The organism is Cupriavidus sp. CP313 (genome assembly GCF_054072015.1).
In genome coordinates this window covers 169961-225780 of the sequence record NZ_JBSVZB010000001.1, presented here as the reverse complement: position 1 = coordinate 225780, position 55820 = coordinate 169961, and the positions used below count along the sequence as shown (strand labels likewise).

The 55820-nt window shown below is 68.6% G+C and carries 49 protein-coding genes and 1 pseudogene (2 of these 50 running past the window's edge); 17 read left to right on the top strand and 33 right to left on the bottom strand.

The window, feature by feature from the left end; genetic code table 11:
- Positions 1 to 654: the beginning of a tetratricopeptide repeat protein gene (locus tag ACW4E8_RS01025; RefSeq protein ID WP_456802814.1), read on the bottom strand. The gene continues 675 nt to the left of window position 1, outside the view; the window shows 654 of its 1329 coding nt (coding positions 1-654); it begins with the start codon at positions 652 to 654; its stop codon lies off the left edge, out of view.
- Positions 655 to 871: 217 nt separating this feature from the next.
- On the opposite strand from ACW4E8_RS01025, the gene ACW4E8_RS01020 reads away from it, so the two are divergent.
- Positions 872 to 1306: an FKBP-type peptidyl-prolyl cis-trans isomerase gene (locus ACW4E8_RS01020; RefSeq protein ID WP_456802813.1), complete on the top strand. Its 435-nt coding sequence runs from the start codon at positions 872 to 874 to the stop codon at positions 1304 to 1306.
- Positions 1307 to 1313: 7 nt separating this feature from the next.
- Here the strand turns inward: ACW4E8_RS01020 and ACW4E8_RS01015 are convergent, their stop codons facing one another.
- Positions 1314 to 2108 (bottom strand): MlaA family lipoprotein, encoded by a 795-nt coding sequence (locus ACW4E8_RS01015; protein WP_456802812.1) that lies wholly within the window; start codon positions 2106 to 2108, stop codon positions 1314 to 1316.
- A gap of 40 nt (positions 2109 to 2148) precedes the next feature.
- Positions 2149 to 4785 (bottom strand): hopanoid transporter HpnN, encoded by a 2637-nt coding sequence (hpnN, locus tag ACW4E8_RS01010; protein ID WP_456802811.1) that lies wholly within the window; start codon positions 4783 to 4785, stop codon positions 2149 to 2151.
- A gap of 172 nt (positions 4786 to 4957) precedes the next feature.
- On the opposite strand from hpnN, the gene ACW4E8_RS01005 reads away from it, so the two are divergent.
- The gene (locus ACW4E8_RS01005) at positions 4958 to 5602 is read left to right on the top strand and encodes an MlaC/ttg2D family ABC transporter substrate-binding protein (protein WP_456802810.1); all 645 of its coding nucleotides are present in this window, start codon (positions 4958 to 4960) and stop codon (positions 5600 to 5602) included.
- Between the two features lie 25 nt (positions 5603 to 5627).
- Here the strand turns inward: ACW4E8_RS01005 and ACW4E8_RS01000 are convergent, their stop codons facing one another.
- Genes ACW4E8_RS01000 through ispH form a run of 6 tightly spaced genes read right to left on the bottom strand, consistent with a single transcriptional unit; the run spans position 5628 to position 12275 of the window.
- Positions 5628 to 6632, bottom strand: coding sequence for a lysylphosphatidylglycerol synthase domain-containing protein (locus ACW4E8_RS01000; protein ID WP_456802809.1), 1005 nt, complete (start codon positions 6630 to 6632; stop codon positions 5628 to 5630).
- A 9-nt stretch (positions 6633 to 6641) separates the two neighbouring features.
- Positions 6642 to 7445, bottom strand: a complete 804-nt coding sequence (gene hpnK / locus ACW4E8_RS00995) for a hopanoid biosynthesis-associated protein HpnK (protein ID WP_456803019.1) — start codon at positions 7443 to 7445, stop codon at positions 6642 to 6644.
- Positions 7446 to 7483: 38 nt separating this feature from the next.
- Positions 7484 to 8908 carry a hopanoid biosynthesis associated radical SAM protein HpnJ gene (hpnJ, locus tag ACW4E8_RS00990; RefSeq protein ID WP_456802808.1) on the bottom strand — a complete coding sequence of 475 codons (1425 nt, stop codon included), beginning with the start codon at positions 8906 to 8908 and terminating at the stop codon, positions 7484 to 7486.
- A complete protein-coding gene (gene hpnI, locus ACW4E8_RS00985) occupies positions 8905 to 10059 on the bottom strand; it encodes a bacteriohopanetetrol glucosamine biosynthesis glycosyltransferase HpnI (protein ID WP_456802807.1) in 1155 nt (384 codons plus the stop codon). Before hpnI ends, hpnJ begins: the two co-directional genes overlap by 4 nt.
- 11 nt (positions 10060 to 10070) lie before the next feature.
- Positions 10071 to 11240, bottom strand: coding sequence for an adenosyl-hopene transferase HpnH (gene hpnH, locus ACW4E8_RS00980; protein ID WP_456802806.1), 1170 nt, complete (start codon positions 11238 to 11240; stop codon positions 10071 to 10073).
- A 21-nt stretch (positions 11241 to 11261) separates the two neighbouring features.
- Positions 11262 to 12275, bottom strand: a complete 1014-nt coding sequence (gene ispH, locus ACW4E8_RS00975) for a 4-hydroxy-3-methylbut-2-enyl diphosphate reductase (RefSeq protein ID WP_456802805.1) — start codon at positions 12273 to 12275, stop codon at positions 11262 to 11264.
- 207 nt (positions 12276 to 12482) lie between these two features.
- Here ispH and hpnA point away from each other — a divergent pair, with 207 nt between their 5' ends.
- Entirely contained in the window at positions 12483 to 13484 is a 1002-nt protein-coding gene (gene hpnA, locus ACW4E8_RS00970) for a hopanoid-associated sugar epimerase (RefSeq protein WP_456802804.1), read from the top strand.
- A 15-nt stretch (positions 13485 to 13499) separates the two neighbouring features.
- Here hpnA and ACW4E8_RS00965 read toward each other — a convergent pair whose 3' ends face one another.
- From ACW4E8_RS00965 to ACW4E8_RS00945, 5 genes are all read right to left on the bottom strand, one after another.
- Positions 13500 to 14642, bottom strand: coding sequence for a glycosyltransferase (locus ACW4E8_RS00965; protein WP_456802803.1), 1143 nt, complete (start codon positions 14640 to 14642; stop codon positions 13500 to 13502).
- A gap of 9 nt (positions 14643 to 14651) precedes the next feature.
- Entirely contained in the window at positions 14652 to 15641 is a 990-nt protein-coding gene (locus tag ACW4E8_RS00960) for a ferritin-like domain-containing protein (RefSeq protein ID WP_456802802.1), read from the bottom strand.
- A gap of 80 nt (positions 15642 to 15721) precedes the next feature.
- A complete protein-coding gene (locus ACW4E8_RS00955; protein ID WP_456802801.1) occupies positions 15722 to 17101 on the bottom strand; it encodes an amino acid permease in 1380 nt (459 codons plus the stop codon).
- Positions 17102 to 17333: 232 nt separating this feature from the next.
- Positions 17334 to 18098 (bottom strand): helix-turn-helix domain-containing protein, encoded by a 765-nt coding sequence (locus ACW4E8_RS00950; protein WP_456802800.1) that lies wholly within the window; start codon positions 18096 to 18098, stop codon positions 17334 to 17336.
- On the bottom strand, positions 18082 to 19005 hold the full coding sequence (locus tag ACW4E8_RS00945) for a DMT family transporter (protein ID WP_456802799.1): 924 nt from the start codon (positions 19003 to 19005) through the stop codon (positions 18082 to 18084). The genes ACW4E8_RS00950 and ACW4E8_RS00945 overlap by 17 nt, the downstream gene beginning before the upstream one ends.
- 199 nt (positions 19006 to 19204) lie before the next feature.
- Between ACW4E8_RS00945 and ACW4E8_RS00940 the strand changes: the two genes are divergently transcribed.
- The 4 genes from ACW4E8_RS00940 to ACW4E8_RS00925 all read left to right on the top strand — a co-directional run bounded on the left by ACW4E8_RS00940 (position 19205) and on the right by ACW4E8_RS00925 (position 22914).
- Positions 19205 to 20797: a DUF1800 domain-containing protein gene (locus ACW4E8_RS00940; protein WP_456802798.1), complete on the top strand. Its 1593-nt coding sequence runs from the start codon at positions 19205 to 19207 to the stop codon at positions 20795 to 20797.
- Positions 20798 to 20810: 13 nt separating this feature from the next.
- Entirely contained in the window at positions 20811 to 22133 is a 1323-nt protein-coding gene (locus ACW4E8_RS00935; protein WP_456802797.1) for a DUF1501 domain-containing protein, read from the top strand.
- Positions 22134 to 22270: 137 nt separating this feature from the next.
- Positions 22271 to 22513 (top strand): antitoxin, encoded by a 243-nt coding sequence (locus tag ACW4E8_RS00930; protein ID WP_456802796.1) that lies wholly within the window; start codon positions 22271 to 22273, stop codon positions 22511 to 22513.
- Positions 22513 to 22914 (top strand): PIN domain-containing protein, encoded by a 402-nt coding sequence (locus tag ACW4E8_RS00925; RefSeq protein WP_456802795.1) that lies wholly within the window; start codon positions 22513 to 22515, stop codon positions 22912 to 22914. The genes ACW4E8_RS00930 and ACW4E8_RS00925 overlap by 1 nt, the downstream gene beginning before the upstream one ends.
- Positions 22915 to 22970: 56 nt before the next feature.
- Here ACW4E8_RS00925 and ACW4E8_RS00920 read toward each other — a convergent pair whose 3' ends face one another.
- The gene (locus ACW4E8_RS00920; RefSeq protein WP_456802794.1) at positions 22971 to 25586 is read right to left on the bottom strand and encodes a penicillin-binding protein 1A; all 2616 of its coding nucleotides are present in this window, start codon (positions 25584 to 25586) and stop codon (positions 22971 to 22973) included.
- Between the two features lie 310 nt (positions 25587 to 25896).
- On the opposite strand from ACW4E8_RS00920, the gene ACW4E8_RS00915 reads away from it, so the two are divergent.
- Positions 25897 to 26967: a porin gene (locus ACW4E8_RS00915; protein ID WP_456802793.1), complete on the top strand. Its 1071-nt coding sequence runs from the start codon at positions 25897 to 25899 to the stop codon at positions 26965 to 26967.
- A 194-nt stretch (positions 26968 to 27161) separates the two neighbouring features.
- On the opposite strand, the gene ACW4E8_RS00910 is transcribed toward ACW4E8_RS00915, so the two are convergent.
- The gene (locus ACW4E8_RS00910) at positions 27162 to 27647 is read right to left on the bottom strand and encodes a DM13 domain-containing protein (protein WP_456802792.1); all 486 of its coding nucleotides are present in this window, start codon (positions 27645 to 27647) and stop codon (positions 27162 to 27164) included.
- 153 nt (positions 27648 to 27800) lie between these two features.
- Between ACW4E8_RS00910 and ACW4E8_RS00905 the strand changes: the two genes are divergently transcribed.
- Positions 27801 to 28034: a hypothetical protein gene (locus tag ACW4E8_RS00905; RefSeq protein WP_010810991.1), complete on the top strand. Its 234-nt coding sequence runs from the start codon at positions 27801 to 27803 to the stop codon at positions 28032 to 28034.
- Positions 28022 to 28831: a CDP-diacylglycerol diphosphatase gene (locus ACW4E8_RS00900; RefSeq protein WP_456802791.1), complete on the top strand. Its 810-nt coding sequence runs from the start codon at positions 28022 to 28024 to the stop codon at positions 28829 to 28831. Before ACW4E8_RS00905 ends, ACW4E8_RS00900 begins: the two co-directional genes overlap by 13 nt.
- Before the next feature lie 22 nt (positions 28832 to 28853).
- Here ACW4E8_RS00900 and ACW4E8_RS00895 read toward each other — a convergent pair whose 3' ends face one another.
- From ACW4E8_RS00895 to ACW4E8_RS00860, 8 genes are all read right to left on the bottom strand, one after another.
- On the bottom strand, positions 28854 to 30437 hold the full coding sequence (locus ACW4E8_RS00895; protein ID WP_456802790.1) for a TAXI family TRAP transporter solute-binding subunit: 1584 nt from the start codon (positions 30435 to 30437) through the stop codon (positions 28854 to 28856).
- A 1-nt stretch (position 30438) separates the two neighbouring features.
- Complete coding sequence (gltS, locus tag ACW4E8_RS00890) at positions 30439 to 31629, bottom strand: sodium/glutamate symporter (RefSeq protein ID WP_456802789.1); 1191 nt, start codon at positions 31627 to 31629, stop codon at positions 30439 to 30441.
- 177 nt (positions 31630 to 31806) lie between these two features.
- On the bottom strand, positions 31807 to 32973 hold the full coding sequence (locus ACW4E8_RS00885; RefSeq protein ID WP_456802788.1) for an ABC transporter permease: 1167 nt from the start codon (positions 32971 to 32973) through the stop codon (positions 31807 to 31809).
- Between the two features lie 15 nt (positions 32974 to 32988).
- The gene (locus ACW4E8_RS00880) at positions 32989 to 34143 is read right to left on the bottom strand and encodes an ABC transporter permease (RefSeq protein ID WP_456802787.1); all 1155 of its coding nucleotides are present in this window, start codon (positions 34141 to 34143) and stop codon (positions 32989 to 32991) included.
- Positions 34144 to 34149: 6 nt separating this feature from the next.
- Positions 34150 to 34845: an ABC transporter ATP-binding protein gene (locus ACW4E8_RS00875; protein WP_456802786.1), complete on the bottom strand. Its 696-nt coding sequence runs from the start codon at positions 34843 to 34845 to the stop codon at positions 34150 to 34152.
- Between the two features lie 23 nt (positions 34846 to 34868).
- Positions 34869 to 36083 carry an efflux RND transporter periplasmic adaptor subunit gene (locus tag ACW4E8_RS00870; RefSeq protein WP_456802785.1) on the bottom strand — a complete coding sequence of 405 codons (1215 nt, stop codon included), beginning with the start codon at positions 36081 to 36083 and terminating at the stop codon, positions 34869 to 34871.
- A 99-nt stretch (positions 36084 to 36182) separates the two neighbouring features.
- Positions 36183 to 36539 carry an ArsR/SmtB family transcription factor gene (locus ACW4E8_RS00865; protein ID WP_456802784.1) on the bottom strand — a complete coding sequence of 119 codons (357 nt, stop codon included), beginning with the start codon at positions 36537 to 36539 and terminating at the stop codon, positions 36183 to 36185.
- The gene (locus tag ACW4E8_RS00860) at positions 36520 to 36984 is read right to left on the bottom strand and encodes an SRPBCC family protein (protein ID WP_456802783.1); all 465 of its coding nucleotides are present in this window, start codon (positions 36982 to 36984) and stop codon (positions 36520 to 36522) included. Before ACW4E8_RS00860 ends, ACW4E8_RS00865 begins: the two co-directional genes overlap by 20 nt.
- Before the next feature lie 301 nt (positions 36985 to 37285).
- On the opposite strand from ACW4E8_RS00860, the gene ACW4E8_RS00855 reads away from it, so the two are divergent.
- A complete protein-coding gene (locus tag ACW4E8_RS00855) occupies positions 37286 to 38623 on the top strand; it encodes an aspartate aminotransferase family protein (protein ID WP_456802782.1) in 1338 nt (445 codons plus the stop codon).
- A 187-nt stretch (positions 38624 to 38810) separates the two neighbouring features.
- Here ACW4E8_RS00855 and ACW4E8_RS00850 read toward each other — a convergent pair whose 3' ends face one another.
- The gene (locus ACW4E8_RS00850; RefSeq protein WP_456802781.1) at positions 38811 to 39968 is read right to left on the bottom strand and encodes a methyl-accepting chemotaxis protein; all 1158 of its coding nucleotides are present in this window, start codon (positions 39966 to 39968) and stop codon (positions 38811 to 38813) included.
- Positions 39969 to 40345: 377 nt separating this feature from the next.
- Between ACW4E8_RS00850 and ACW4E8_RS00845 the strand changes: the two genes are divergently transcribed.
- Positions 40346 to 41260, top strand: coding sequence for a LysR substrate-binding domain-containing protein (locus ACW4E8_RS00845; RefSeq protein WP_456802780.1), 915 nt, complete (start codon positions 40346 to 40348; stop codon positions 41258 to 41260).
- Between the two features lie 57 nt (positions 41261 to 41317).
- On the opposite strand, the gene ACW4E8_RS00840 is transcribed toward ACW4E8_RS00845, so the two are convergent.
- Together ACW4E8_RS00840 and ACW4E8_RS00835 are read right to left on the bottom strand one after the other, a co-directional pair.
- Positions 41318 to 42301: a tripartite tricarboxylate transporter substrate binding protein gene (locus tag ACW4E8_RS00840; protein ID WP_456802779.1), complete on the bottom strand. Its 984-nt coding sequence runs from the start codon at positions 42299 to 42301 to the stop codon at positions 41318 to 41320.
- Positions 42302 to 42408: 107 nt separating this feature from the next.
- Positions 42409 to 43386 carry a LysR substrate-binding domain-containing protein gene (locus ACW4E8_RS00835; RefSeq protein WP_456802778.1) on the bottom strand — a complete coding sequence of 326 codons (978 nt, stop codon included), beginning with the start codon at positions 43384 to 43386 and terminating at the stop codon, positions 42409 to 42411.
- 125 nt (positions 43387 to 43511) lie between these two features.
- Here ACW4E8_RS00835 and ACW4E8_RS00830 point away from each other — a divergent pair, with 125 nt between their 5' ends.
- Complete coding sequence (locus ACW4E8_RS00830; RefSeq protein ID WP_456802777.1) at positions 43512 to 44684, top strand: CaiB/BaiF CoA transferase family protein; 1173 nt, start codon at positions 43512 to 43514, stop codon at positions 44682 to 44684.
- Between the two features lie 11 nt (positions 44685 to 44695).
- Positions 44696 to 45517: an HpcH/HpaI aldolase/citrate lyase family protein gene (locus tag ACW4E8_RS00825; protein ID WP_456802776.1), complete on the top strand. Its 822-nt coding sequence runs from the start codon at positions 44696 to 44698 to the stop codon at positions 45515 to 45517.
- Between the two features lie 10 nt (positions 45518 to 45527).
- Here the strand turns inward: ACW4E8_RS00825 and ACW4E8_RS00820 are convergent.
- Positions 45528 to 45731 (bottom strand): annotated as a pseudogene (locus ACW4E8_RS00820) (MFS transporter); the annotation flags it as partial.
- 25 nt (positions 45732 to 45756) lie between these two features.
- Between ACW4E8_RS00820 and ACW4E8_RS00815 the strand changes: the two are divergent.
- Positions 45757 to 46278, top strand: a complete 522-nt coding sequence (locus ACW4E8_RS00815; RefSeq protein ID WP_456802775.1) for a LysR substrate-binding domain-containing protein — start codon at positions 45757 to 45759, stop codon at positions 46276 to 46278.
- Positions 46279 to 46351: 73 nt separating this feature from the next.
- Here the strand turns inward: ACW4E8_RS00815 and ACW4E8_RS00810 are convergent, their stop codons facing one another.
- Positions 46352 to 46972, bottom strand: a complete 621-nt coding sequence (locus tag ACW4E8_RS00810) for a flavodoxin family protein (protein WP_456802774.1) — start codon at positions 46970 to 46972, stop codon at positions 46352 to 46354.
- A gap of 329 nt (positions 46973 to 47301) precedes the next feature.
- Positions 47302 to 48351: an RNA-guided endonuclease InsQ/TnpB family protein gene (locus tag ACW4E8_RS00805; protein WP_456803018.1), complete on the bottom strand. Its 1050-nt coding sequence runs from the start codon at positions 48349 to 48351 to the stop codon at positions 47302 to 47304.
- An 89-nt stretch (positions 48352 to 48440) separates the two neighbouring features.
- Between ACW4E8_RS00805 and ACW4E8_RS00800 the strand changes: the two genes are divergently transcribed.
- Positions 48441 to 50639: a TonB-dependent receptor family protein gene (locus ACW4E8_RS00800; protein WP_456802773.1), complete on the top strand. Its 2199-nt coding sequence runs from the start codon at positions 48441 to 48443 to the stop codon at positions 50637 to 50639.
- 28 nt (positions 50640 to 50667) lie between these two features.
- Here the strand turns inward: ACW4E8_RS00800 and ACW4E8_RS00795 are convergent, their stop codons facing one another.
- Genes ACW4E8_RS00795 through ACW4E8_RS00785 form a run of 3 tightly spaced genes read right to left on the bottom strand, consistent with a single transcriptional unit; the run spans position 50668 to position 55043 of the window.
- Complete coding sequence (locus ACW4E8_RS00795) at positions 50668 to 51093, bottom strand: universal stress protein (protein ID WP_456802772.1); 426 nt, start codon at positions 51091 to 51093, stop codon at positions 50668 to 50670.
- A 24-nt stretch (positions 51094 to 51117) separates the two neighbouring features.
- Positions 51118 to 52137 carry a TerC family protein gene (locus ACW4E8_RS00790; protein ID WP_456802771.1) on the bottom strand — a complete coding sequence of 340 codons (1020 nt, stop codon included), beginning with the start codon at positions 52135 to 52137 and terminating at the stop codon, positions 51118 to 51120.
- 59 nt (positions 52138 to 52196) lie between these two features.
- Positions 52197 to 55043, bottom strand: coding sequence for an AMP-binding protein (locus ACW4E8_RS00785; protein ID WP_456802770.1), 2847 nt, complete (start codon positions 55041 to 55043; stop codon positions 52197 to 52199).
- A 283-nt stretch (positions 55044 to 55326) separates the two neighbouring features.
- On the opposite strand from ACW4E8_RS00785, the gene ACW4E8_RS00780 reads away from it, so the two are divergent.
- Positions 55327 to 55820: the 5' portion of a hypothetical protein gene (locus ACW4E8_RS00780; RefSeq protein WP_456802769.1), read on the top strand. Its footprint extends 130 nt past the window's final position; 494 of the gene's 624 nt are visible here — the first part of the coding sequence; the start codon lies at positions 55327 to 55329; the stop codon falls past the right edge of the window.

The window sequence follows — 55820 nt, the reverse complement described above, 5'->3', positions numbered from 1 at the left end:
CCAGGCGATGCCGTCGGCCAGCCGGCCCTGCATCTCCATCACGTGCGCCACCGCGTGCACGGCCCACGGGTCGCGCGGATTGAGCTCCAGCGCGCGCCGGCCGCTTTCCTCGGCGCGGCCGTAGAGCTGGGTTTCCTCCAGGCCGAAGGCATGCATGCCGAGCAGGTAGCCGTAGCCCGGCATGCCGGCATCCCAGTGCGGCAGCGCCTGCGCCACGCGGTCGCGCAGCATCGATGACTGCCCCAGCAGGAAGTCTTCGAGATGCGCGGTCTGGATCGCCAGCAGGTCGCGTGGATAGTCGATCACGATATCGCCGTAGAGCCGGACCGAGCGCTCGAACTCGCCGTCCAGCCAGGCGCGTGCCGCGGCGATATGTCGGCGCTCGCGGTCGTTGGCGCGGCCGTACAGGGCTTCGCCGGCTTCGACGCTCTGGCGCAGCATGGGCTCGGCCGTGCCATCGCCAGAGGTGACCATCAGCGCGGCGCGCAGCGCGTGGCCCATGGCGAAGTCGGGGTCGGCGGCCAGCGCCGTGTCGATGGCGGCGAGCGGATCGCCGTAATAGCCGTTCAGCAGTTGCAGGGCCGTCTCATACTGCTCGACCGAACGGGCGTTCTGGGTCGAGACCGCGAGGTCCCGTGAATCCGTCAGTGCCATGGCAATCTCCGTGCGCCCGCGGTAGCGGGGCTGTCACGAACCATCGTAGACGGCAAAACGCCCCGTGTAACGGGTGCGGCGGGGTGCGCCGCACCATGCCCACCGCAAGGCGCATGGCCGGGGTGCGTCGTGCGCTATATGCCGCTGCCGCCATATGGTTGCCATGTGTCGGTTAAACTGCCGCATCCCCAATCACGACCTCACGACCAGGCTTCCCATGAAAACACTTGCGCTTTTCCTCGGCACCCTGACCTTCGCCTGCGCCGCATCCGCAGCCGCCCCGGCTGCCTCGGCCCCGGCCGCGCCCGCGGCGGCGCCGCAGACGCTGGCGTCGGGCATGACCATCCAGCACCTGATCAAGGGCAATGGCGCCTCGCCCAAGGCCACCGACGCGGTGCAGGTCCACTACCGCGGCACGCTGGCCGACGGCACCGAGTTTGACAGCTCGTACAAGCGCGGCCAGCCGATCTCGTTCCCGCTCAACCGCGTGATCCCATGCTGGACCGAAGGGGTGCAGGCGATGCAGGTGGGCGGCAAGGCCAAGCTGACCTGCCCGCCGGGCACGGCCTACGGCGCGCGCGGCGTGCCGGGCACGATCCCGCCGAACGCCACCCTGACCTTCGAGGTGGTGCTGCTGGGGATCGGCGGCTAAGGCCGCATCAGCGCGGCGCCTGCGGCTGCGCGGGCGCAGGCGTGCCCGCCGGCGCGTCCGCGGCGGGCGCGGCGGCCGCGCCGCTGTCGTCGTCTTCGTCGTAGTCCGGCAGCGACGTGTTCTCTCCCAGCAGGTAGCGGCGCCGCTGCAGGTAGGCATCGCGCACAAAGGTGTACTTGTCCAGTGCCGCGAGCTTCAGCAGGTCGGTGGCGCCCAGCAGGTTGGTGCGCACGTCCACCACATTCATCCCGAACAGCGAATTGCGCACCGCCGGCTCGGCATAAGTGGTCGGGTCGAACCAGAAATTCACATACAGGCCCACGCCGTCGCGGAATGAGCTGGGGCCGAACAGCGGCAGCACCAGGTAGGGTCCCGACGGCACGCCCCACGTGCCCAGCGTCAGGCCGAAATCCTGTGAATGCTTCTGCAGCCCGGCGGGCGTGGCGATGTCGATCAGTCCGCCGATACCCAGCACGGAATTGATCGCGACCCGCATGAAGCTCTCCGCGGCCTCAACGCCCTTGCCTTGCAGCAGGTTGTTGGCAAAGTTGCCGATGTCCGCGATATTCGAATAGAAATTGGTGACCGCGGTGCGCACCGGCTCCGGCGTGACCGCCTTGTAGCCCTTGGCCACCGGCACGGCCACGTACTGGTCGAGCTTGTCGTTGACGGTGAAGACCGCGCGGTTCATCGGCTCGAGCGGATCGTCGGGATTGGCTTGCGGGCCGGTGGCGCAGCCGGCGAGCAGCGCGGCGGCAATGGCGGTGGTGGCAACGGATGTAGCGTGCTGGCGTAAAGGCATCGTACGAAGGGGATCGGGGTCGGCCGCGTCGGGTTTGTGATCATGACCGGGCGGCTTTGTCATGTTTGTGATGGGCGCCTTCGCGCGGGCGGCCCATCAGGATCGGCTGGAAGAACACCGCGCCGACCAGCGTGCACGCCAGCGCCAGCGCCAGCAGCTTGCCCATGCTGGCGGTGCCGGGATGCTGCGACAGCCACAGGCTGCCGAAAGCGGTGGCGGTGGTGGCCGCGCTGTACAGCACGGCGTGCGTCAGGCTGGACTGCAGCAGCTGGGTCTTGCCGTGCCGCCAGGCAATCACGTAGTAGATCTTGAACGCGACGCCGACACCCAGCAGCAGCGGCAGCGCGATCACGTTGGCAAAGTTCAGCGCAATGCCGAACAGCACGCACAACTCCAGCGTGACGATGGCCGAAACCAGCAGCGGTATCAGCGTGCGCAGCACGTCGCCGAAGCGGCGCAGCGTGATCCACAGCAGGATGGTGATCGACACCACCGCCCACACGCCTGCCTGGGTAAAGGCGGCCATGATGGTATCGGCCGATCCGCGGATCGCGATCGGCCCGCCGGTGGCGGTCGGCTCCACGCGCTGCACCGCGGTGATGAAGCGGTCCAGCGCGGCTTCGCGTTGCGCGCTGGCGGGCGGCGGCAGCTTCGGGCTGACGTTGACCAGCGCGCGCCCGTCCGGCGTGATCCAGTCGCGCACCAGTTCGGGCGGCAGCGTTTGCTGGCTGACGGGCTGCGGGCCCAGCGCCAGCTTCAGCCGTGCCAGCGCCAGCTGCAGCGGCACGGCGATGGCGCGCTCGGCTCGGTCGCGCGTGGCGGCGTCGGCGGTGGCCAGCTTCTTTAGCGCGGCGGACAGGTGCGCGGCTTCGGCCGCGCCCGGACCGGGATGCTCGTCGGCGGCGATGGCCAGCTGCCGCGCGGCATTGCGCAGCGCATTGACGCGCGCGCTGTCGGTGGCGGGCGTGGCGGCGGGCTGCGTCAGCGCCGGCATCAGCGCGGCCGAAGCTTGGCCGATGGCCTGCAGCCTGGGCGGCTGGTCGTCGGGGATAAAGGTCTGCAGCGTGACCGCGCGCGCCACCTCGGGCAGCGCCGCGAGCTTGCCGGCGAGATCGCGCGCAGCCGGCAGCGAAGGCGCCAGCACGCTGACATCGTCGGTGCCGGCCTGCGGCGCGTCCCTGAGCGCCAGCAGCGTGGCCATCGATTCGGACCTGGGGTCCTTCAGGTGCAGCGGGTCGAAGTCAAAGCGCAGGTGCGGCAGCAGCGGCGCGCCTGCCAGGATCGCGAGCAGGGTGACCAGCAGCACCGGCTTGCGATAGCGGTCGAAGAACCGGTCCGCGGGCGCCAGCCACGCGAAGCCCGGCGCCTCGGGCTCGCCGCCGGGCTTGAGCACGCAGATCAGCGCCGGCAGTAGCGTGAAGGTGGTGGCGAACGCCACCATCATGCCCACGCCCGCGATCAGCCCCAGCTCGGCCACACCGCGGTAGTCGGTGGGCAGGAAGCAGAAGAATGCCGCCGCCGTGGCCGCGGCGGCCAGGGCCAGCGGCGCGCCCACGCCGCGCGCGGACAGCCCCAGCGCTTCGACGATATGGTCGCGGTCATGGCGCTCGGCGCGGTAGCGCACGCCGAACTGGATGCCGAAGTCCACGCCCAGCCCGACGAACAGCACCGCAAACGCCACCGAGATCATGTTCAGCGCGCCAACCATGGCCAGCCCCAGCGCGGCGGTGATCAGCAGCCCGGCAAACAGGCTGGCCAGCACCGCCACGATCAGCCGCGCCGAGCGCAAGGCCAGCCACAGGATCAGGACCACCACCAGCACCGTCAGCACGCCGTTGAGCACGGCGCCGTCGCTGACCGAGGCGAATTCATCGTCGGCCAGCGCCTGCGGGCCGGTCAGGCGCACCGTGGCCTGGTAGCGCTGCGCCAGCTGCAGGTCGGCCGCTGCCTGCCGGATCGCGCGCGAGGCGGCGGCCCCGGCCTGCAGGTCGCTGTAGTCCAGCACCGGGCTGAGCGCGATGTAGCTGTAGACCTGGCCATCGGGCCCGGGCTTGAGGCTGTCGTCGAGCAGCCCTGCCCAGGACAGCGCGGCGGGCTTGCCGGCCAGCACCTGGTCCAGTGTCTGGGCACTGCTGCCCAGCAGCCTGGCCATGTCGCCCAGCTTTACCTGCCCCATCTGCAGCGGCAGCGTCAGCGTGGTGGTGAGGAGATCGGACAGGCCGCGCAGTGTCGGGTCATGTGCGAGCGCGTTGACCAGCGGACGCGCCTGCACAAGCTGCTGCGTGAGCTGGCGCACTTCATCCGTGCTGGCGAACAGCAATCCGTTGCGTGCGAAGAACGGGCCGCCGCCAGGCTGGCTGACCGCAGTGAAGCGTGCCGGCTGGCGGCGCAGCGCCTCGGCCAGCGCGTCGGCGGCGGCGTCGGCCAGCTCTGTGGCGGGCGCCTGCACCACCGCCAGGATCAACTGGTTGCGCTGGGGAAAGGCGTCGCCGATGGCCGCGTCGCGCACCGCCCAGGGGGCGTCGGATTCCAGCAGGCGGCCGATGTCGGTGTTGATCGCAAAGTTGCGGGCCACGTAGACGCCGCTGACGGCGGTCAGCAATGCCGCCAGGATGATGACGCGCCACGGCCAGGCGGTGGCAAGCCGGACAATGCGTGTCAGCAGCGAAGTCAGCATGGGCGGATCCGGAAGGAGCACGAACCGCGAGTATATCGGCTGGCAGCGTGGCGCATGCGGCATGCGCGGCCCGGGCATCCGCGATTCAGGCCGATCCGCTATAAACTGTCAGCCTCGGCGCCGGCGATGCAGCGGCGGCGCCGCTTCACGGTCCTTCCTGGTTTTCACATCCATGACGATTCACGCTTTGCTTCCCCTGGCGCCGCTTGCAGCGGTGGCCATGGTTTCCGTAGCGCACGCCCAGGCAGTCCAGCCCGGCGACCTGCGCGCCAGCCCCGAGCGGCTGGTGCAGGCCGCGGTGGAGGGCGTGATCGGCACCATCCAGTCCAATCCCGACACCCGTGCCGGCGACCTCGGCAAGATTACCGCGGTCGTGCAGAAGCAGTTCCTGCCTTACACGGATTTCCAGCGCACCACGCGGCTGGCGGCGGGCGGTGCCTGGCGCACCGCCACGCCGGAGCAGCAGCAACAGCTCCATGAGCAGTTCCAGATGCTGCTGGTGCGCAGCTATGCGGTGTCGCTGGCGCAGCTGCGCGAGCAGAACGTCAAGTTCCGCTACCAGCCGGTCAAGTCCGGCAGCGGCGCCACCGATGTGGTGGTGCAGACGCGCGTGATCAATAATGCCGACGAGATGCAGATCGACTACCGGCTGCAGCGCACAGCCAACGGCTGGAAGATCTACGACATCAATATGATGGGCGCGTGGCTGATCGAGGTGTACCGCAAGCAGTTTGCGGATATCGTCGCGCGCAGCGGGGTCGACGGGCTGGTGAAGTACCTGACCACCCACAACGCGCGCCAGGCCTCTGACGCCTGATCTGACGCCTGGGCGCCGCACGCCATCATGGCGCGGCGTGACCGGTGTCCCGGTTGCGCCGCCAGTGGCGCAACTCCACCCACTGCCATGACAGCAGCGCGGGCACGCCGAACAGGATCTCGCGCGCGCGCTTGACCAGCGCCAGCGCCAGCGAGACCTGCGCGTCTATCCCCAGCACCTGCCCCAGCATCATCACCACGGCTTCCTGCACGCCCAGTCCGGCTGGCACGAAGAAGGCTACGTGGCGCGCGGCCTGCGTCAGCGATTCGATCGCCAGCGCCTGCCAGACCGGCACCGGATGGCCCAGCAGCATCAGCGCCAGCCAGATTTCCAGCGTGCCGCTGACGAGCCCCGCCAGCTGCCAGCCCAGTGCCGCCAGCAGCTCGCGCCGGCGCCGGTTGAGCGCGCGGATATGGGCATCGAGCCGCGCACCGTCGATCATCGCGACAATGCGGTGATCTTCGCCAAACAGCTTGCGCGCCGCGCTTTCCAGTTTTTCGAACACGGCGGTGTGCCGCAGCGACAGCGCGAACAGCACCGGCACCGGCAATGACAGCAGCAGCCCGGCCAGGATGACCCAGGCCCCGCCGCTGTCCTGCAGCGCGGCCACCAGCAGCAGCACCCCCATGGCCGAGAACAGGTACTGCGAGAACAGCGTCAGCATCACTTCGACCACGATGCTGGCGGTGACGGCGGTGGTGTCGCGGATGCGCAGCCGCGTCAGGCGGATGCCGACCAGTTCACCGCCGACCCCCACCGTTGGCAGCAGGCGGTTGACCGCTTCGCGCACCGTGGCGACCCACCACAGGAAGCCCAACCCCGCCTTCTCCTCGGGGTCGGCCGAGGTCAGCAGGACGCGCCAGCCTTGCGCGTCGAGCAGCAGCGGCAGTGCGTGCAGGGGCACCAGCAACAGCAGCAGCCAGCCGCCCTGCGCCACGATGGCGGCGATATCGCTGGCGCCCTGGTGGATCACCAGCGCGGTGAGCGCCAGCAGGCCGATCAGGCCGGTCAGGTAAACAATGCGTTTCATCTTGAAAAATCAGGGCACCAGCACGTCGGCAAAGCCGCCGCGCCGGTTGGCCGCGCGCTCCAGCGCGGCGCGCACGCGCGGCGACAGCAGCGCGGCCAGTTCATCGGCATGGCGGTAGCCGCGCATCGATGCGGTGATGGCCTCGCCAGAGACCACGGCCGGGTGCAGGTAGATCTCGCCCACGCCCGCGGGCAACTGCGCCAGCGCCTGCAGCAGGGCTGCCTCGTCCATCTGCCCGCTGCGCGCGATGCCGACCACGTAGTCATTGTGCGCGATGCCGGCGCGGTCCAGGCGCCGGCGCAGCAGCGCCAGCCAGGGGCGCAGCAGCAACGGTGCGCCATGCTCGCGCGGCAGGCGCATCGCGCGCAGGCCGTAGTCGCGGCCGATCGACAGGATCAGCGACAGCACCGTCGGGTGCAGGTGGAAATGCTTGTGCGTGTTGACGTGGTCCAGCGGCAGGTCGGTGGCGGCAAACGCTTCGAACTGCGCGCGGATCTCCGCCGCCAGCTGGCGGCGCACCCGCGGCAGGAAGAAGAAGCGGCAGCCGTCCAGGGCCATGGCGGAGCCGAAGCGGCCTTCGGCGTCGACCAGGTCGGGGATCTGCGCGCGCGGCAGCGTGGCCGGGCCGTCGGCCAGCACCACGTGCAGCCCCACGCGCAACGATGGCAGCCGGCGCGCGCGCTCGACCGCGTCCGCCACGGCGGGCGCGCCCACCATCAGGCTGGCGGCGTTGAGCACGCCATTGCGGTGGGCCAGCTCCACCGCCTCATTGACGGCGGGGTGCAGCCCGAAGTCGTCGGCGGTGACGATCAGCGCGCGTTGCGAGGCACAGGAAAGCGCGTGGGCCAGGATCAGGCCTCATGCGACCGCAGGAAGCGGAAGAACTCCACGCCTTCACGCAGGCGCCGCTTCATCATGTCCCAGCTGCCCAGCATCTCGCGCACGATTTCCCAGATCTTGCCGGGGCGGAAGTAGAAGCGCTTATAGAAGGTCTCCACGCCGTGGTAGATGTCTTCCTTGGACAGGTGCGGATAGCTGATCGCGGCCAGCTGCACGCCCTGGTCGTTGACCAGGTTGATGACCTTGTTCTCCTCGAGCCAGCCGTTCTCCACCGCCTGGCGGTACAGCGTGGTGCCGGGGTAGGGCGCGGCCAGCGACACCTGGATGGTGTGCGGGTTGATCTCCTTGGCGTACTCGATGGTCTTCTCGATGGTCTCGCGCGTTTCGCCCGGCAGGCCCAGGATAAAGGTGCCGTGGATCTGGATGCCCAGCTTGCGGCAGTCCTCGGTGAAGCGGCGCGCAATGTCGGTGCGCAGGCCCTTCTTGATGTTCAGCAGGATCTGGTCGTCGCCGGACTCATAGCCCACCAGCAGCAGGCGCAGGCCGTTCTCCTTCATGATCTTGAGCGTGCTGTACGGCACGTTGGCCTTGGCATTGCATGACCACGTCACGCCCAGCTGGCCCAGCCCGCGCGCGATCTCTTCCACGCGCGGCTTGAAGTCGGTGAAGGTGTCGTCGTCGAACATGATCTCCTTCACCTCGGGCATGTTCTCCTTGATCCATTTGACCTCGGCGATCACGCTTTCGGCCGAGCGCGTGCGGTAGCGGTGCCCGCCCACGGTCTGCGGCCACAGGCAGAAGGTGCAGCGCGAACGGCAGCCGCGTCCGGTGTAGATCGACACATAGGGGTGCTTCAGGTAGCCGATGAAGTAGTTGTCGATCTTCAGGTCGCGCCGGTAGACCGGCGCCACGAAGGGCAGCTCGTCCATGTTCTCGATCATCGGGCGCTGCCCGTTGTGTTCGAGCGAGCCATCCGGCAACCGGTAGGAGAGGCCCAGGATGTCCTTGAGCGGCTTGCCCGCGGCCACGTCCTGGCAGGTGTAGTCGAACTCTTCGCGGCAGACGAAGTCGATGGCCTCGCTGGCGCCCAGCGTGCCGCCCGGATCGACCGCGGGCTTGGCGCCGACCATGCCGATCATCACATCCGGCTTGCGCTTCTTCAGTTCCTCGGCGAACTTGGCGTCGGTGGGGAACGAGGGCGTGCTGGTGTGGATGATGACCAGTTCATAGTCCGCGGCAATATCCAGCGTCTGCTGCGCGGTCAGGCCGTCGGCCGGTGCGTCCAGCACGCGGCTGCCCGGCACCAGCGCGGCGGGCTGCGCCAGCCAGGTCGGGTACCAGAACGACTTGATCTCGCGCTTGGCCTGGTAGCGCGAGCCCGCGCCGCCGTCGAAGCCGTCGAAGGAAGGGGCCTGGAGGAACAGGGTTTTTTTCATAGCGGCCTCTGGGGATGGATGCCGGTGGATGAGGGTTGGTTCGGGGTCAGCGCAGGACTGGTGTGCAGGGCATCCCGCACCGACAGCACCTGCTCGCGCCACTGCACGCGCTTGCCTGCCAGCGCAAATGCCCAGCCGGCCAGCAGCAGCGCATCGCGCAACGGTGCGCGCAGTGCGGCGGCGATGCTGCCTGCCAGCACGCTGCGCGCCAGTGCGCCGACGGCCGCCACCGCAATCACCAGCGGCAGCGGTGCCAGCAGTACACCCAGCGCCAGCATCGGCCAGGTGAACGTGATGAAGGTAAAGGCAAAACCCGGCGGATTCAGCGAGCGGATCGTGCGCAGCCAGCGCAGCTCATGCCGCCACAGGTCGGTGAAATGGTCCTCGGTGACGTCGGTCGTGACCACCACCTCCGACAGCACCGTGCGCAAGCCTTGCTGCCGCGTCAGCTCGCCCAGCCAGTAGTCATCGGCCAGCCGGTCGGACAAGGCTGCGAAGCCGCCGCTGGCTTCCAGCGCATCGCGCCGCAGCGCAATCGTCGCGCCAAAGGCAAAGCGTTGCGAGCCGCCCGCGTGGGCGATGCGCACCGACGGCGCGAACCAGTCGTTGATGAACTGCGCGCCGATGCGCGACCACAGCCCGCCAGTCGGATTGCCGCCGTAGAGGCAGGTGACCACGCCCACGCCGCGATCGGCCAGCGGCGCGGTCACGCGCGCCAGGTAGTCGGGCGGCACGGCGATATCGCTGTCGGCGATCACCAGCAAGTCGTGCCTGGCCTGCGCGAACAGGTTGATCAGGTTGCTGACTTTCAGGTTGGTGCCGTGCACTTGCGGATCGACCACCAGCGCGATGTCGCACGCCGGGAAGTCGCGGCGCAGCCGTTCGACCACGGCGATGGCGGGATCGTCCGCGGCACGTACGCCGAATACCAGCTGGAACGACGGATGCCGCTGCCGGCACAGCGTGGCCAGGTTCTCGTACAGCCGGGGCTCGGCGCCGCACAGCGGCTTGAGCACGCTGACCGGTGTCGTTGCCGTGCCGCCGCCTGCCGCAGGCGCGCGGCGCGACAGCCAGGCGGCGGCCAGCGCATAGCCCGCCGACACGCAGGTCAGCGCAGCGCCCGGGAGGGTGGCGGCAAGTTCCGCGGCCATCGGCAGTGCCGTCAGTGCGTGGCCGCGGCGTTGGCCTCGGCCGGCCGCGGCCGGTTGGCGGGCGGCTTCGCGCGCTGGATTTCCTCGAGCTTGATCTCGACGTGGCGCGAGAACACGTAGTCGGCCGGCCGCTGCTGGTCCAGCGCAATATCGGGCGCCATCGGCCCGCTGGTGCGCACGCCGCGCAGGCTCACGCCCAGCGCCTTGAGCGGATGGGCAAAGGTGTCCGCCACGGCGGTGGCCTCATAGCCGCTGTGGACCATGCAGTCGGCGCACTTCTCATAGTTGCCGGTGCCGTAGGCGTCCCAGTCGGTCTCTTCCATCAGCTCGCGGAAGGTGGCGGCATAGCCTTCGCCCACCAGGTAGCACGGACGCTGCCAGCCGAATACGGTGCGCGCCGGGTTGCCCCACGGGGTGCAGTGGTAGGTCTGGTTGCCGGCCAGGAAGTCCAGGAACAGCGTCGACTGGCTGAAGGCCCAGTTCTTGCCGGCGCGGCCGCGGCTGAGGATGTCGCGGAACAGCTGGCGGGTCTTGCCGCGGTTCAGGAAGTGCTGCTGGTCCGGCGCGCGCTCATAGGCATAGCCCGGCGACACGGTGATGCCGTCCACGCCCAGCGCCTTGACCGAGTCGAAGAACTTCGCCACGCGCTCGGGCTGGGCATCGTTGAACAGTGTGCAGTTGATATTGACGCGGAAACCCCGTTCCTTGGCCAGCCGGATCGCCTCGACGCAGCGGTCGTACACGCCTTCCTGGCAGACCGAGCGGTCATGCATCTCGCGGTCGCCGTCCAGGTGCACCGACCAGACGAAATACGGGCTGGGCTGGTACTGGTCCAGCTTCTTTTCCATCAGCAGCGCATTGGTGCACAGGTAGACAAACTTGCGCCGCGCGATGATGCCTTGCACGATCTGCGGCATGTCCTTGTGCAGCAGCGGCTCGCCGCCGGCGATGGAAACCACCGGGGCACCGCATTCATCCACCGCCTCCAGGCATTCCTGCACCGACAGGCGCTGGTTCAGGATGGGGTCCGGATAATCGATCTTGCCGCAGCCTGAGCACGCCAGGTTGCAGCGGAACAGCGGTTCCAGCATCAGGGCAAGCGGATAGCGTTTCTGTCGCGACAGATGCTTGCCGACGATGTAGGCGCCCACGCGGGCGACCTGCAGTAGCGGAATAGCCAAGGCAGCTTCCTCTGGTTGGGTTCAGCCGGCGATATTCTCGTTGGCGGTGGCAGGTGCGGCCGCGAGTGCGGCGGTTTCCTTGCCGGCCTTGCGCGGGGCCGATCTCGGCTTCACGTCGGCCAGCTCGGCCGGCAGCCGGAACTCGGCATGTTCCTCGCGCCCGGCCATGGTGGTGACATCCACCGGGCCCAGCCGGCGCAGTGCGTTGATCACGTCCTCGACCATTTCCTCGGGGGCGGAGGCGCCGGCGGTGATGCCCACCACGTTGGCGTTGCGCACCCAGGCGGGGTCCAGTTCGCTGCCTTCGGCGATCAGGTAGCTGGGCACGCCGCTTTCAGTGCCGATCTCGCGCAGGCGGTTGGAGTTGGAGCTGTTGGTCGCGCCGATCACCAGGATCACGTCGGCCAGCTTGCACAGGTCGCGCACCGCGCTCTGGCGGTTCTGCGTGGCGTAGCAGATGTCGCGCGTATCGGGACCGACCAGGTTGCTGAAGCGGCGCCCGAGCGCGGCGATGATATTGCGGGTGTCGTCCACGCTCAGCGTGGTCTGCGTGACATAGGCGACCGGGGTGTCGGCGGGCAGGTCGAGCTGCGCGACCTCGGCCTCGTTCTGCACCAGGATCACCTTGCCCGGGATCTGGCCCATGGTGCCTTCCACCTCCGGGTGGCCGGCATGGCCGATCAGGATCACGGTGCGGCCGCTGGCCGCGTACTGGCGGCCCTGGGTATGGACCTTGATCACCAGCGGGCAGGTGGCGTCGATGGCATGCAGCTGGCGCTGGCTGGCATCGGCGATGACCTCGCGCGAGACCCCGTGCGCGCTGAAGATCGTCACGGCGCCGGTCGGGACTTCGTCCAGTTCTTCGACGAAGCGCGCCCCCTTGTCCTTCAGTCCCTCTACGACGTGCTTGTTGTGCACGATCTCATGTCGCACGAACACCGGGGCGCCATGCTTGACGAGGGCGCGGTCGACAATCTCGATCGCGCGCACCACGCCGGCGCAGAAGCCCCGGGGCTGAGCAAGAATCACCTGCATAGAGTAAGCCCCCCGACCCTTTGCAACGGGTGTCAGTGTTTGGGATGGCGGGACGGGAAATGCACCGGCATCCACCGGAGATCCACCGCAGATCACATTTCCGTCGCACGGTGGTTACTATATACCCGACACGCCGGCTTTGTCTGGAGTCGCTTTGGCCAGCGCGAGGCTGGCCAGGGCGACTCCGCCTCACGGGAAAACGGGTTTATGACGATAAACGATGACGTGCTGGTGACAGGCGCCTCGGGCTTTCTCGGCTCGGCGGTGGCGCGCAGGGCGCTGGCACGCGGCTTCCGGGTGCGCGTGCTGGTGCGCCCGCAAAGCCCGCGCACCAACCTGGCCGGGCTGCCGGTGAGCGTGGCGGAGGGCGACATGCGCGACGCCGGCGCCGTTGCCGCCGCACTGCAGGGCGTGCGCTACCTGTTCCATGTGGCCGCCGACTACCGGCTGTGGGCGCCGGACCCCGAGGACATCGTGCGCACCAACGTCGACGGCACCCTGGCCGTGATGGAGGCAGCGCAGCAGGCCGGCGTCGAGCGGGTGGTCTATACCAGCAGCGTGGCGACGCTGCGCGTGGCCGGCGCGCGGGCGCCGGTGGACGAGACCGCGGCGCTGCGCCCGCACGAGGCCATCGGCGCCTACAAGCGCAGCAAGGTGCTGGCCGAGCGCGTGGTCGAAAAGCTGGTGGCCGAGCGCGGCCTGCCGGCGGTCATCGTCAACCCGTCCACCCCGATCGGCCCGCGCGACGTGCGGCCCACCCCGACCGGGCGCATCATCGTCGAGGCGGCCACGGGCAAGATCCCCGCCTTTGTCGATACCGGCCTGAACCTGGCGCATGTGGACGACGTGGCCGAAGGGCATTTGCTGGCGCTGGAACGCGGCCAGGCCGGCGAGCGCTACATCCTGGGCGGCCAGGACGTGATGCTGCAGCAGATGCTGCGCGACATCGCGCAGCTGTGCGGCCGGCGCCCGCCGACCGTGCAGCTGCCGCGCTGGCCGCTGTACCCGCTGGCGTACGGGGCGGAGGCGGCGGCGCGCTTTACCGGCAAGGAGCCGTTCATCACTGTAGATGGACTCAATATGTCCCGGTACCGGATGTTCTTTACATCAGACAAGGCGCGCCAGGTGCTGGGCTATCAGCCGCGGCCATACCAGGAGGGCTTGCGGGACGCGCTGGCGTGGTTCCGGGCTCAGGGGTATCTCGGCTGAGGGCGGCAGGGGCGCTCAGGACCGCACCGGCGCCTGCGCCCGGCCCTTCCACTGCCCGCCGCGCCGCAGCCAGTAGCGCCGTGCCGAGTCGATGGTTGCCCCCAGGTAGAACAGCGCCGTGACCGGCAACAGCGGCGCCAGCCACGCCGGCTGCCGGTATTCGCGCAGCATCGGCAGGTAGGCCAGGGTCATCGCGCCCCAGGCCAGCCATGCCGGCCACAGCCGCCAGCCGATCGCCAGCACCGGCGGCACCAGGTAGGTCAGCACCATGCCCGCCACCGCGCCGGCCAGCAGCAGCGGCGAATAGCGCAGCTGGGTGTAGGCGCTGCGCGCGATCATGTCCCACAGGCTGCGCCAGTCGTTGTAGCGCCGCAACGACACGCTGTCGTCGGCCAGGTCCAGCCGGATGGCGCCGCCGGGCTTGATGCGCGCGGCCAGGCTGCAGTCGTCGATCAGCTCGCCGCGGATGGCGGCAAAGCCGCCAATGCGCGCCAGCGCCGCGCGGCTGGCCAGCATGCAGCCCCCGGCCGCGGCAGCCACGCGGCTGCGGGCATCGCGCACGCGGGCGAAGGGGTAGAGCTTGGCGAAGAAGAAGACAAAGGCCGGCACCACCAGCCGTTCCCAGGCGGATTCGCAGCGCAGCCGGACCATCAGCGAGACCAGGTCGCGCCGTTCATGCTCGGCGCGCGCCACCAGCGCGGCCAACACGCCGGGGCCGTGCCAGATATCGGCATCGGTCAGCCAGACGTAGCGGGCCTGCGGGGCGATGCGGTCGGCCGCGGCCAGCCCTTCGGATTGGGCCCAGACCTTGCCGCTCCAGCCGGCCGGCAGCTCGCGGGCGCCGATCACGGTCAGCCCCCGCGGGCGCGCGGTGGCCGCGGCGGCGGCGCGGGCGATATCGGCAGTGCCGTCCTGGCTGTGGTCGTCCACCACCACCAGCGCCAGCCGGCCCGGGTAGCGCTGGCCCAGCACGCCGGCCACGGCGCGGGCGATCACCTCGGCCTCGTTGCGGGCGGGGATGACCGCGACCACTTCCGGCCAGGCCGCGGGATCCGGTGCGGCAGCCGGCTTGCGCACGCGCCAGAAGCCGGCACGGGCAAAGATCAGCACCAGCCAGACCGCCAGCGACAGCAGTGACAACGCCAACGCAAGGTGCATGGGCCGGCCCTATTTCACCAAGCGCCGCGCCAGCCGGGCCAGCCGCGGCACGGTTTCCGGGCGCAGCAGGCGCGCGTCGTAGCCGGCCATGCGCCGGTCGTTCTCGGCCAGGCACAGGTCGATCATCGCGCCCGGCGTCAGGGCTTCGCCCAGCGCCGCGGAACCGTTCATGGTGAAGTTGGCGTCCTGGGCCACGCCGTCGGTGTCGATGCCGCGGGCGATGCCGATGCGCTCCCAGATCAGGAAGGCCCACACCCGCGCCACCTTCAGCGCAAACAGCGGGCGGCGCCACCACGGCAGGTTGCGCCGGTACCAGGCGGCCCAGTTGACGAAGAACAGGATATGGCGGCCTTCCTCCTGGATCACCGGCTCGAAGGTCTCGACCAGTTCGGCGGGGAAGAAGCCGGAGCGCTTGGCCGCGGCAAACAGGCCGAAGGCGAAGAAGCTGTCGATGCACTCGCTGTAGCCGGTGACCAGCCAGCCCCATTCCGGATCGTCCGGGGGCGGGTAGTCCGGCTCCGGCGCGAGCGTGATGCCGTAGGCCTCGACCAGCTTCGACAGCACCACCTTGTGGCGCGCCTCTTCGCCACCGTCCATTTCCAGCGCGCTGCGCAGCAGCGGGTCGCCGACGGTATCGGCAAAGGTCTTGACGCGGATCGAGGCGCGGCCCTCGGTCTGCACGGCGATGTCCCAGATCGGCAGCGAGGTGACGCGGTGCAGGGCCTCCGGCGCCAGCTTCGGCCAGTCGATCACGGCGGGTTTGTAGGGATTGTGCGTCTGCAGCAGCATGTTGCAGAACATGCGCAGGTGCTGTGCAGAGCCGATGGTCACCGGCCCCGGGGCGGGGTCGGTCCAGTGGCGCATGGCGTGGTCGGCCTGCTCGATGGCAGTGCTTGCCACCGTCCCGGCGACGGCCCTGGCGCGTGCCTCGGCATCGGCGGCGCTGTTGCGCGGCGGCGCGGCCGCCGCGTTGTTAGCAACCTCAGTGGTCTCGGACATTCGGCCCCCTGGCGTTGGATTGCCCGGGAGCCATTGTAGCGAGGCGCGCCGGCCGGCGCACCCCGCAGGCGACAGCCGGGTCAGGCGCGGTAGCTCACCGGGCCGCGCGAGCGCATGTCCAGCGCGTAGTAGCACACCGTCAGCAGCACCAGCCAGCCCGGGCCCACATACAGCGCCACGCGGGTCTCCGGGAAGTAGGCCATCAGCGCCACCACCAGCGCCAGGAAGGCCAGCGCGATGTAAGAGCCATAGGGCCAGAACGGCATGCGGAAGGCCAGCGCCTTGCGCTCGGCCGCCGACAGGCTGCGGCGGAACTGGATCTGCGTGACCAGGATGATGGCCCAGGTCCAGACCGCGCCGAAGGTGGAGATCGCCGTCACCCAGACGAAGACCTGCTCCGGCACCAGGTAATTGAGCAGCACGCCGCACAGCAGCGCGGCGATCGACACCAGCAGCGCCCGGCGCGGCACGCCATTGCGGTCGACCTTGGCAAAGGCCTTGGGCGCCTGGCCTTGCTGCGCCAGGTTGTACAGCATGCGCCCGGTGCTGAAGATGCCGCCGTTGCACGACGACAGCGCCGCGGTCAGCACCACGAAGTTGATGATGCCGGCGGCGGTCTTGATGCCCAGCCGCTCGAAAGTCAGCACGAACGGGCTGCCCTGTGCGCCGATCTCGTTCCACGGGTACAGCGACAGGATCACGAACAGCGCGCCCACGTAGAAGATCAGGATGCGCCAGAACACCGAGTTGATCGCGTCCGGGATCGACTTCTTCGGGTTGCGCGCCTCGCCGGCGGTCAGGCCGATCATCTCCACGCCCAGGTAGGCGAACATCACCATCTGCAATGACATCAGCACGCCCGAGGCGCCGTTGGGCATGAAGCCGCCGTGCGCCCACAGGTTGGAGATGCCGGTGGCGACCCCGCCATTGCCGAAGCCGAACACGATCATCGCGCCGCCGCCGAACAGCATCAGCACGATGGTGACGATCTTGATCATGGCGAACCAGAACTCGAACTCGCCATAGGCCTTGACCGCCATCAGGTTGACCGAGCCCATCGCGGCCAGCGCGGCCAGCGCCCAGATCCAGCGCGGCACGTCGGGGAACCACATGCCCATGTAGATGGCCACGGCGGTGATCTCCGCCACGCAGGTCACCAGCCACAGGAACCAGTAGTTCCAGCCGGTCAGGTAGCCCGCCAGCGGGCCCATGTGGTCCTGCGCGTAGCGGCAGAAGGAGCCGGCCACGGGGTTGTGCACGGCCATCTCGCCCAGCGCGCGCATGATCAGGAAGATCACCGCGCCGCCGATCAGGTAGCCCAGCATGATGGCGGGGCCGGCCATCTTGATGGCATTGCCGGCGCCCAGGAACAGGCCCACGCCGATGGCCGAACCCAGCGCCATCAGCCGGATATGCCGTTCGCCCAGGCCGCGTTGCAGATGTTCTGCGCTTGCACTCATGTGTCGTTGTCTCCGTGTCATCTGAAAGGCCGCGCCGGCCTTCGTGGGGCCGGCGGGAGCAGCTATTTTCTCGTTCGCGGCGGCCGCAAACGGAAAATAGCGGGCAGGTTAATCAGATCGCGGGGATATTTGTTGCTGAATTCGTGGTGAAAATCAGGAAAAATTGCTGGCGACGGGAGCGGCGGCATCCCTGCGCGCAATCGTGTGGCACGATGGACTGAGCGCAGCCTTGCTAGCCGCGACCCGCAGCCCGCCAGGCCCCGGGCGGCTGCCCGAAGCGCCGCGTGAAGCTGCGCGTGAAGGTGGTCTGGTCCGGGTAGCCTGACGCCAGCGCGATCTCGGCCAGCGGCAGCGTGGATTGCGTCAGCAGCTGCAGCGCGCGGTCCAGCCGCAGCCGGGTCTGGTAACGGTGCGGGGTATCGCCGAAGGCCTCGGCAAACAGGGTCTGGAAGCGCCGCACGCTCCAGCCGAAATGCCCGGCGACTTCCGCCACGCGCAGTGGCGAGGCCAGGTTGGCGCGCAGGTAGGCATCCACGGCCATCAGTGGGAATACCTGCTCGTCGCCGGGCGTGCCGAGGCAGTCCGCCAGCGCCGCGGCCAGCGTGGCCGCCAGTTGCCAGTCGGTCCGCGGCCCGCGCGCTGCCGCGGCGGCGCGCCACGCCGCCAGCGCGCGCACGCGGCTGCCGAAGGCGCCGTCCAGCGGGAACGTGCGCGGGCGCGCCATCAGCCGCGCGGGCAGCGCCACTGACCGCGCCGGGAAGTCCGCCACCAGCTGCAGGTTGCCGTCCAAGCCCAGGAATTCATGATGGCTGCCGGCCGGCACGATCAGGCCGGTGTGGTCATTCACGCGATAGACGTGGCCGTCGATCTCCAGCTCGGTGGCGCCGGCCAGGCCGAACAGCAGCTGGTGGTAGCCGTGCTGGTGGCCGTCCGGCTGCGGGCGGTAGCGCCGGTGCTCGACCAGCGGCGAGGCGTGGGGTTCAGCGGGCTTGGGCATGCCGCAATCTGCCAGGGGTCTGGCACAGCCAGACGCCCGCGCCGGCCACCGCCATGCCCAGCGCCTGCACCGCATCCAGCCGTTCGCCGAACAGCAGCCAGGCCTGCAGCGCGGCCAGCGGCGGTGCCAGGAACAACAGCGCCGCGGCATTGGCGGCCTGGCCGCGCCGCACCAGGCTGACCAGCAGCCAGGTGCCGGCGCCCGACAGGCCGATTGCCGCCCACGCCAGCGCGGCCCACAGCGCCACGCCGCCATGCCAGTGCAGCGGCGCGTCGGCGGCCTGGATCGCCACCATCGCGGCGGCTACCAGCATGGCGCCCAGGTTCTGCCACGCGGAGCTGGCGCGCAGGTCACAGGCGGCGATGGCGGACTTCTGCAAGAGGGTTCCCATGGTGATGGAGACAATGGCCAGCACGCCCAGCAGCACGATCCAGGGCGATAGGGCCGGCGCGGCCGTGTGCATGCCGGCCTGCATCGCCGGGGCGACCACCAGCGCGACGCCGAGCGCACCCAGCGCCAGGCCCTGCCACGTCCGCCTGGAAGGTAGCTCCTTCAGCAGGGGAATGGCAAGCAGCGCGGTCAGCAGCGGCTGCAGCGCGCCCAGCAAGGCCATGATCGCCGGCGGCAGGCCCTTGGCCACGGCCCCGTAGCCGGCGCACAGGTAGATGCCCTGCATCAGCGCGCCGGCCAGCAGGTGGCGCGGCGCCTCGCGCAGCGGCGGCCAGGCCGCGCGCGCGGCCAGCGACCACGCCACGAACATCAGCCCTGCCAGGGTAAAGCGGCCCAGCAGGAACAGGCTGGTATCGGCCAGCGGCACGATGGCCTTGCCGACGATAAAGCCGGTGGACCAGATCAGGACAAAGGCAACAGTGGGCAGCCAGGCGGCGGCGGACAGGGGGCGCGACATGAAAGCAGGCGTTTCCGCCGGGGCGGGATCGGATGGGCAAAGCGCAAGGCTAGCCAGGCAGCGCGCCGCTGTCTTGGCAAATCCGGCAATCGGCATGCTGAAAGCATTGGTAACACTCCCGCAGCGCCTCCGGGTCAACGGATGGGCGCTTGCCACGTAACATGGTGATGGTCTGATCGAAAAGGGCGAGGAGGCGGGCATGAATCCGGCGCAGCATTCGAGACAACCCCACCGTGGCGGGCTCGCCGCCTGGCGGGCCGCCGCGGCACTGGCACTGGCCGCGTGCCTGGCCGCCTGCGCACAGGCGCCGGCCGAGGCTGGCGGCAGCACCGCCGCCACCACCGACCTGCGCTGGCTCAACACCGTCACCTACGGCGCTGACCAGGCCACCCTTGGCGACCTGCGCCGGCTGGGCCGCAAGGGCTTCCTCGACCAGCAACTGACGCTGCCGCTGGCCGATCCGCCCGAACTGGCGGCCGCCATCGCAGCCTTGCCCAACCTGCAGGCCGACGCCGCCGCGCAGATCCAGGCCGCGCGCGACGCCCGCCAGCGCATCGACGCGCTGCCCGACGACGACAGCAAGCAGCAGGCCCGCCAGGCGCTGAACGCGCAGGGCCGCGAGATCGTGGCCGATGCCGCGCGGCGCCACCTGCTGCGCGCGCTGTATTCTCCGGCGCAGCTGCGCGAGCAGATGACATGGTTCTGGATGAACCATTTCAACGTCTATTCGGGCAAGGGCCAGGTCCGGCTGCTGCTGGCCGACTACGAAGAGCGCGCCATCCGCCCGCACGCGCTGGGCCGCTTCCGCGACCTGCTGATGGCCAACGTGACCGCGCCGGCCATGCTGGTCTACCTCGACAACGCCCAGAGCAGCGCCAACCGCATCAACGAGAATTACGCGCGCGAGCTGATGGAGCTGCATACCATGGGCGTCGCCGGCGGCCCCAGCGGCTCCCGCTACACCCAGCAGGATGTGCAGGAGCTGGCGCGCGTGCTGACCGGCGTGGGTGTCAACCTGCGCGGCACGCCGCCGCCGCGGCTGCCGCCGGCGCGCGCGGGGCTGTACCGCAGTGAGGGCTTGTTCGAATTCAACCCCGCGCGCCACGACTTCGGCGCGAAGACGCTGCTGGGCCAGCGCATCGAGCCGGCCGGCTTCGACGAAGTGGCGCGGGCGGTGTCGATCCTGGCGCGCGAGCCGGCCACCGCGCGCTTTATCAGCGCCAAGCTAGCCGCCTATTTCATCGCCGACAACCCGCCGCCGGCGCTGGTCGAGCGCATGGCGCAGACCTTCACGCGCACCGATGGCGATATCGCCGCAGTGCTGCGCACCTTGTTCCTGGCGCCGGAACTCGACCGGCAACTGGCCGCGCCCACGCGCAAGTTCAAGGATCCGATGGTCTATGTGGTGTCGTCGATGCGGCTCGCCTATGAAGGCCGTCCCGTGGCCAACCTGCGCCCGGTGATGAACTGGCTGAACCAGCTTGGCGAGCCGCTCTATGGCCACGTGGCGCCGGATGGCTACCCGTCGTCGGAAAGCGCGTGGGCCAGCTCGGGCCAGATGGTGCGGCGCTTCGAGATCGCGCGCGCGATCGGCTCGGGGCCGGCGGGACTGTTTGCCGGCGATGGCGCGAGGCCGCGCGGCGCGCGCTTCCCGATGATCGGCAACAAGCTGTACTACGACACCATCGAAGCCACCCTTGGCCCCGCCACGCGCGCCGCGCTGGCCCAGGCCGAATCGCAGGCCGAATGGAATACCGTGCTGCTCGGCTCGCCCGAGTGGATGCAGCGCTGACAGGGAGCAGACCATGCAACGCCGACAATGGCTGAAAACGATGGGCGGCGCCACGCTGGGGCTGGCGCTGCCCGCCATCGCCTCGCGCGTCTATGCGCTGCCGGCGCAGGCCGATGCGCGCTTCCTGCTGGTGTTCCTGCGCGGCGGCTATGACGCCGCCAGCGTGCTGGTGCCGGCTGGCAGCGATTTCTACTACGCCGCGCGGCCCAATATCGCCATCCGCCGCCCGCGCGCAGCCGGCACGGACGCCGATCCCAATGCCGCGGTGGCGCTGGCGCCGGCCTTTGCCGCCGACAGCACCGCGCGCGGCATCGGCGACTGGGCGCTGCACCCGGCATTGGCCGCGACCATGCTGCCGCTTTGGCAGGGCGGCCAGCTGGCCTTCGTGCCGTTCGCCGGCACGCACGACCTGTCGCGCAGCCACTTCGAGACCCAGGACGGGATCGAGGCCGGACTGCCGGGCGAGGGCGAGGACCGCAAGGCCCTGGCCTCGCTGCGCGGCAGCGGCTTCCTGAACCGCCTGGCGCAGGCCATGGGCGGGCAGGCTGCGCCAGTGGCCTTCACCGACGGCTTGCCGATGGTGCTGTCCGGCCCGCGCGACGTGCCCAATGTCTCGCTCAAGGGCAGCGGCCGCACGCCGTTCGATGCGCGCCAGGCGAAGTTGCTGGCGCAGATGTACAGCGGAACCCGCTTCGAGTCGCTGATCGACGAGGGCTTCGAGCTGCGCGAAACCGTGGCGCGCCAGGCGCAGCCGCAGCCCGGCATGTCAGGCAGTGACGCCGGCACCATGGCCGCGCGCCTGCAGGAAATGCAGGCCGCCAACCGCCGCTCGCTCAGCGCGCGCGGTTTCGAGGTCGAGGCCCGGCGCATGGCCGGGCTGATGCGCGAGCGCTTCAACCTGGGCTTTATCGACGTGGGCGGTTGGGACACCCACGTCAACCAGGGCGGCGCGCAGGGACAGCTGGCCAGCCTGCTCGACAACCTTGGCCGCGGCCTGTCTGCTTTTGCCGCCGAGATGGGCCCCACCTGGGACAAGACCACCGTGGTGGTGCTGTCCGAATTCGGCCGCACCTTCCGCGAAAACGGCACGCGCGGCACCGACCACGGCCACGGCACGGTCTACTGGGTCGCGGGCGGCGCCGTGCGCGGGGGGCGAATCACCGGCGAGCAGGTCGCGGTGGAACAGGCCACACTCAACCAGGACCGCGACTGGCCGGTGCGCAATGAGTACCGGGCGGTGCTGGGCGGGGTCTTCCGCAGGCTGTACGGGCTGGATGAGACGCGGCTGGCGCAGGTGTTTCCGGGGGTGCGGAGGCGGGATATCGGGTTGGTTTAACGAAATGGCGTGGCGACTTGGTCTGATCTCGCCGCAGATACCAGCTTTAAGGGAAAAGTGATGATGTAACGAGGAGTTGGCTCATTGCACTCGCCTCCAATCTGGCATATGCTTTGGCATATGCTAAGGAGTTCCCGATGACCACGACAGATGAAATCCGCCATGTCAGGCTGTTTCGCAATGGCCGCAACCAGGCGATCCGGATTCCGCGCGAGTTCGAACTGCCGGGAGAGGAAGCCATTCTGCGCCGCGAAGGGAATCACCTCATCATCGAGCCGGTTGCTGCTATGCCATTGCGTTCCTTGCTGGCGCAATGGGAGCCTATCGACATCGATTGGCCGACGATCGATAACCTGCCTGCCGAGGATGTCGATCTCTGATGTCCTTGTTCCTGCTCGATACGAACATCATTTCCGACGCGATTCGCAATACCCGCGGGCCCTGTGCCGCTCGCATTGCCGCGCTCGAGCCTGACAGTTTGTGCACTTCAATCATTGTGGCGGCCGAGCTCCGATTCGGAGCTGCCAAGAAAGGCTCTCCGGCGCTGAGTCAACGTGTCGGCCAGGCTTTGGCTGGCTTGCGTGTCTTGCCGCTGGGCGGCGATGCTGACGCTTGCTACGGCGAGTTGCGCGCAGGACTGGAACGCAGCGGACGGGTGATTGGCGCCAATGACATGCTGATCGCGGCGCACGCTCTATCGCTGGGTGCCGTGCTAGTGACCGACAATATCGGGGAGTTTTCTCGCGTGGACGGATTGCGCTGCGAAAACTGGCTGAAGTAGGCCTTCAGGCCGGCGCATAGACGCCAATCTCACGCTGGGCGGGGATAGCGAAAACGTCAGCCCGGCGCAGAGTTGTTCGGGGTGCCGTTTGCCGGCGCAGGGACATCGACTGGCGGCGAGGCGGGCGCAGGCGCCACTGGCGCATTGGCAGGCGCGGCCGGAGCCGTGGGCGCGCCCGGATAAGCAGGCCGCACGGATGTCCCAGGCGGCACCGTTGCTGCTGATGCTGCCGGCGTTTCCACACCGCTTGCCGCAGCGGAATCTGGCGGCACCGCAATCACCGTCTCCCCCCGGTCCAGCGCCAGGCTGGACTCATCCGGGCCGACATCCGCCGCGGCAGACGATGCCGCGCCGGCCGGCGGCGCAACCTCAGCCTCCGGCGCAGGCAAGGCCGGCCGGCGCGGTGCCGGGCGCGGCGCCGGGGTCTCGCTGGCCCTGTCGCGCGTGAACAGCTGGTTGAACCAGCCGCGCAGCTGCGTGCCCAGCGATGCAAACAGGTTGGTCTCTTCGTGCTCGGCAAAGCGCGCGCGGCCGTCGACGATGCGTGAGCGCAACGCGCGCTGGTAGAAATCACCCACCATCGGCAGCGCGCTGTGCGCGCCCTGGCCCCAGTAGTCGCTGCGCAGCGTGACGCGGCTGTCGTTGAAGCCGACCCAGGCGCCCGCCACCAGTTCCGGATGCATCAGGATGAACCAGCCGTCGGCGTTGTCCTGGGTGGTGCCGGTCTTGCCGGCCACGTCGGCGCGGATGCCGAAGCGCGAGCGGATGCTGGCGCCGGTGCCGCGGTCGATCACGTCGCGCATGACGTCGAGCAGGGTTTGCGTGGTGGCGGCGGGCAGCGCGTGCTCGGCGCGCGCCGGGCGGAACACCTGCAGCACATTGCCCTGGCGGTCTTCGATGCGCGTCACCATGGTGGGCGCGATGTAGTCGCCGGCGTTGGCGATGGTGCCGTAGGCGGCCACCATCTCCTTGAGCGTGACCGGGCTGGTGCCCAGCGCCAGCGACGGCACCACGTCGAGCTGGCTGTCGCGCACGCCCATGTCGCGCGCCAGCCGCGCCACGCGGGACGGCCCCACTTCGTGCATCAGCTGGGCGGTGATGGTGTTGCGCGAATAGACCAGGCCATCGCGCAGTGACATGGCGCGGCCGGTGGGGCGGCCTTCATCGGTGGGGCGCCAGACCTCGCCGCCGGCCAGTTCGATTTCCACCGGCTGGTCCACCAGCGTGTCGTCGGGGGTCTTGCCTTCTTCAAAGGCCGCACCGTAGACAAAGGGCTTGAAGGTCGAGCCCGGCTGGCGGCGCGCCTGCTGCACGTGGTCGAACGCGTCCTGAGTGTAGTCGCGGCTGCCGACCCAGGCGCGGATCTCGCCGTTGCGCGGGTCGATGGCCAGGAAGCCGGCCTGGATGCGCGTCTTCTGCTGGTGCAGCGCGCGCATGAAGGCATGGTCGGACATCAGATGGCGCAGCGCCTCTTCCGGCGCGGTGCCGGCGGCGATGGCGGCACGGTATTCCGGGGTCTCGCGCACGAAGGCCTGCACCAGCGGCATGTTGGCGGCCCAGCCCGCGCGCGGCGCCCAGGCCGCGTTGGCGATGGCCTGCAGCCGGTTGCCCTGCTGCACCACGGCCTGCGTGGCCATGGCCTGCAGGCGGGCGTCGATGGTGGTATGCACCACCAGGCCATCGGCGTAGATGTCGTAGCCATTGCGGTCGGCCCAGCCAATCAGCCACTTGCGCAGCTGCTGCGCGAAGTGCGGCGCGGGACCGGGCGGCTCGGTCTGGCGTTCGAAGTCGATGCGCAGCGGGCGCTTCTTCAGCTGCTCGTAGCGCGCCGCATCCAGCTTGCCGCGCTTGACCATCTGGCCCAGCACGATATTGCGCCGGTCCAGCGCGCGCTCGGGGTTGAGCACCGGGTTGTAGTAGCTGTTGCCCTTGAGCATGCCGATCAGCGTGGCGCTCTGCAGCACGTCCAGCGAGCGGGCCGGGCGGTCGAAGTACGTGCGCGCCGCCATCTCGATGCCGAACGCGTTGTACAGGAACGGCACGGTATTGAGATAGGTCTCGAGGATCTCGTCCTTGGTATAGAGCGCCTCGATCTTCAGCGCGGTGATGGCTTCCTTGAGCTTGCGCGTCAGCGTGGGCGCGCGGCCGATTTCATCGGGATAAAGGTTGCGTGCCAGCTGCTGGGTGATGGTGGACCCGCCCTGGCGGTCGCCGGAAAAGGTATGCACCGCGGCCGAGGCCAGCCGGCGCCAGTCCAGCCCGTGGTGCTGGTAGAAGCGATGGTCTTCGGTGGCGATCAGCGCAGCCACCACATTGGGCGAAATCTGCGACAGCGGCACCCAGTCGCGGTTGGCCCACTTGAACACCGCCAGCTCCTTGCCGTCGGCGGACAGCACCTGGGCCGGCTGCTCGGACTTGGCCTTGCGGATATCGCTGATGCCCGGCGTGAACGGGACCAGGACCAGCACATAGAGCAGGAAGGCGGCCGGGATCGCGGCCAGGCCCACCAGCACGCCGCGCCGCGTGGGGCGCAGCGAGCCGGGCCGGGTCAGGCCGGCGCGTGCAAGGCGCGCGGCCATGCCTGACAGGCGTTGCTGGAGGGGGGCAGGCAGTGAAGCCTGCAGCGAGGCGAGCAGCGGGGCAAGCCGGGTCTTGATCTCAGCCAGCCTCATGAGGCGAAGCGGTCGAGGCACAGGCACATGGCGGCACGGGGCACTGGCATTACCGTCGTCGGAAAAGCATGCATCGTACCAAAACGTTCCCCTTGGTTACAGGGAAAACCCCCATTCTGGGCTATCCGCCACTTCCTGCTGCGAAGCATAGGTCACAAAGGTTTCATATTGCGCCGCGACAATGCCGAGTCCGCAACTTGTGCGGACGATGCGCCGTTGCCGGGTTGCCCGGCTGGACCGGGTTGGCCTTGCCGACCCGGCCTGGGTCCGGCGCGGTGTCGTGCCTCAAACAGAACACAGAGAAATTACAGTGAAGAAAGCTCTCCTTGCAATGACGGCAGCAGCGGCCGCGTCGGCCGTATCCGGGGTGGCGTCGGCCCAGTCCGCGTCGAACGTTACGCTTTACGGCATCGTCGATGCCGGCGTCGAAGTGATCAGCCACGTGCCGGGCAGCAACGGCGCCCAGGGTACGGCAACGCGCCTGAACTCTGGCAACTTGTCCGGCTCGCGCTGGGGCCTGCGCGGCACCGAAGACCTGGGCGGCGACCTGAAGGGTATCTTCGTGCTGGAGAGCGGGTTCGACATCGATACCGGCACCTCGGGCCAGGGCAACCGCCTGTTCGGCCGCCAGGCCTACGTCGGCCTGCAGGGCGGCTGGGGCGCGGTCACGCTGGGCCGCCAGCAGAATTCGCTGTACGACCTGTTCGGCGCCTTCGACCCGATGGGCGTGGGCCCGCGCTACTCGCTGAACAGCGTTGACTCGGCCTTCAACGGCCGCGCCGACAACGCCATCAAGTACACCGGCAAGTTCGGCGGCCTGACCGCCACCGGCTTCTACAGCTTCGGCCGCGACAACAACGGCGAAGTCCCGGGCGAGCCCAAGGTCGCGCGCAACTTCGGCGGCGGCCTGTCGTACGCCGCGGGCGGCTTCTCGGTCGGCGCTGCTTACGACCAGTACCAGGGCGCCACCGTGGCGCTGCAGGACCGTGCCGCCAAGCGCGCCGCGGTGGGTACGGCCTATGCCTTCGGCGACGCCAAGGTGTTTGCCGGCTACCGCTGGCTGAAGGACGACGGCGTGTCGAGCGCCAGCGCCGCTTCGACCCGCAGCAACGTGTACTGGGCTGGCGCGCAGTACCGCTTCACGCCCGCCTTCCAGCTGACCGGCGCGGCCTACTACAACGACACCCACAATAGCGATGCGGATCCGTGGATGTTCGTGCTGTCGGCGGACTACTCGCTGTCCAAGCGTACGGATGTGTACCTGAATGTTGGCTACTCGAAGAACAAGTCGGGTTCGGCGCTGGGCCTGAATGGGGTTGGCACGGTGGTGGCTGGTGAGAACCAGACCGGTGCTACCGTTGGCCTGCGTCATCGGTTCTGAGCGTAATCGCCTGATGCCCGCCTTGCAGGTTGTGATGCCTGCATGGGCGGGCGATTAACTGTCATATCGACACCTGCGGATTGCATTGCGGGGTTCGTTGGGCCGGTTGGTTTGATCGGCCTTTTTTTCCTGATACTCGCCCTGGTTGCGGGGTGTTCTTGTTGTTGCCATAGCGATGACCCAGTTCACCAACCCTACCGATACCCCGCCGCCCCAATAAACTGCCCAAACCTCTCACACCAGATCACCACCGCCCCATACCGCGCCGGATCCACGCCAGCCGGCAACGCCACGGTGAAGTTGCCAAAGGTCTTCAGCTCACCAACCTGCAGCGACCGGTCCTTGATCCGAAGGAAGGCCTCCTTGTTGTCGACAAACTCCGGCGCCAGGTAGATCCGATAATCCGGCCCCGGCGCAATGCTGCCTTCAAAGGCAAGCGCGTGCGGCGAAACATGGAGCTGGCCGCTGGCCCAGTGCAGGGCATCGCTGCCCGCCAGATCCTTGCGGAATGTGCCGGTGTAGCGCGACTGTTGTGACACAACCTGCACTTGCTCGGCACTGGCACCAGCCTGTTCCGTCAGGATCGGCAGAACGTAGATGCCCGCAGCAAAGCCCACGGCCAGTGCGGCAACGTGGGTCAGCACAAGGATGGCGGGCTTGCGGAGCGGGTTGGCCGGCATGTTTTTCTCCCGAAGGCATGAGGATGCGGGTAAGTCGGTGCCGGGGCCGGATCCTGACAGATCTGTGGTGCCTTAGCACATTCGCAACGGTTTCACCAATCCAACACACGGAAGTGGTTATGATTTGGTAGTCGCCTTGTCGAGAAGCTGCCTATGACCCTCCACGTCACGATCCGCACCATCCGTACCGGCACGCTGCAATCCGCCCGCTATCAGGCGCGGGTTTATCTCACCACCGACGCCGAGGCCCTGCCGTTGCTTGCAACGGATTGGAGCGAGCGCGAGGCCGAGGCCTTCCGTACCGCGCAGTTCTGGGCGCAGCGCCACGCCTATGTGGTGTCTAATCCACGCGCCGGGACTTTCTACGGGGTTTCGTGCCGGCGCTGAAGCTGGCCCGCGGTTGGCGCGGTGCCCCCGCGTTGTGGCTGGCGGCGATCCTGGCCCTGGCCGGCTGCACCGCCGAAAACGTCGTCGGCGTCCTGTCGGGCGGCCGCAATGGCTTGTGGCGCAACGTGCAGCAGCGCTGCCTTGGCAGTACAACGGCGGCTCATCCCGATTGCGCGCAAGTGGACCGGTCCCAGGGGCTGGTGCTCTACAAGGACGCGATCGGCACGTCGCATTACCTGGTGATCCCGGCACGGACGGTGACCGGCATCGACGACGCCAAAGCCTGGGACGGCGCAGGCGCCAACCCCTGGGCCTTCGGCTGGGCCGCGCGCGGCATCGTTGGCCGCTCGCTTGGCAAGGCCGTGCCTGACGACATGCTGGGCCTGGCGATCAATTCCCGCGCCTCGCGCAGCCAGGACCAGCTGCATATCCATCTCGATTGCATCAGCGCGGCCGCGCGCGCCGTGGTCAATGGCGCGGCCGGGCCGATCGGCACCGGCTGGACCGCGCTGCGGCTCGAGGGCAAGCCGGTGCGCGCGATCTTTGTGCCGGCCAGCGCGCCGGTGCTGGCGGTCGACCCTTTCCAGCTTGTGCGTGACGGCACCAAGGGGAGCGCGGCCGCAGCGCCGCCGGACCGCGGCATCTTTGTCACCTATGTGCAGGAACGGCAGGGTGGGGCAGGCTTTGTCGTGATCGACCACCCCGTCGACACGACGGCTGGCAGCAACGGCCACGCCAGCGATTTCCTGGACCGGCGCTGTCGGCTGGCTGAAGGCTTGTCGAGCGCGCCGGGCTGATCGGCGGCCCGCCCGCCGGGCCTCACTGCGCACGGGCGCCCGAAGCCGCAGGCGTTTCAATGGGTTTCGCAGGCGTTTCAACGGGCTTCGCGGGCATTCCGCCGGGCTTGGCGGGCGTCCCGCCGGGTGTCGCCAGCGCGTCCAGCGCCTTGGCCGCCGCCAGGTGCTGCGGGATCATCAGCCCTTCACGCGCTGTTGCCACGGCGATCTGCGCGCCCTGGGCGCTGCCGCGGGCGACAAAGTCGCGCCCGTGGCGGTAGACCAGCCGCGTCAGCTCGGCCACTTCGGTATCGGACAGGTCCGTCCCGGTCACCAGGATCGCCGCCGTGGCGATGGTACGCACCGGCGCGTGCAGGCCGGGATAGGTGCCCGGCGCGATGGTGGCGCGGAAATAGCCCGCCTTCTGCCCGACCATCGCGGTGATGACCCGTTCGTCCAGCGGCAGCAGCCGCAGCGGCATTTCGCCCAGCGCGTCGCGGATGCTGTCGGCAGGCACGCCGATCACCTGGATCACCGCGTCGACCTGGTTCTGGCGCAGCGCCACCAGCCCGGTGCCCAGCCCCACTTCCTCGGCCTTGAAGTCCTTGTCCGTCAGGCCGTGCGCAGCCAGCACGCGCAGCGCGGTCACGCGCGAGGCTGAGCCGCGCTCGCCCACGGCGATGCGTTTGCCGCGCAGCTCGGACACCGAGCGGGCGGGATCGCCGTCGCGCACCAGCACGTGCACGGGCTCGGGGTAGAGGCTGCCGATGGCGCGCAGCGAGGCTTGCGGGCCGTCGGCGGCAAACACGCCCTTGCCCTCGTAGGCTTCCAGCGCCGCATCGCCCTGCGCCAGCGCCACTGAGACCTTGCCCGCGCGCAGCAGCCGCAGGTTCTCTTCACCGCCGTGCGTGACCAGCGGGATCGCGCGCACGCGGGCCCCGTCCACCAGCGCCTTCGCAAAGCGCAGGTACTGGCCGTGTTCGGCGCCGGCGGCAATGGCATAGCCCTCGTTGACCCGTGCCAGCCGCGCGCGGATGTTGGCGTGCGCGGTGGTCAGCTCTTGCTCGATCACGGCGCGCTGTGCCGGCGAGGCGTCTTTCTGCACGGACTCGATCACCTTGCGCATCGCGTCCAGGATCGCCGCCGGGCCGCTTTGCGCGTTGGTGGCGACGGCCGGGGCTTCAGTGGGGCGGTAGCCGGCCGGCAGCACGCCGACCCAGCGCTCGCCGTCGCGCCGGTACAGCGCCGTGCCATGCGCGCGGATGATGTCGCCGGCCTTGTTGCCGCCGCTGGTGATGCCGGTGATGCCGCGCGGGCCCGCGCCCAGCGCCGACACCAGCCCGGCCACACCGGGCGAGTCCCACGCGCCGAAGTCGTAGTCGCGCAGCAGCTTCAGTTCCGCGTCGAAATACACCACGCGGCGGGTTTCGCCGGCCGGGGCCTTGGTGTCGGCCTGCGAGCCGCGCCGGTCCAGGCCGGCCAACTCCACCGTGCCCGGCGGCAGCGCCTGCGCCAGCCGCTCGTTGATGCCGGTGCGAATGCCGTCTGCGGGCGGGCCGCCGCCGCAGCCTGCCAGCCAGGCGCTGGCCAGCAAGGCAAAGAGAAGGGTGAGGAGGGCGCGGCGCATGTCAGCCTCCGATCAGCGGCAACGCCAGCAGCATGGTCAGCACGAAGGCGTTCATCAGGTCGACGAAGAACGCGCCGGCCAGCGGCGTGATCAGGTAGCTGGTGGGTGCCGGCCCGTAGCGGGCCGTGATGGCGCGCATATTGGCCATGGCGGTGGCGGTCGACCCCATGTTGAAGCCGATAAAGGCGGCCGAGGTGACCGCGGCCTCGTAGTCGCGCCCCATGAAGCGGAAGCACACCAGCACCACATAGAGGATGATGAAGACCACCTGCATGGCAATGATCAGCAGGAAGGGGCCGGCGGACAGCGCCACCTCGGCCAGGTCCAGTGCCATCATGGTCATTACCAGGAACAGCGACAGGCAGACATTGGTGATCAGGTCGGTGGCGCGGTCGTCAAAGCGCAGCCCGATAAAGGGCAGCAGGTTGCGGATGGCGATGCCGAGCATCATGCACCACAGGAAGCCGGGGATGGTGATGGGGCCGGCGGGCATCTGCGCGGCGATCCAGCGCCCGCCGATCACCGCGGCCAGCATGCCGGCCAGCGCCGCCAGCGCACCGACGGTGGTGATGGGCGAGATGGCGGCGGCTTCTTCCTCGGTGTCGCCGGCCTCGCGCGCGGTCGAGCGCAGCTTGTAGCGCGAGATCAGGTACTGCGCCACCGGGCCGCCGATGATGCCGCCCACGATCAGGCCGATGGTGGCCACCGTCATCGACAGGTCCATCACCGCCTGCAGGTTGTTGACCTCGGCAAAGCGCTCGGCATAGGCGGCGCCGGTGCCGTGGCCGCCCACCAGCGTGATCGATCCGCTCACCAGCCCGAAGATGGGGTGCAGGTCCAGCGTCCTGGCCATGGCCACGCCTACCACGTTCTGCACCACGATATAGGGCAGCAGGATGATCAGGAAGATCACCAGCGCCTTGCCGCCGCGCTTGAGCATGCGCAGGTCGGCGCAGAGCCCGACGCCGCCGAAGAACATCAGCAGCAGCACCGGCTTCATGCCGGGATCGATCACCACGCGGAAGTCCGCTGCCGCCACCGCCACCGAGGCGATGATCGCGAACAGCAGCCCGCCGGTGACAGGGTCGGGAATGTTGTAGCGCGACAGCACGCCGACGCTGCGGTTGACCAGCGTGCCGATCAGCAGCACCACGACGGCAGTCAGCAGCGAGCCCAGCAGGTCGAGGTTCATCGGGGGCGTCCTGGCGGATAGGGTTGCGGGGTAATGCCATCGGGCGCCGCTGGCCGTGCCGGGGGTGCACTGGCCGCCGGCAGTGCCTGACGGGGAGCATGCATCACTACGGGTTGTAGACGCGCGGGTGGAATAAGGCAAGGAAAGGATGGGGCGGGGGCCGCCCCAGGCGCCGGCTCAGCGCGCCCGCAACGCGTCCACGATATTCATCCGCGCCGCCCGCACCGCCGGCAGGAAGCCGCCTGCCAGCCCCATCACCATCGAGAACGCCAGCGTCTGCAGCGCGATGGCCGGGGTCAGGATGAAGCGGAACGACAGGTCCGCGAAGGTCTGGAAGTTGGTGGTCGAGAACGACGCGAACTGCATCAGCGCGGCGCATGCGAGCCCCGCGATGCCGCCCACCAGCCCCAGCAGCGCGGCTTCGATCAGGAAGGCGGCCAGCACGTTGACGCGCTTGAAACCCAGCGCGCGCAGCGTGCCGATCTCCGCCACGCGGTTGGCCACCGAGGCGTACATGGTGATCATGGCGCCGATCATCGCCGCGACCGAAAAGATGGTGGACAGCGTGAAGCCCAGGATATTGATAAAGCTGGACAGCGCCTTGGACTGGTCGCTGTAGAAGGTCTGCTCGCGCTTGGCCTCGTCCGCCAGCCGCGGGTCGACGTCGATATCGGCGCGAAAGCGGTCGAACAGCGCCGTATCCGCCAGCCGCACCACCATCGACGAATACGCATTGCGCCGGAACGACTGCATCAGCTGATCCACGTCGCCCCAGATCTCGGAGTCGAAGCCGCTGCCGCCGGCGTCGAAGTGGCCGACCACGGTCCAGTCGCGCTGGGCAAAGCGCAGGTGCTCGCCGATCTGCACCCCGGCAAAGCCGCGGGCGATGCTGCTGCCGACGATGATCTCGGACGAGCCCGGCCGGAACATGCGCCCGGCCACCAGCCGCACCTGCGGGCGCAGGTCCATGCCCGGCGGCGAGATGCCGCGGATCACCACGTTGGACGGCTGCCCGGTGCTGGTCTTGGTGAGCGAGATCAGCACCACCGCCTCGCGCGAGGCCAGCGGCCGGCCCGCGGCGCTCATGGCCACGGCCGGGTGCATCTCCATGATGCTGGCCTGGTCGCGGGCGACCGCGCTCTGGATCTCGGTCTCGGCGCCCTTGCGGATCAGCACCACGTTGTTCTGCTCGCCGGTGGTGACCAGGGTCTTCTTCAGGCCGGCGTCCAGCATCAGCATGGTGGCAAAGACAAAGACCACCAGCGCCAGCCCGCCCGCGGTCAGGGCGGTGGTCAGGCGCCTGGCCCACAGGTTGCGCGCGATATAGGTCAGCGGGATCGCCACGTCAGCCTCCGTGCGCTAGCCGATGGCCCGCAGGCCCTCGACGATGCGCACGCGCGCAGCCTGCACCGCCGGCACGATGCCGGCAAAGACGCCCACCGCCAGCGCGCAGGCCGCCTGCAGCTGCATGGTCTGGGGCGACACGGTGAAGACCGGGAATACGCCGCCCACTGCCTGCTTGAAAGCGCTTGCCACCGGCGGCGTCGCCAGCATGCCGAGCGCGCCGCCGGCCACGCAGATCGCCAGCGACTCGCCGAACACCAGCAGCGCCAGGAAGCCAGGGCCGAAGCCCAGCGCCTTGAGCGTGGCGTATTCCACGGTGCGCTCGCGTGCGCTCATCGCCATGGCGTTGGCCATCACCGCCATGATGATCACGATCACCACGTAGGACACCACGCGGATCGCCGCGATGATCTGGTTGGACATGGCGACAAAGCCCAGCTGGAAGGCCTGCTCGGTCTCGGTCAGCGTTTCTGCCAGCGAATTGCGGAACACCGCATCGACATTGCGCGAGATCGCGGCGGTGTTGTCGGGGTTGTCCACGCCCAGCACAAAGACGCCGACCTGGTCGGCCTGGCGCGGGGTGCGCTTGCGCACGGTCTCGTTCAGGTATTCCCAGTGGAATACCATCTGGCGCGTGATGGTGCTCTCGTCGCGCCCCTCCATGATGCCGCGCACCACGAACTCCCAGGTGCCGGGGTAGATGGTGCCCTTGATCGGGACCACGTCGCCGAGCTTGAAGCCGAACTGGTCGGCCAGCTGGCGCCCGACCAGCGCGCCCTTGCGGTCGCGCTGGTAGTCGGCGCGCTGCTGGTCGGGCACGATGAATTCCGGGTAGAGGTCGAGGTAGTTGTCGGATACCGCGAACTGCGCGAAGAAGTTCTTGGGATCACGATAGACGCCGCCGAACCAGTTGGAGCGCGCCACCGAGGTCACGCCGTCGACGCCCTTGATGCGGCTTTCGTAGCTCAGCGGCAGCGGAAACACCAGCGAAATCGCATTGCGCGTCACCAGCCGCGCGCTGGACGCTGCCGACGCGCCCGCATACCAGGCGTCGATCACCGTCTGCAGCAAGCCGAACGCCAGTACCGCGATCACCAGCCCGAACACCGTCAGCGCGGTGCGCAGCTTGTGCCGCAATGCATTGCGGGTGATCAGCTTGAGCGCGTACATAAGGGATCAGGCAACCTCGCCACGGATCAGCTCTCCCTTCTCCAGGTGCACCAGCGATCCGGCCGCGGCGGCGGCGTGCGCATCGTGCGTGACCATGATGATGGTCTTGCCGGCATCGGCATTGAGCCGCTGCATCATCGCCAGGATCTCGGCGGCGGAGGTGCGGTCGAGGTCGCCGGTGGGCTCGTCGGCGACGATCAGCGCGGGGTCGGTGATCAGCGCGCGCGCAATGGCCACGCGCTGCTGTTGGCCGCCCGAAAGCTCCGATGGGTAGTGGCTCATGCGGTCGGCCAGGTTGACCATGTCCAGCACCAGTTCTACGCGCGCACGACGCTCCGCGCGCGGCAGGCTGGTCAGCATCAGCGGCAGCTCCACGTTCTCGAACGCGGTCAGCACCGGCATCAGGTTGTAGAACTGGAAGATAAAGCCGACATTGGCGGCGCGCCAGTCGGCCAGCTCGGCTTCCGGCAGCCGCGTGATGTCCAGCCCCGCGACGTGCAGCGTGCCGCTGTCGGGCCGGTCGATGCCGGCGATCAGGTTCAGCAGTGTGCTCTTGCCCGAGCCGGACGGCCCCATCAGCGCAACGAAATCGCCTTCGCCGATATCGAGCGAGATATCGGTCAGCACCGGCACGGTCTGCACGCCGCGCCGGTAGGATTTGGCGACGTGGCTGATCTGCACCAGGGGCGCGGCGGCGCTCATGCGGTCCCCTTCAGTTGGCCTCGTCACGGCTTGGCCACGGTGATGCGGTCGCCGTCGCTGAGATCGTCGCCGGGCGACAGCACCAGCACGTCGCCGGGCTTGACGCCCTGCACGGCCACCAGCTCGCCCAGCTTGTTGCCGCTCTTGACCTGCACCTCATGCGCACGGCCGTCCTTCACCACATAGGCCAGCTCCCGGCCCTGGCGCGTGACCACGGCGGCGGGCTGCACCGCCACCACCGGCTGGCGGTCCTGCGCCGAGGCTGCGCGCGACAGGAAGGCGATCTTGGCGCTCATGTCCGGCAGCACGCGCGCATCGCGGTCGACAAAGCGCACCTTGACCAGCACGGTGGCCTTGGAGCGGTCCACCGTCGGCACGATGCGCGACACCTGCCCGGCCATCCGCAGCCCCGGCAGCGCATCCAGCAGCAGCTCGCACGGCTGGTCGGCGCGGATCTTGCCGATATTGGATTCGGCGACATCGGCTTCCACCTCCAGCGTCTCCATGTCGGCGATGGTCACGATCGCGCCCTTGGTGTCGGCGGCGGCAGAGAAGGGGGTGATGTTGTCGCCCACGTTGGCATGCTTGACCAGCACCACGCCATCGAAGGGCGCGCGGACCACGGTTTGCTGCACCGCGACCTCGGCCGCGCGCGCATTGGCCTGCGCCGAGGCGATCGACGCGCGCGAACTGTTGACCGAGGCCCGCGCCTTGTCAAAGCGCGCCACGTCGGCGTCGTACTGGGTGCGCGAGATGGCGTTCGGCACGATCAGGATCTTCGAGCGGCGCAGGTTCACCTCAGCGTCCTTCAGTTCGGCCTGCTGCAGCGCCAGGTTGGCCTGCGCCACCTGGACCTGTGCCTGGGCCTGCGCGAACGAGGCGGCGACGTCCTTGCTCTCCAGCCGCGCGATGATCTCGTCCTTCTTCACGTGCGAGCCCTCCAGCACGCCCAGCCATTCCAGCCGGCCCTGCGCCTTGGACGCGACCGCCGCCTTGCGCTGCGGCACGACATAGCCGGTGGCATTGAGCATGGTGAAATTCTGCGTGGGATAGGCGGAGGTGACGGTGGCGGTCTGCACCGCCTGCGGCCCGGCCAGCTTCATGGCGATGCCGATCAGGGCCAGCACGACCAGCGCGATCACTGCATAGCGCAGCCACCTGCGCCGGGGGCGGATGCTGGCGCCGGCCGCGGCGGCGCTCCGGTCGATTTTCAGCCTGGACAGGTCGTGGTCAGCCACTGCGCGCTTCCTCTCGCTGTGATGGGCGGGGCTCTCAGTATAGCGGCGCGTGAAAGGGTGTCCATTGCCCGCGAGCAAGGGGGAAAACCGCCTGGGCGGCTAGTGACTGGTCTCCACCGCCAGCTTCAGCTTTGCCAGCGCGAAATCCCATTGCCGCCCGATCGCTTCCAGCGACCGGCGCGCGGCTTCGACCTGGCCGGGCTCGAACTGCCACAGGCGCTCGCGGCCGGCGCGGCTGTCGCGCACCAGCCCGGCCTGCGCCAGCACCTGCAGGTGCTTGGTGACCGCCTGGCGCGTCATGGCGCTGCCCGCGGTCAGCTGCGCGATCGACATCGCGCCGCCCGCGCACAGCGCTGCCACCAGCTGCAGCCGGGTTTCGTCGCCAAGCGCGGCGAAGACGGTCGCCGCATCGCGCAGTTCCAGCGCGGGTGGGGTTTCAGGCTGCGCCGCTGACATGCTTCTGGATGTTTTCCATCTGCCCGTCCCAGCCGCCGCTGTTCATGCGGAAGGCCTCCATGCGGCGTTCGGGCGGGATCTGGTCGAAGCCGGATTCGACCACGGTCAGCAGCGTGCCGCCTTCGGCTTCCTTGAGCTCGAACACCACCAGCGTGGGCGGCTCGGCCGAATAGTCGCGGCCGCGCTCCATTGGCGCCGGATGCCAGCGCCAGGACAGCAGCCTGGGTGGCTCCATGCGCTCGACCTCTACGTCGAACTTCAGGTATTCATAGCCGGGATAGGTGATGCTGCCCACGGCCCGCTGGCCGGGCGCGAAGGTCACGCCGTCGAATTTCACGCCAAACCAGCTGCCGAAGGTGTCGGCGTCGGCCAGCGCGTGCCAGACGCGTTCGATGGGGGCGGCCAGCAGGATGCTGCGCTCGATGCGGTCGGTGGATGATGCCATGTCCGGTCTCCTTGTTCAGGCATGAATAGGCAACTCTTTGGTGGCATGTTAGGAGACCGGACAGAGAAATGCAACCAAAAGGTTGCGAGTAAATATGGGCGCGCAGGCACATGGAGTTTGGCGCGGCAAGGGTTTTCGTGCCTGCTCTGCATCGCTAGTGTTTCATTATTACGATGTGGAGAAACAAATGTTGCACTGATTCGGGCCATGTCCCTATACTGCAAATGCGTAGCCGGGTCCAACCCAGGTACTGAACGGGATATCGCGCTGACGCGCGGCCAAGCATCACCACCACACCATCATGACCCACGTATTCCATCGCAATCCGCGCCAGAAGCTGCCCGTTGCCGTTGCCGGCCAGGGCATCGAACTGATCGACAGCGAAGGCCGGCGCTATCTGGACGCCTCCGGCGGCGCCGCCGTGTCGTGCCTGGGGCACGGCCATCCGCGCGTGATCGAGGCGATCAAGGCGCAGCTCGACACCATCGCCTACGCGCATACCTCATTCTTCACCACCGAGGTATCGGAGACCCTGGCTGACACGCTCGTGCAAGCGGCGCCGGGCGACCTGGACCATGTCTACTTCGTCTCGGGCGGCTCCGAAGCGGTGGAGTCGGCGCTGAAGCTGGCCCGCCAGTATTTCGTCGAAGCGGGGCAGCCCAGCCGCCGCCACTTCATCGCGCGGCGCCAGAGCTACCACGGCAACACCCTGGGCGCGCTGGCCATCGGCGGCAACGCCTGGCGGCGCGAGCCCTTCCTGCCGCTGCTGGTGCCGGCGCACCACGTGTCGCCGTGCTATGCCTACCGCGACCAGCAGGCCGGCGAGACCGACGCGCAGTACGCACAGCGCCTGGCCGACGAGCTGGAAGCCAAGATCCTGGAACTGGGCCCCGACACCGTGGCCGCCTTCGTCGCCGAAACCGTGGTGGGCGCCACCGCCGGCGCGGTGCCGCCGGTGGGTGACTACCTGAAGCGCATCCGTGCCGTGTGCGACAAGTACGGCGTGCTGCTGATCCTGGATGAAGTGATGTCAGGCATGGGCCGTACCGGCTACCTGTTCGCGTGCGAAGAGGATGGCGTGGTGCCCGATATCGTCACCATCGCCAAGGGCCTGGGCGCCGGCTACCAGCCGATCGGCGCGATGCTGTCGACGCGCAGGATCTATGACGCCATCGTCGGCGGCAGCGGTTTTTTCCAGCATGGCCACACCTATATCGGCCATGCCACCGCCTGCGCCGCGGCGCTGGCGGTACAGCGCACCATCGCCGAAGACAACTTGCTGGCCAATGTGCTGGCGCGCGGCGAGCAACTGCGCGCACGGCTGCGCGAGGCGCTTGGTGATCATCCCAACCTGGGCGATATCCGTGGACGCGGCTTGTTTGTTGGCGTGGAGTTCGTGGCCGACCGCGACAGCAAGGCCACGCTCGATCCGGCGCTGAAGACGCATGCGCGGCTGAAATCCGCCGCGATGCAGAACGGCCTGCTGGTCTATCCGATGGGTGGAACGGTCGACGGCGTGCATGGCGACCACGTGCTGTTCGCACCACCGTTTATTTGCACGCCGCAGGATATCGACCGGATTGTCGAGCGCTTTGCGGCGGCGGTGCAGACGGTGCTGCCGGCTAGCGTGACGGCCTAAGTCGCTGAAGACGTCAGCTTGCCGCCGGTTTTCTCCCCTCTCCCGCTTGCGGGAGATGGGCAGGGGGTGAGGGCAGGCACTGGCAGACCACCGGCCTTACTCCGTGGAGACTCCCGCCCTCACCCCAACCCTCTCCCGCAAGCGGGAGAGGGAGCACACAGTCAGATCTCAATCCGAAGTGGCTACATTAGGCGAACGCAGCAACCTGCCTGAATGCGCCATGCCCCGGCGCTTGTGCCGACGCCGGTTCGGCATCCAGCTTGAACTCGCCCACCACGCGCTGCAGCTCAGTGGCCTGGCCCGCCAGTTCGTGCGAGGCGCTGGCCGCCTGCTCCACCAGCGCCGCATTCTGCTGCGTCACGGTGTCCATCTGCGCCACCGCCTCATTGACCTGCGCAATCCCGGCGCTTTGCTGTTCAGATGCCGCCGTAATCTCGCCCAGCAGCCCGGTCACGCTGGCCACTGCCTGAACGATCTCCTGCATGGTCTCCCCGGCCTGGCCCACCAGCGCCGAGCCGCTGTCCACCTGCTGCACCGAATCGTCGATCAGCTGCTTGATCTCCCGCGCCGCCGACGCACTGCGCTGCGCCAGCGTGCGCACCTCGCCCGCCACCACGGCAAAGCCGCGGCCCTGCTCGCCCGCGCGCGCCGCTTCCACCGCGGCGTTCAGCGCCAGGATATTGGTCTGGAAGGCAATGCCTTCGATCACTTCGATGATGTCCGTGACCTTGCGCGAGCTGGCGCTGATCGCCGACATGGTCTGCACCACATTGCCCACCACTTCGCCACCGCGCGCGGCGATGCCCGATGCGGTTGCCGCCAGCCCGTTGGCGGCGCGCGCGCGTTCGGTGTTCTGCTGCACCATCGAGGTCAGCTCGCCCATGCTCGACGCGGTCTCTTCCAGCGCCGCCGCCTGCTCTTCCGTGCGCTGCGACAGGTCGGTATTGCCCGCGGCAATCTGGTGCGAAGCGGCGGTGATCGAATCAGTGGAAGCGCGGATGCGTGTCACCAGATCGGTCAGCATGTCTTCCATCTCGCCCAGGCCGCCCAGCAGCCGGCCAAACTCGCCGCCGCGCTCGGTGTCGAACTCCTGGCTGAGGTCGCCCGCCGCCACGGTTTCGGCAATGTAGACGGCTTCGGACAACGGCGCCTCGATGCTGCGCGCCAGCGCCCAGACCGCGCCCACCGCCAGGCATAGCCCACCCACGCCCAACGCGATCAACAGGCGCCGCGCATCGGCCGCATCCTGCATCCGCGGCAAGGCCACCGCGATCCCGATCGCCATCAGCGACCACATGGCGCCAAACGCCGCGCCCAGGCGTATGCGAATCCCCAGGTTCTGCATGTCTCTCTCCCGTTTCCACCCCAGAAGTGCAGGCACGGCGTGCCGGCTGCCTGTCTTGCCAATGTCTTCGCTGGCCAACTCTTGTTTAACGGCCGGGACGGTGCGGTCTTTAGCAGTTTCCTGGGCAAGCCGGCCTACGCCGCCGCCGCGTAGTCCGGGCGCGGGTCATCGGTGCCATCACCATGCGGTTGGGCAGCGAGAGCGCGCCGAGGGGCAGGGGGCTGAACAGCTGCGGGGCGACCATGGTTGGGTTCCTCGTGGGAGCAGTGTGTCGATGCGCCATCGTCCCACCGGCCTTTCCTTTGAAAAACCCCGCATCATTTGCTGCGGCTATCAATTAAAATTTGAAGATCACAGCCAGCCCCGGGAATCGACTTATGAAGGCCCTGCAAGACCTGGATATCTTCGTGCGCACCGCCGACAGCGGCAGCCTGTCGGCCGCCGCGCGGGCGCTGGACCTGACGCCGGCCGCCGCCAGCGCCGCGCTCAAGCGGCTGGAAGCGGAACTGGGTGTTCAACTGTTCGTGCGGTCCACCCGCACCATGCGCCTGACCCAGGCGGGTGAACTGCTGCTGGCACAAGGCCGGCCGGCGCTGGACGCGTTGCAGCAGGTCGGCCAGCAACTGGCCACCGGCGTGCAGGCATTCCGCGGGGCGCTGAAGCTGTCGGCAACCTCGGATTTCGGCCGCAACCTGCTGCTGCCGTGGCTCGACGCCTTCCAGGCCCGGCACCCACAGGTGGAGATCCGTCTGCACCTGACTGACCGCATCGCCAATATCTACAGCGATCCGGTGGACGCGGCGTTCCGCTATGGCGAGCCGCCGGACTCCAACCTGGTCGCCTTGCCGGTGGCGCCCGACAACCGCCGCGTGCTGTGCGCGTCGCCGCAATACCTGGCGCAGCACGGCACCCCGGACACGCCGCAGGCGCTGTCGAAGCACAACTGCCTGTGCTACATGCTCGGCGACGAGGTGCATGACCGCTGGCGCTTCTGGCGCCATGGCACCGATGCGGTCACGGTGCGCGTGCGGGCCTTCAACGTCTCCAACGACGGCGACGCGGTGCACCGCTGGGCGCTGCTCGGCAAAGGGATCGCGTACAAGGCTTATTTCGATGTGGCCGAGGACCTGGCCGAAGGGCGCTTGCAGGCGCTTTGCACGGACTGGGGCACCGAGGCGTCGCCGCTGTACATGGTGGTGCCGGGGCGGCGGCAGGTGACGCCGCTGCTGCGGGTGCTGCGGGATTTCGTGGCGGAGCGGACGGCGGAGCTGGCGGCGCTCGTTGCCCGATAGGGGGGGCGGGAGTGGCGGCATGCCCACTGGCGTGCCGTCTGGGTGCCCGTTTTGCGCTTAGTCCACCTGCGCTCCCGATGCCTTCACGATGCGGGCCCACTTGTCCATGTCGGACGCCAGCATCTTGCTGAACTGCTGCGGCGTGCCCGTCATGACTTCGGCGCCCTGTGCCGCCAGCTTGTCGCGCAGGGTCTTGTCCGCCAGGATCTCCTGCATGGTCTGGCCGAGCTTCTGGGTCACGTCCTTCGGCGTGCCCTTGACCGCGAACAGGCCGACCCAGAGGTCGCCGCTATAGCCGGGCACGGTTTCGCTGATCGCGGGAATGTCCGGCGCGAACGGCGAGCGCTTGGCGGAGCTGACGCCGAGCGCGCGCACCTTGCCCGCCTTGATATGGGCCAGCACCGACGGCAGGCTGGCGAAGGCCAGCGGCACCTGGTTGCCCAGCACATCGTTCAGCGCCGGCGCGACGCCCTTGTAGGGCACGTGTTCGAGCTTGATGCCGGCCATGCTGTTGAGCATCTCGCCCAGCAGGTGGTTCAGCGTGCCATTGCCGGCGGAGGCATAGCGATAGTAGTCCGGCTTGGCCTTGGCCATCGCGATCAGCTCGGGCAGCGACTTGGCGGGGAAGGCGGGATTGGCCACCAGCACGTTCGGCACGCTTGCCACCGGTGCGATCGGCTCGAAATCCTTGACCGGATCGAACGGGATGCTCCGGTACAGCGACGGGTTGATGGCCTGCGTGCTGCTGATGGTCATCAGCAGCGTGTAGCCGTCCGGCGTGGCGCGGGCCGCTGCCTGGGTGCCGATATTGCCGCCGGCGCCCGGGCGGTTTTCCACCACCACCTGCTGGCCGAGCCGTTGCGACAGGGTCGCGGCGACCAGGCGCGCGACGATATCGTTGGTGCCGCCCGGCGCCTGCGGCACGATCATCTGGATGGGCTTGGACGGATAGGGGTCGGCGGCGAGGGCCCTGGCGCTGAACAGCGGCAGGCAGGCGGCCAGGGCAGCGGCGGCTGCCAGGGCGCGGCGGGTGCGTTGCATGGTGTCTCCTGGAGTTGCGGGGCCGTGAATGCCGGCCCAGGCTGGTGGCAACTCTAGCCGACTGCCGCGCCGGCGTGAAATTCAATCGCCGACTACGGGCATAAGTTTTATTGATCGGCTGCAGGCGGCGGAATGAGCGACTTGAGCGACCCGCCCGCCGCAATGCGCTCGGCCACCAGTTCACGCAGCACCTCCGCCACGGCCTCGGCCGCGCTGGTCCGCGGCAGCGCGCGTGGCCAGCACAGCGACAGCGTGCGGCGCAGTTCCGGCACGATCAGGTGCCGCGGCACTTCGCTGTCCGCGTCGGACAGCGACGACGCGGGCAGGATGGTGCAGGCCAGGCCCTCGCGCGCGGTCGCCAGCAGGAAGGGCAGCGAATCCAGGTCGGCCACCACGTTCAGCGGCACGCCGGCCTGCGCGAAGGCAAGCTCGACCACTTCGCGCAGGCCCTGCGAGCCGCTTGGCAGCACGAGTGGCAGGTCGCCCAGTGCCTTGATCGCAACCGTAGTGCCTTCTGCGCTGGCCTGCGCCCGAGACTTCAGTTGCGCCTTCCCACGCCCGCGCGCCATGGGAAGCGTGCCGACCACGTAAAGCGATTCGCTTGCCAGCCGCTCCAGTTCCACCGCGCGCGACGGCACATCGCGGAACAGGATGGCGAAATCCAGCCGGTTGTGGTCCAGCAGCTCCGAGATATAGCCGCTCATGCTCTCGAACAGCTGAAGCCGGATCTGCGGATAGCGTGCGCGCACGGCGCGGATCAGCGGCATGCCGAATGCCGCTGCCGCCGTGGTGGGCAGGCCGATGGCAACCATGCCGGTGACATCCGTGCCCGCCACCCGGGCCTCGGCACCGGCGATCTCCACCTGCCGCAGGATATTGCGGGCGTGGCGATAGAGCGTGCGGCCGGCTTCCGTGGGCTTGACGCCTTTGGCGCCGCGGTGGACCAGCGGCACGCCCAGCTCTTTTTCCAGCGCCGCCAGTTGCTGGCTGAGTGCGGGCTGCGCCACGCAGACCACTTCGGCTGCCCGCGTCAGGCTGCCCTGGTCGACGATGGCGATGAAATAGCGCATGGCGCGCAGGTCCATGGCAGGCTCCGGGAGAATTCCAAAGTATTCATTTTACTTATGATCCCCTCGGCAATCGGTATTTCCCAGGTGCGGCCCGGTCCGGTAGATTGCCGTCAGGACATTGCGCAAAACCGGATACCACCATGCCCCATCCCCTCGAAGGCATCACCGTCGTTTCCCTGGAGCAGGCGATCGCGGCCCCGTTCTGTACTCGCCAGCTGGCGGACCTGGGCGCGCGCATCATCAAGATCGAGCGGCCTGGCAGCGGCGACTTTGCCCGCGCCTACGACACGCGCGTGCGCGGCTTGTCGTCGCACTTCGTCTGGACCAACCGTTCCAAGGAGAGCCTGACGCTCGACGTCAAGCACGCAGCGGCCGGCCCCGTGCTGGCCGGACTGCTCGAACGCGCGGACGTGCTGGTGCAGAACCTCGCGCCCGGCGCGGCCGCGCGCCTGGGCCTGGACTTCGACAGCCTGAGCGAAAAGTACCCGCGCCTGATCGTGTGCGATATCTCGGGCTATGGCAGCGACGGCCCGTACCGCGACAAGAAGGCCTACGACCTGCTGGTCCAGAGCGAGTCCGGCTTTGTCTCCGTGACCGGCACGCCGGAGGACGGCGTCAAGGCCGGTGCCTCGGTGGCCGATATTGCGGCCGGCATGTATGCCTATACCAATATCCTCGCCGCGCTGCTCGAACGCGGCAAGACCGGGCGCGGCAAGCGCATCGACATCTCGATGCTGGAATCGATGGTGGAGTGGATGGGCTTCCCGCTCTACTATGCCTTCGATGGCGCCGAGCCGCCGCCGCGCGCGGGCGCGGCGCACGCCACCATCTATCCCTATGGCCCGTTTCCGACCGGCGATGGCAAGACCGTGATGCTGGGACTGCAGAACGAGCGCGAGTGGGTCGTGTTCTGCGAGGCAGTGCTGGGCGAACCCGATCTCGCCATGCATCCCGACTTTGCCAGCAACAGCCTGCGCAACCAGAACCGCGCGGCGCTGCGCGCGCGCATCGTCGACAGCTTCTCGGGCCTGACCGCCACCGAAGCGGTCGACCGGCTGGAGGCCGCCAAGATTGCCAATGCGCGGGTCAATACCATCGCTGACGTCTGGGACCACCCCCAGCTGGCGGCGCGCCAGCGCTGGCGCCAGGTCGACACGCCGGTGGGTCCCGTGCCGGCGTTGCTGCCGCCGGGCATGACCGAGGCACGCATGGACCCGATTCCGTCGCTCGGCGCGAGCACCGATGCCATCCTGGCCGAGCTGGGCCAGACCGCGGCGCAGATTGCCGCGTTGCGCTCGGTCGGCGCAGTCTGAAAGGAGCAGCCATGCCGATCGCCAATCCGCGCAGCTACCTGTTTGTCCCGGCCTCGCGTCCGGAGCGCATCGCCAAGGCGATCGGCTCCGGTGCCGATGCCGTCATCGTCGACTTCGAGGATGCGGTCGCGCCCGCTGACAAGGGGCCGGCCCGCGACGGGCTTGCCGCCCCATGGGTGGCGCTGGGCGAACAGGCAGCGGCGGCTGGCGTCGCCATGCTGGTGCGCGTCAACGGGGCCGATACCGCGTACTACGAAGACGATCTCGCCTGGTGCCGCGCACAGGGTGTCGCCGACATCGTGCTGCCGAAGGCCAACCCGGCCGGCGCAGACGCGCTGGCTGCGGCATTGCCCGGTGTGCGCTGTTTCCCGCTGGTCGAGAACGCCGCCGGCTTCGCCGGTTTGCGCGAGCTGGCCCGTGCCGGCGGCGTGGTCCAGCTGCTGTTCGGCAGCATCGACCTGATGTTCGATCTCGATGTGCAGGACGACGGCGAAGCGCTGCACTACTTTCGCAGCCGGCTGGTGCTCCATTCCCGCGCGGCGGGTTTGCCCGCGCCCGTGGATGGCGTCTGCACCGCGATAGGCGATGACGCCGCGCTTGCCGCGGAAACGCGCCGCGCCCGGAACTTCGGCTTTGGCGCCAAGCTGCTGATCCATCCGGGCCAGGTCCGCGGCGTGCACGACGGACTGACGCCGTCGGCCGATGAACGGCACTGGGCCGAGCGTGTCATGGCCGCGGCCACCGCTGCGGATGGCGCTGCGGTGGCAGTCGACGGCAAGATGGTGGATCGTCCGGTGCTGGAACGTGCGCGCCGGATCCTGGCCGGCGCCTAGTCCACCACCGTCAGTCCAGCCGCTTGCCCGCCGTCTCCGGCACCATCGCCAGCCCGACCAGCGAAATCAGGCCGCAGCCGATCACATACAGCGCGGGCGCGCTGGCATTGCCGGTCAGCTCGATCAGCCAGGTGGCGATCAGCTGCGCGAAGCCGCCGAACACCAGCACGCCGATGCAATAGACCACCGACAGCCCGCTTGCCTTGCCCCGCTTGCGCGAAGGCACGCTGGACTTTGCGGTGGGGCCGTTCACGGCGGCGATGTCCACGCAGGAATTCGAGTGCGAGCCGCTGCTTGCTTACACCTCGTGTGTGATCGCGCGGCGTGGGCACCCGTGCGCGGGTGAGCGGTCGCTGCACGGATTGCTGGAGCAGGACTGGGTTGTCAACTACACCGCGGCCAGCTACGAGTCCTTTATGCGCAACCTGTTCTGGCAGCATGAAGCGCGCATCGACCCGGCGCGGCTGCATTGCGCGCATTCCACCGCGCTGGTGCTGGAGCTGATCCGCAATGCCGGCATGATCAGCTATTGCCCGCGGCCGCTGCTGCTGACCGAGCCGATGGGCGGCTGGGTCCACGCCTTTGCGCTGGCCGAGCAGTTCGAGACCAGCCGGCTCGGCGTCATCACGCGCCACAACGCGGTGCGCAGTCCCGCGGCGCAGTGCTTCACCGACTGCCTGCTGCAGGAAATCCGGCGCCGCGCGCGCTCGGCGGCGCAGAAGGACAGCGAGTTGTTCGACGAGCTGGAAGTTTTGTACTGACCGCCCAGGCTCGCGACTGCCCCGGAAAAGAAAATCGGCCCCATGGGGGCCGATGAGTCTGGGTGCGACGAGATCAGGCAGCTTCTTTCAGTTCAGCCAGCGCACGCCGGCCGGCGACCAGTTGCTGCGCCACTTCGGCCACGCGGGCACCCAGGTGCTCGGCGGTGCGCAGGTCGGCCAGCGGCGGCACCACGTCGGCGCTTTCATCGGCGTTGGACTGCGCGGCGGCGCCCAGGAAGAAGCCGTGGCGGTTCAGCGAGTCCTCGGTCGACTTGGAGTTGTTGTGGCCCGGGGGCAGGCCCAGGTTGACCCAGTGCATGCCGTGCTGCGCCGCGAAGATCGCGATCTGCTGCAGCGTGGCCAGCTTGTCGCCGGAGCGTGAGGCCGCGTTGGTGAAGCCGGCTGCGACCTTGTTGGCCCACTTGCCGCCCTTGGCAAAGACATTGCGCGAGGTGGCGTCCATAAAGCCCTTGAACTGTGCCGAGGCGCTGCCCATGTAGGTCGGCGCGCCGAAGATGATGGCGTCCACCTGCTCCAGCGTGTCCCAGTGCTGGTCGATGTCCTCGACCGGAATCAGCAGGCTTTCTGCGCCTGCGACATTGCCGGCGCCGCGCGCAACGGCCTGGGCCTGCTTGGCGGTGTGGCCGTAGCCGCTGTGGTAGACGATGGCGACGCGGGTGTGTGCGGTGGTCATGATGGCGGATCCCTAGGTAGTTGCGAAGATCTGAATACCCTTATGCTGCATCGCGTGGTGGACTGGTGCGGTTGCGGCGGGTGGTGAAAGGAGTGTAGGGAGCCGTAGGGTTGGTTGCGTGAGCGTCTATGCAATCAGTTGTTGAATTTTCCTGAACATCTGGAATCCGGCCCCGGCATTGTCTCTTCCGCGGGTTTTTCCCGCAGCCATGCGCGTGGCAATAGTGCTGTGGACACGATAAAGTTGCGACACATTCACCTGTGCCCGGCGCCCCCACCCTCCGCGCCAGAACCCGCAACCGCTTCCGATCCCTTGACATCCTCCCCTCCCTAAAGGGAGGAGATTCCCTCTGCAGGCGATCGATGTCCCGATCGGGCAAGGATATTTAGCGCAGCGTTCACATCACGATCATGTACAGCACCGCATTCACTGCATACCCACTGCCTTATTCCGAGGTCTGCGATACCTTTCGGCCTCTCCGGCGGCATCGTGCCGCACGAAGAACAAACCTGGGTAGTGAAACGTTCGTCGACTTCCTCATACCACGCGCCATGCGCAATCGCCTTGTACGCGAGCATTGTGCGGAAGGACGACCAGCCCGCATCGAGGACGGACTTCGCCATGCTGGTCCTGGCGAGGCCGGCGGCATTCACGTTACCCACCGCAATGTAGTCAAAGTCCCGCACGATGCGATGCGAGAGCTTGTGCAGGAAGTCACGCCGCGCATTGGTGATGCGCGCGTGGAGGTTCGTGGCCTGTCGTTTCTTGCGCGCACGCTGCGCTTTGGCAAGGGCTTGCTCGAGTTGGCCAAGGTGGCGCGGATTCTCGATCTTCTCGCCGGTGGAGAGTGTGGCAAGGTCCTTCAAGCCAAGATCGATTCCGACGCCGCATGCCGGGGACCGGGCCTGGGTGTCGGCAACTTCAATCACGATATTCAGAAACCAGTTGCCCCGGGCGTCGCGGGAGAAATTCGTACCGTCCTTGATCTTGCCTTCGGGAAGGGGACGGGAGCTGAAAACGCGAAACGTATTGCCAGCAAAGCGGAACGCATCGCCAGAACGCTTGAGATCTCGCCCCTTGAGGGGTACCCAACCGAGGGACCTGCGACCGCGATAGCGCAGGTACGGCCGGCGGTGCTGGCTACGCGACTTGGCGTACTGCTCGCAAACCGCGTTGACGGTACCCGAATGGATGCCAAGCTCCTTGCTGCTGCCGGTCGTCAACACGTTCAGGTCGAAACCCGTTGGCCACTTCTTGCCCCATTTGAGCGCGTGCTTCTGCGTGTCATTGCAGAAGTTCCAGACGTAGTTCACTACGCGGCTCTGCTGATTGAGCAGGCCGTAAAGCGACTTTACCCGGTAGCGATAGACGAGAAGCATGCCGGTCATTCTAATTTGGGATTGCTTGCTGCCGGCAGCACTCCTTTCACTCCCCGCACTGAAAGCCGGGGTTTCTCGGAGCAAGTCTGATGAAACCAGGCGGCAGGCAGATTTTGGCGGTCCGGCAGCAGCGCCGTTCCGGTATCCCCCGCATCGCGTTCGCGAACCGCTCCGCGCTGGCGTTCGCCGCGCTGGTCCTGGCCAGCGCCGGCGCGCGTGCCGCCGACCCGCCCGGCACGGCAGTGGCCGCTGCCACCGCCGAAACGCTGCCCGACGTGGTGGTCAGCGCCAGCCGCAGCGAGCAGCGCCGCTTTGACGCGCCGGCGGCGGTGGACAGCGTGCCGGTCGATCCGCTGCGCAGCGCCACGCCGCTGGTGAACCTGTCCGAGGTGCTGGCCGGCGTGCCGGGCGTGGCGGTGCGCGACCGGCAGAACTACTCGCAGGACCTGCAACTGGCGGTGCGTGGCTTTGGCACGCGCTCTACCTTCGGCGTGCGTGGCGTGCGCTTGTATGTCGACGGCATCCCCGCCACCATGCCGGACGGGCAGGGCCAGGCTTCCACTGCCGACCTTGCCAACGCCAGCCGCGTCGAGGTGCTGCGCGGCCCGTTTGCGCAGATGTATGGCAATGCGTCGGGCGGCGTGGTGCAGGTGTTCACGCCCGATCCGCCCAAGGATGGCTTTAGCGGGCGCGCGTCGACGGGCTTCGGCTCGGATGGCCAGTGGCAGGCGGGTATCGCGCTGGCCGGCGGCAACGACCGGCTCGGCGGCTCGCTCGATGCCTGGACGTACCAGACCGACGGCTACCGCGACCACAGCGCGGCGCGCCGCTACCAGCTTAATGCCAAGGTAGTGGCGCAGCCGGCCAGCGGCACGCGCGTGACCGGCCAGTTCAACTATTTCAACCAGCCGCTGGCGCAGGACCCGCTGGGGCTCACGCGCGCGCAGGCCGATGCCAACCCGCGCCAGGCGGTGCCCGCCGCGACCCAGTTCGATACCGGCAAGAACGTCGAGCAGGCCCAGGCCGGCGTGGTGGTGGACCACCAGCTGACCGGGACCGACAGCTTGTCGGCACGCCTGTACGGCGGCACGCGCAACCTGTACCAGCGGCTGGGCTTCAGCGGTGCCGCGCCGAATTCGGCCGGCGGCATCGTCGACCTGGACCGCACCTACGGCGGCGCCGCGCTGTCATGGAGCCGGCGCACCACCACCGCCGCCGGCCTGCCGCTGCTGTGGAGCGCCGGGCTGGAAGCCAACGGCATGCGCGACGGCCGCAACGGCTACGTCAACCAGAACGGCACGCAGGGCGCGCTGCGCCGCGACGAGACCAATACCGCGACCGACCTTGGCGCCTTTGCACAGTTCGACTGGAGCTTCCACCCGGCGTGGCAACTGGTGGGCGGCGTGCGCGCCAGCCGGGTGCGGCTTGGCATTGACGACCTTTTCATCAATGCGGCCAGCCCCGATGACAGTGGCAGCGCGACCTACAGCAACGTCAGCCCCGTGCTTGGCGTGGTGTGGCACGCGCTCGATTCCCTCAACGTCTACGCCAACCTCGGCCGCGGCTTCGAGACACCGACGCTGACCGAAGTCGCCTACGGCCCCGGCGGCGTCGGCAGCAACCTGGGGCTGCAGGCCTCCACCAGCCGCCAGGGCGAGGTCGGCATCAAGTGGCAGGCGGCGGGGCAGCGGCTGGAGGCGGCGCTGTTCGATGCCGACAGCCACGACGAAGTGGTGCCGCAATCGAACAATGCCGGGCGCACCGTCTACCAGAATGTCAGCGGCGTGCACCGGCGCGGCCTCGAACTGGGCTGGCGCGGCGGCTTTCTCGGTGAGGTGGGCACGCCGGGCAAGGGCGGCGGCAGCCGTATCGAGGCAGGACTGGCCTATACCTGGCTCGATGCTTACTTTGGCGACAGCTTCGTCAACGCGCAGGGCCAGACCGTGGCGGCCGGCAACCGCCTGCCCGGCACCGCGCGCCACAGCCTGGGCGCGGACCTGTCATGGCGGCCGGCAGCGCCGCTGACGCTGGGGGCCGAGATGCGCGTGGACAGCCGCGTCTACGCCGACGACCTCAACACGCAGGCGGCGCCAGGCTATGCGGTGTTCAACCTGCGCGCCGGCTATGAGTTCCGCATCGGCCCGACCCGGCTCTACGTCTTCGGCCGCATCGATAACCTCACCGACCGGCGCTACATCGGCTCGGTGATTGTCAACGAGGCCAACGGGCGGTATTTCGAACCCGCGCCGGGGCGGCGCTTCTTCGTGGGCCTGCGCGCCGCCCTCTGAGCCGCGCCGGATAACGCTCAGCCTGTGGCTAGCTCCTGACCAGCAGCACCGGGCAGTGCGCGTGGGCAAGGACTCGCCTGGCCACCGAGCCGATGATGGCATCCAGGAAGCCGCCGCGGCCGTGCGATCCCATCACGATCAGGCTGGCGCCTATGCTGCCCGCATACTCGACGATGCGGGTCGGCGCGAAGCCGACGAAGCCATGGCACTCGAAAGCGATACCGGCTTCGCCCAGGATGCTGGCCACGGACTGCATCGCCTTGTCGTTCTGTTCGCGATGCCAGGCATCGAGGGTGGACCGGTCGATGAAGGTCTTGATGTCGCCAGCCACATCCGGCTCGCAGTGCACCACGTGCACCACGAAATCGCGGCTGAGCAGGGGATTCTGTACCAGGTAGCGCGCGGCCGCGTCGCTATAGGCCGACCCGTCGGTCGCAAGCAGGATCTTGTTCATGCATCGCTCCTTAGAACCCGTTTCTCATGTGCGCCGGTTGCCAGCCCTGCGCTGGCGCGACGCGCAGTGGCCACCCAGCTCGTCGCCGGCGTGCGCAAGTGTCCGCCGGGCCCTGGCCTGGCTGACCAGGACCGACACCAGCAACGTCATGGCGACGGCGCCGAGAGACCAGTGCACCGGCACATGGAACCACGGCTCGGCCAGCATCTTGGCGCCGATAAAGGCCAGCACGATGGCCAGGCCGTACTTCAGGTAGTGGAAATGCTGCGCCAGGTTGGCCAGCAGGAAATACAGCGCCCGCAGCCCCATGATGGCGAAAATGTTCGAGGTGAAGACGATGAACGGGTCGGTGGTGACGGCGAAGATGGCCGGAATGCTGTCGACGGCAAACACCAGGTCGGTCGCTTCGACCAGCAGCACCACCAGGAACATCGGCGTCGCATGGCGCAGGCCGTCCATGCGCACGAAGAAGCGCTCGCCGTGATAGTCCGCGGTGATCCGCATATGCGCGCACAAGAAGCGAACGATGGGATTGCGCGAGAGATCGGGGGCACGCCTGGAGACGAACAGCATCTTGATGCCGGTGAACAGCAGGAACACGCCGAACACGTACAGGATCCACGAGAATTCGCTGATCAGCCACACGCCGAGCAGGATCATGACAGCGCGCATCACGATGGCACCGACCACGCCGAACAGCAGCACCCTGCGCTGCAACTCCGGCGGCACCGCGAAATAGCCGAAGATCATCGCGAACACAAACATATTGTCGACCGACAGCGACAGCTCGATCAGGTAGCCGGTATAGAACTCCAGCACCTTGCGGTCTGCGGCCTCGCGTCCGGCGCTTCCGGCCAGCAGCCACCACAGCGCGATGCCGAAGAGCACGGCCAGCGTCGACCAGGCCAGGGTCCAGCCCAGCGCCTCGCGCGTTGAAACGCGGTGCGCGTGCCGGCCGCCAAGGACGAACACGTCCACCACCAGCGTCCCCAGCACCAGGACCAGGAAGCCGGCCCACATCGGGGCGGTGGCAAAGGTATCCATGCCGCTAGTGTCCTGCGCCGTCGGCAGATGTCATGGCAAGTTCCTCGCGGCGCGGGGCACTAGGCCCGCCTCGCATCCCGGTGCGTCGTGCGCCGCGCATCCGGTTCGCCGCAGTAATGGAGGATCTCGGCGCGGGCGGTGTTGCGCAGGCGCATGGCGGCCGGCCAGTCTTCGCCGTCCGGCCAGAGCGGGCTGCCGATGACCACGCCGATCGGCCCCCGGCGCGGCAGCCACTGGCCATCGCGCAGCACTGAGCGGGTGCCGCGGATGGCGACGGGCACCACCGGCGCGCCGGCCCGCGCGGCCGCCAGGAAAGCGCCCGAGCGGAAGGCCTGCAGCCCCGGCGCGCGCCCGAAGGTGCCTTCGGGGAAGAACAGCGCCGAATGCCCGGCACGCACCGCCGCCACCACGCGCTCCACGTCCTCGTGCTCGCGCACGTTGTCGAAGCGATCGATGAAGTCGGCGCCGATGCTGGCCAGGTAGGCGCCGGGAATGCGCTGGCCCTGCAGCTCGCGCTTGGCGACCATGCATACCGGTGTGGGCAGCGCCGCCACCAGCACGATGCCGTCCAGGTAGCTGGCGTGGTTCGAGACCAGGATGCAGGGCCGGTCGCGCGGCAGGTGCTCAAGCCCTTGCACGAACCAGGGCACCGCGCCCAGCCTGAGAAACAGCCGGGCGGCGTGGTGGCTGAGCGCCCAGCCCAGTGCCGGCCGGTGCAGCGCAACCGATGCCAGCCAGGTCGCCGGCGCCAGCGTTGCGAACAGGAGCCAGGCATAGAGGGCGTAGGACAGGCCCGCGGCGGTCTGCCGGCCGCGCCGCAGCTCCGGCCGCAGCGCGCGCCAGCCAAAGCGCGCGATCTGCAGCCAGGGCGCTTCCACGCCGCGGCCGGGGCGGCCGTGCTCGAAGCGCTCGCGGCAGGCGGCGCGCCGGATCTTGCCGCTCGATGTCTTCAGGATGCTGTGCGGCGGCACCAGCGCGATATGGTCGGGCGGCATGCCCAGCACGTCGAGGGCGGTCTTCAGCGCCTGCCGGTGCAGCGCGCGGCGCGCCTGCACATCCTTCTCGGCGGTTTCCGCCATCACCACGATGCGTTCGGTGCCGCTATCCGGATCGGGACTGCCGAACACGGCCACGCAGCCCTTGCGTATGCCGGGGATGGCGCCGACTGCCTGCTCCAGTTCATAGGGATAGATATTGCGGCCGCCGCGCACGATGGTTTCCTTGGCGCGCCCGGTGATATAGACCTCATCGGCGGCGATATAGGCATAGTCGCCGGTGTTCAGCCAGCCGCGGTCGAACAGCTGGCGGGTCTGCACGGGATTGCGGAAGTAGCCGCTGGTGGCCGAAGGGCCGCGGAACTGCAGCAGTCCCTCATGCCGCTCGGCCAGTTCGCGCCCGGTGGCGTCGACGATGCGGACTTCGTGGCCGTCCAGCGGCCGGCCGCAGGACGGGAATTCCAGGGTCTCGCGCTCGCCAGGAGGCTCGCGTTCGCCGACGGGCACGGCCACGGCAGTGCGCGTGAATTCGGTGCGGTCAATGCGGTCGGCGGCCAGCCCGCGGCCCAGCGGCGGAAAGGTCAGGCCCAGCGAGGCCTCCGCCAGCCCGTACACCGGCGCGGCGGCCTGCGGGTGCAGGCCGTAGCGGGCAAAGCGCTCCATGAAGGCGCGCATCGTCTGCAGGCTCACCGGCTCCGCGCCATTGAAGACGAAGCGCCAGCTGGACAGGTCCAGTCCGGCCAGGTCGGCATTGGCCAGCTTGCGCAGGCACAGCTCGAAGGCGAAGTTGGGCCCGCCCGAGAGCGTGCCGCGGTACTTGTGGATCGCCCAGAGCCAGCGCTCGGGCCGCGCCAGGAAGGCAAGCGGCGACATCACCACCAGCGGGTAGGCGTAGTACAGGCTGCCCAGCCAGGCGCCGATCAGGCCCATGTCGTGATAGAGCGGCAGCCAGCTGACAAAAACGTCCTGCGAGCCGACGGCCAGGGTCTTGCCCATGGCGCGCAGGTTGGCCAGCAGGTTGGCATGGCTGAGCACGACCCCCTTGGGCGAGCCGGTGCTGCCCGAGGTGTATTGCAGCAGGGCGATGTCGTGCGTGCGCAGCATCGCATGGACCGGGGCGCCGCCGCCGTCCTCCAGTTCCTGCGGCGTGAGCACGCTTTGCAGCGTTCCAGTGCTGGCCTTGAGCAGGGCCGCCAGCGGCCGCGCCTGGGCCACCGTGATCAGGATCGGCGCCTGCGCGTTGGCCAGGATGCCGGCGTGGCGCTGCAGGTGGTCGCCGATCTGCGCCAGCCGGGCCGGCGGGTAGAGCGGCACCGGGATCCCGCCCGCCAGCAGGATGCCGCAGAAGCTGTAGAAGTACTCGGGGCTGGTGGGCAGCATGATGGCCACTGCCGTGCCCGCCCGCACGCCGCGGGCGACCAGCCCGGCGGCGATGGCCGCGGCGCCGCGGTGCAGCTGCGCAAAGCTGATCTGTGTGTCTGCGCCATCGCCGTCCTGCAAGACGATGTGGGTGCGCTCCGGGTGGCTCCGCAAATGCCAGCGCAGCACGTCCGGCAAGGTGGCGGCGCCGTCGGGCGCCTGTGCCGCCGGGGCAGGGCGGGCTTGGCGCAGGTGCGTGCCGCTTGCGCCGGGCGGCAGGTCCTGGGCGGCGAGCAAGGCACGCAGCAGGGCGCGCGGGGTGTCGGCCTGGGCGAGCACCTGCTCCGGCAGGCTGACGCCGAAGCGGTGTTCAAGGCGGGTCAGCAGCTCGGCGCGCGTCAGGCTGTCGAAGCCCAGTTCGCCTTCGAGCGTGCTGTCCAGCGCGACCGTCACTTCGGACTCGGCCGGCGGGCGCATGGCCGAAGACATCTCCCGCACGATGCCGAGCAGGGCATCCTCGTAGTTCTGCCTCGGGGGAGAATCCGCTTTCATGCGCGTACGGCCTCTGTCCACGCGACGCCGCGGCCGCCGCCGAATTCTGGCTGGCGCGGCGGCCGTTCCGGATGGCGCCTGGACTGACACCCTAAAGATAGCCCGCGTGCGGAAATTGTCGAGGCAGGTGCCGAACCGGGCACAGGCGGGCAAGCCCCCGACTGCACACCGATCATGAGTGGCAGCATCGCGCACATGACACAGAAATCCGCGCTCGCGTGCGGGCTGCCTCTCTATGCTGGAAGGTAGAGCGCAGACGCGCATTCCCGAGGATGGCAAAGCGATGAACGACGATGCAGCCCTGGCCGGCCGGATCCTGGAGGTCGCCCTGATGCTAGGCGAGCGCAGCGGCTGGGACGCCCTGCACCTGCATGACGTCGCCGACGACATGGGCATCGGCCTGGACGAGATCCATCGGCATTACCGGCAGAAAGACGACCTGGCCGAGGCCTGGTTCGAACGGGCCGACCTTGCGCTCGTGCGCGCTTCCACGCATGAAGGCTGGGCCGCCCTGTCCCACCGCGAGCGCCTGGAACAGGCCATCCTCGCCTGGCTCGAGGCGCTGGCCCCGCACCGGCAGCTCACCGCCCAGATGCTGCGCTACAAGCTGCAGCCGGAGCACCTGCATCTGCAGGTGCAGGGTCTGCTGCATATCAGCAGCACCGTGCAGTGGATCCGGGAATCGGCCCGCCTGCCCGAATCCGGCTGGCGCCGCGAAGTGGGGGAGGTCGTGCTGACCGGCATCTTCCTCTCCACCTTCGGCTACTGGTTGCGCGA

Bases quoted from the DNA above. Each gene is read 5' to 3' on its own strand.
- ACW4E8_RS00810 (WP_456802774.1), bottom strand. From the start codon at position 46,972: ATGACCACCGCACACACCCGCGTCGCCATCGTCTACCACAGCGGCTAC.
- ACW4E8_RS00920 (WP_456802794.1), bottom strand. From the start codon at position 25,586: ATGAGGCTGGCTGAGATCAAGACCCGGCTTGCCCCGCTGCTCGCCTCG.
- ACW4E8_RS00905 (WP_010810991.1), top strand. From the start codon at position 27,801: ATGACCCTCCACGTCACGATCCGCACCATCCGTACCGGCACGCTGCAA.
- ACW4E8_RS00805 (WP_456803018.1), bottom strand. From the start codon at position 48,351: ATGCTTCTCGTCTATCGCTACCGGGTAAAGTCGCTTTACGGCCTGCTC.
- ACW4E8_RS01015 (WP_456802812.1), bottom strand. From the start codon at position 2,108: ATGCCTTTACGCCAGCACGCTACATCCGTTGCCACCACCGCCATTGCC.
- hpnI (WP_456802807.1), bottom strand. From the start codon at position 10,059: ATGGCCGCGGAACTTGCCGCCACCCTCCCGGGCGCTGCGCTGACCTGC.
- ispH (WP_456802805.1), bottom strand. From the start codon at position 12,275: ATGCAGGTGATTCTTGCTCAGCCCCGGGGCTTCTGCGCCGGCGTGGTG.
- ACW4E8_RS00875 (WP_456802786.1), bottom strand. From the start codon at position 34,845: ATGAGCGCCGCCGCGCCCCTGGTGCAGATCAGCCACGTCGCCAAATCC.
- ACW4E8_RS00860 (WP_456802783.1), bottom strand. From the start codon at position 36,984: ATGGCATCATCCACCGACCGCATCGAGCGCAGCATCCTGCTGGCCGCC.
- ACW4E8_RS00825 (WP_456802776.1), top strand. From the start codon at position 44,696: ATGCCGATCGCCAATCCGCGCAGCTACCTGTTTGTCCCGGCCTCGCGT.
- ACW4E8_RS00930 (WP_456802796.1), top strand. From the start codon at position 22,271: ATGACCACGACAGATGAAATCCGCCATGTCAGGCTGTTTCGCAATGGC.
- gltS (WP_456802789.1), bottom strand. From the start codon at position 31,629: ATGAACCTCGACCTGCTGGGCTCGCTGCTGACTGCCGTCGTGGTGCTG.
- ACW4E8_RS00910 (WP_456802792.1), bottom strand. From the start codon at position 27,647: ATGCCGGCCAACCCGCTCCGCAAGCCCGCCATCCTTGTGCTGACCCAC.
- ACW4E8_RS00960 (WP_456802802.1), bottom strand. From the start codon at position 15,641: ATGTCCGAGACCACTGAGGTTGCTAACAACGCGGCGGCCGCGCCGCCG.
- ACW4E8_RS00865 (WP_456802784.1), bottom strand. From the start codon at position 36,539: ATGTCAGCGGCGCAGCCTGAAACCCCACCCGCGCTGGAACTGCGCGAT.
- ACW4E8_RS00790 (WP_456802771.1), bottom strand. From the start codon at position 52,137: ATGGATACCTTTGCCACCGCCCCGATGTGGGCCGGCTTCCTGGTCCTG.
- ACW4E8_RS00795 (WP_456802772.1), bottom strand. From the start codon at position 51,093: ATGAACAAGATCCTGCTTGCGACCGACGGGTCGGCCTATAGCGACGCG.
- ACW4E8_RS00895 (WP_456802790.1), bottom strand. From the start codon at position 30,437: ATGCGCCGCGCCCTCCTCACCCTTCTCTTTGCCTTGCTGGCCAGCGCC.
- ACW4E8_RS00945 (WP_456802799.1), bottom strand. From the start codon at position 19,005: ATGTCGCGCCCCCTGTCCGCCGCCGCCTGGCTGCCCACTGTTGCCTTT.
- ACW4E8_RS00880 (WP_456802787.1), bottom strand. From the start codon at position 34,143: ATGTACGCGCTCAAGCTGATCACCCGCAATGCATTGCGGCACAAGCTG.
- hpnN (WP_456802811.1), bottom strand. From the start codon at position 4,785: ATGCTGACTTCGCTGCTGACACGCATTGTCCGGCTTGCCACCGCCTGG.
- ACW4E8_RS00830 (WP_456802777.1), top strand. From the start codon at position 43,512: ATGCCCCATCCCCTCGAAGGCATCACCGTCGTTTCCCTGGAGCAGGCG.
- ACW4E8_RS00855 (WP_456802782.1), top strand. From the start codon at position 37,286: ATGACCCACGTATTCCATCGCAATCCGCGCCAGAAGCTGCCCGTTGCC.
- ACW4E8_RS01020 (WP_456802813.1), top strand. From the start codon at position 872: ATGAAAACACTTGCGCTTTTCCTCGGCACCCTGACCTTCGCCTGCGCC.
- ACW4E8_RS00840 (WP_456802779.1), bottom strand. From the start codon at position 42,301: ATGCAACGCACCCGCCGCGCCCTGGCAGCCGCCGCTGCCCTGGCCGCC.
- ACW4E8_RS00935 (WP_456802797.1), top strand. From the start codon at position 20,811: ATGCAACGCCGACAATGGCTGAAAACGATGGGCGGCGCCACGCTGGGG.
- ACW4E8_RS00955 (WP_456802801.1), bottom strand. From the start codon at position 17,101: ATGAGTGCAAGCGCAGAACATCTGCAACGCGGCCTGGGCGAACGGCAT.
- hpnA (WP_456802804.1), top strand. From the start codon at position 12,483: ATGACGATAAACGATGACGTGCTGGTGACAGGCGCCTCGGGCTTTCTC.
- ACW4E8_RS00800 (WP_456802773.1), top strand. From the start codon at position 48,441: ATGAAACCAGGCGGCAGGCAGATTTTGGCGGTCCGGCAGCAGCGCCGT.
- ACW4E8_RS00940 (WP_456802798.1), top strand. From the start codon at position 19,205: ATGAATCCGGCGCAGCATTCGAGACAACCCCACCGTGGCGGGCTCGCC.
- ACW4E8_RS00845 (WP_456802780.1), top strand. From the start codon at position 40,346: ATGAAGGCCCTGCAAGACCTGGATATCTTCGTGCGCACCGCCGACAGC.
- ACW4E8_RS01005 (WP_456802810.1), top strand. From the start codon at position 4,958: ATGACGATTCACGCTTTGCTTCCCCTGGCGCCGCTTGCAGCGGTGGCC.
- ACW4E8_RS00925 (WP_456802795.1), top strand. From the start codon at position 22,513: ATGTCCTTGTTCCTGCTCGATACGAACATCATTTCCGACGCGATTCGC.
- hpnJ (WP_456802808.1), bottom strand. From the start codon at position 8,908: ATGAAAAAAACCCTGTTCCTCCAGGCCCCTTCCTTCGACGGCTTCGAC.
- ACW4E8_RS00965 (WP_456802803.1), bottom strand. From the start codon at position 14,642: ATGCACCTTGCGTTGGCGTTGTCACTGCTGTCGCTGGCGGTCTGGCTG.
- ACW4E8_RS00850 (WP_456802781.1), bottom strand. From the start codon at position 39,968: ATGCAGAACCTGGGGATTCGCATACGCCTGGGCGCGGCGTTTGGCGCC.
- ACW4E8_RS00835 (WP_456802778.1), bottom strand. From the start codon at position 43,386: ATGGACCTGCGCGCCATGCGCTATTTCATCGCCATCGTCGACCAGGGC.
- ACW4E8_RS00950 (WP_456802800.1), bottom strand. From the start codon at position 18,098: ATGCCCAAGCCCGCTGAACCCCACGCCTCGCCGCTGGTCGAGCACCGG.
- ACW4E8_RS01000 (WP_456802809.1), bottom strand. From the start codon at position 6,632: ATGAAACGCATTGTTTACCTGACCGGCCTGATCGGCCTGCTGGCGCTC.
- ACW4E8_RS00785 (WP_456802770.1), bottom strand. From the start codon at position 55,043: ATGAAAGCGGATTCTCCCCCGAGGCAGAACTACGAGGATGCCCTGCTC.